The sequence below is a fragment of the Streptomyces sp. NBC_00637 genome, from assembly GCF_045161545.1.
Taxonomy (GTDB): Bacteria; Actinomycetota; Actinomycetes; order Streptomycetales; family Streptomycetaceae; genus Streptomyces.
The window spans coordinates 1-57,671 of the sequence record NZ_CP109048.1 but is presented as its reverse complement, the minus strand read 5'-3'; the positions used below and the strand labels follow the sequence as shown (position 1 = coordinate 57,671).

The 57,671-nt window shown below is 71.5% G+C and carries 48 protein-coding genes and 1 pseudogene (1 of these 49 running past the window's edge); 24 read left to right on the top strand and 25 right to left on the bottom strand.

The genetic code is table 11. The features are described 5' to 3' along the window. From OG440_RS40845 to OG440_RS40830, 4 genes are all read left to right on the top strand, one after another. A protein-coding gene (locus OG440_RS40845; protein ID WP_331739286.1) for an anthranilate synthase component I family protein crosses the window boundary here: on the top strand, positions 1-669 show its 3' end. Its footprint begins 846 nt before the window's first position; the window shows 669 of its 1,515 coding nt (coding positions 847-1,515); the start codon falls outside the window, past its left edge; the stop codon is at positions 667-669. 5 nt (positions 670-674) lie between these two features. Continuing rightward, positions 675-1,331: an aminodeoxychorismate/anthranilate synthase component II gene (locus tag OG440_RS40840; RefSeq protein WP_331739285.1), complete on the top strand. Its 657-nt coding sequence runs from the start codon at positions 675-677 to the stop codon at positions 1,329-1,331. Positions 1,332-1,430: 99 nt separating this feature from the next. Further along, the gene (locus OG440_RS40835; RefSeq protein ID WP_331739282.1) at positions 1,431-2,741 is read left to right on the top strand and encodes an AMP-binding protein; all 1,311 of its coding nucleotides are present in this window, start codon (positions 1,431-1,433) and stop codon (positions 2,739-2,741) included. Further along, positions 2,710-2,919 carry a DUF6052 family protein gene (locus tag OG440_RS40830; RefSeq protein ID WP_331739279.1) on the top strand — a complete coding sequence of 70 codons (210 nt, stop codon included), beginning with the start codon at positions 2,710-2,712 and terminating at the stop codon, positions 2,917-2,919. Before OG440_RS40835 ends, OG440_RS40830 begins: the two co-directional genes overlap by 32 nt. 58 nt (positions 2,920-2,977) lie before the next feature. On the opposite strand, the gene OG440_RS40825 is transcribed toward OG440_RS40830, so the two are convergent. Together OG440_RS40825 and OG440_RS40820 are read right to left on the bottom strand one after the other, a co-directional pair. After that, a complete protein-coding gene (locus OG440_RS40825; protein WP_331739277.1) occupies positions 2,978-4,387 on the bottom strand; it encodes an extracellular solute-binding protein in 1,410 nt (469 codons plus the stop codon). A 207-nt stretch (positions 4,388-4,594) separates the two neighbouring features. Further along, the gene (locus OG440_RS40820) at positions 4,595-5,782 is read right to left on the bottom strand and encodes an epoxide hydrolase family protein (protein WP_331739274.1); all 1,188 of its coding nucleotides are present in this window, start codon (positions 5,780-5,782) and stop codon (positions 4,595-4,597) included. 350 nt (positions 5,783-6,132) lie between these two features. On the opposite strand from OG440_RS40820, the gene OG440_RS40815 reads away from it, so the two are divergent. The 3 genes from OG440_RS40815 to OG440_RS40805 all read left to right on the top strand — a co-directional run bounded on the left by OG440_RS40815 (position 6,133) and on the right by OG440_RS40805 (position 10,732). Further along, on the top strand, positions 6,133-7,665 hold the full coding sequence (locus tag OG440_RS40815) for a class I SAM-dependent methyltransferase (RefSeq protein WP_331739272.1): 1,533 nt from the start codon (positions 6,133-6,135) through the stop codon (positions 7,663-7,665). Between the two features lie 61 nt (positions 7,666-7,726). After that, positions 7,727-9,127 carry an FAD-binding protein gene (locus tag OG440_RS40810; protein WP_331739269.1) on the top strand — a complete coding sequence of 467 codons (1,401 nt, stop codon included), beginning with the start codon at positions 7,727-7,729 and terminating at the stop codon, positions 9,125-9,127. Between the two features lie 678 nt (positions 9,128-9,805). Continuing rightward, entirely contained in the window at positions 9,806-10,732 is a 927-nt protein-coding gene (locus tag OG440_RS40805) for a GNAT family N-acetyltransferase (protein WP_331739266.1), read from the top strand. Between the two features lie 42 nt (positions 10,733-10,774). Here the strand turns inward: OG440_RS40805 and OG440_RS40800 are convergent, their stop codons facing one another. Beyond that, positions 10,775-12,088 carry an MFS transporter gene (locus OG440_RS40800; protein WP_331739264.1) on the bottom strand — a complete coding sequence of 438 codons (1,314 nt, stop codon included), beginning with the start codon at positions 12,086-12,088 and terminating at the stop codon, positions 10,775-10,777. Between the two features lie 321 nt (positions 12,089-12,409). On the opposite strand from OG440_RS40800, the gene OG440_RS40795 reads away from it, so the two are divergent. Together OG440_RS40795 and OG440_RS40790 are read left to right on the top strand one after the other, a co-directional pair. Beyond that, positions 12,410-12,967: an alkylhydroperoxidase gene (locus tag OG440_RS40795; protein ID WP_331739262.1), complete on the top strand. Its 558-nt coding sequence runs from the start codon at positions 12,410-12,412 to the stop codon at positions 12,965-12,967. Between the two features lie 36 nt (positions 12,968-13,003). Beyond that, positions 13,004-13,954 (top strand): oxidoreductase, encoded by a 951-nt coding sequence (locus OG440_RS40790; RefSeq protein ID WP_331739462.1) that lies wholly within the window; start codon positions 13,004-13,006, stop codon positions 13,952-13,954. A 542-nt stretch (positions 13,955-14,496) separates the two neighbouring features. On the opposite strand, the gene OG440_RS40785 is transcribed toward OG440_RS40790, so the two are convergent. Continuing rightward, entirely contained in the window at positions 14,497-14,937 is a 441-nt protein-coding gene (locus tag OG440_RS40785; protein WP_331739259.1) for an enediyne antibiotic chromoprotein, read from the bottom strand. Positions 14,938-15,242: 305 nt separating this feature from the next. Between OG440_RS40785 and OG440_RS40780 the strand changes: the two genes are divergently transcribed. Then, positions 15,243-16,829: an MFS transporter gene (locus tag OG440_RS40780; RefSeq protein WP_331739257.1), complete on the top strand. Its 1,587-nt coding sequence runs from the start codon at positions 15,243-15,245 to the stop codon at positions 16,827-16,829. Between the two features lie 120 nt (positions 16,830-16,949). Here OG440_RS40780 and OG440_RS40775 read toward each other — a convergent pair whose 3' ends face one another. From OG440_RS40775 to OG440_RS40755, 5 genes are all read right to left on the bottom strand, one after another. After that, positions 16,950-17,942, bottom strand: coding sequence for a hypothetical protein (locus tag OG440_RS40775; protein ID WP_331739256.1), 993 nt, complete (start codon positions 17,940-17,942; stop codon positions 16,950-16,952). A gap of 215 nt (positions 17,943-18,157) precedes the next feature. After that, positions 18,158-19,771 (bottom strand): tyrosine 2,3-aminomutase, encoded by a 1,614-nt coding sequence (cmdF, locus tag OG440_RS40770; protein WP_331739254.1) that lies wholly within the window; start codon positions 19,769-19,771, stop codon positions 18,158-18,160. Between the two features lie 55 nt (positions 19,772-19,826). Beyond that, a complete protein-coding gene (locus tag OG440_RS40765; RefSeq protein WP_331739253.1) occupies positions 19,827-21,383 on the bottom strand; it encodes an AMP-binding protein in 1,557 nt (518 codons plus the stop codon). Beyond that, complete coding sequence (locus tag OG440_RS40760; RefSeq protein ID WP_331739250.1) at positions 21,380-22,360, bottom strand: FkbO/Hyg5 family chorismatase; 981 nt, start codon at positions 22,358-22,360, stop codon at positions 21,380-21,382. Before OG440_RS40760 ends, OG440_RS40765 begins: the two co-directional genes overlap by 4 nt. Positions 22,361-22,460: 100 nt before the next feature. Then, positions 22,461-23,759 carry a cytochrome P450 gene (locus OG440_RS40755; RefSeq protein ID WP_406011653.1) on the bottom strand — a complete coding sequence of 433 codons (1,299 nt, stop codon included), beginning with the start codon at positions 23,757-23,759 and terminating at the stop codon, positions 22,461-22,463. Positions 23,760-23,980: 221 nt separating this feature from the next. Between OG440_RS40755 and OG440_RS40750 the strand changes: the two genes are divergently transcribed. After that, the gene (locus OG440_RS40750; RefSeq protein WP_331739244.1) at positions 23,981-25,471 is read left to right on the top strand and encodes an MFS transporter; all 1,491 of its coding nucleotides are present in this window, start codon (positions 23,981-23,983) and stop codon (positions 25,469-25,471) included. 165 nt (positions 25,472-25,636) lie between these two features. On the opposite strand, the gene OG440_RS40745 is transcribed toward OG440_RS40750, so the two are convergent. Further along, a complete protein-coding gene (locus OG440_RS40745; RefSeq protein ID WP_331739241.1) occupies positions 25,637-25,924 on the bottom strand; it encodes a DUF4287 domain-containing protein in 288 nt (95 codons plus the stop codon). Between the two features lie 114 nt (positions 25,925-26,038). On the opposite strand from OG440_RS40745, the gene OG440_RS40740 reads away from it, so the two are divergent. After that, positions 26,039-26,686 (top strand): winged helix-turn-helix transcriptional regulator, encoded by a 648-nt coding sequence (locus tag OG440_RS40740; protein WP_331739238.1) that lies wholly within the window; start codon positions 26,039-26,041, stop codon positions 26,684-26,686. A 98-nt stretch (positions 26,687-26,784) separates the two neighbouring features. Next, a complete protein-coding gene (locus tag OG440_RS40735) occupies positions 26,785-26,958 on the top strand; it encodes a hypothetical protein (RefSeq protein ID WP_406011652.1) in 174 nt (57 codons plus the stop codon). A gap of 69 nt (positions 26,959-27,027) precedes the next feature. Here OG440_RS40735 and OG440_RS40730 read toward each other — a convergent pair whose 3' ends face one another. Together OG440_RS40730 and OG440_RS40725 are read right to left on the bottom strand one after the other, a co-directional pair. Beyond that, a complete protein-coding gene (locus OG440_RS40730) occupies positions 27,028-27,921 on the bottom strand; it encodes an RNA polymerase sigma-70 factor (RefSeq protein ID WP_331739460.1) in 894 nt (297 codons plus the stop codon). 84 nt (positions 27,922-28,005) lie between these two features. Continuing rightward, a complete protein-coding gene (locus OG440_RS40725; RefSeq protein WP_331739457.1) occupies positions 28,006-29,184 on the bottom strand; it encodes an FAD-dependent oxidoreductase in 1,179 nt (392 codons plus the stop codon). 201 nt (positions 29,185-29,385) lie between these two features. Between OG440_RS40725 and tap the strand changes: the two genes are divergently transcribed. Then, positions 29,386-31,569 carry a telomere-associated protein Tap gene (tap, locus tag OG440_RS40720; RefSeq protein WP_331739232.1) on the top strand — a complete coding sequence of 728 codons (2,184 nt, stop codon included), beginning with the start codon at positions 29,386-29,388 and terminating at the stop codon, positions 31,567-31,569. Between the two features lie 96 nt (positions 31,570-31,665). Here the strand turns inward: tap and OG440_RS40715 are convergent, their stop codons facing one another. Continuing rightward, positions 31,666-32,457, bottom strand: a complete 792-nt coding sequence (locus tag OG440_RS40715) for a VOC family protein (protein WP_331739230.1) — start codon at positions 32,455-32,457, stop codon at positions 31,666-31,668. A 210-nt stretch (positions 32,458-32,667) separates the two neighbouring features. Beyond that, positions 32,668-33,741, bottom strand: coding sequence for an alkene reductase (locus OG440_RS40710; protein WP_331739229.1), 1,074 nt, complete (start codon positions 33,739-33,741; stop codon positions 32,668-32,670). A 119-nt stretch (positions 33,742-33,860) separates the two neighbouring features. On the opposite strand from OG440_RS40710, the gene OG440_RS40705 reads away from it, so the two are divergent. The 5 genes from OG440_RS40705 (at position 33,861) to OG440_RS40685 (ending at position 37,752) form a co-directional block, all read left to right on the top strand. Continuing rightward, positions 33,861-34,238, top strand: a complete 378-nt coding sequence (locus OG440_RS40705) for a MerR family transcriptional regulator (protein ID WP_331739228.1) — start codon at positions 33,861-33,863, stop codon at positions 34,236-34,238. Positions 34,239-34,326: 88 nt separating this feature from the next. Then, positions 34,327-35,166, top strand: coding sequence for an endonuclease/exonuclease/phosphatase family protein (locus tag OG440_RS40700; protein WP_331739454.1), 840 nt, complete (start codon positions 34,327-34,329; stop codon positions 35,164-35,166). Positions 35,167-35,355: 189 nt separating this feature from the next. Continuing rightward, entirely contained in the window at positions 35,356-35,784 is a 429-nt protein-coding gene (locus OG440_RS40695; RefSeq protein ID WP_331739227.1) for a hypothetical protein, read from the top strand. Between the two features lie 374 nt (positions 35,785-36,158). After that, positions 36,159-36,776 carry an RNA polymerase sigma factor gene (locus tag OG440_RS40690; RefSeq protein ID WP_331739225.1) on the top strand — a complete coding sequence of 206 codons (618 nt, stop codon included), beginning with the start codon at positions 36,159-36,161 and terminating at the stop codon, positions 36,774-36,776. Then, on the top strand, positions 36,769-37,752 hold the full coding sequence (locus tag OG440_RS40685) for a CU044_5270 family protein (protein ID WP_331739222.1): 984 nt from the start codon (positions 36,769-36,771) through the stop codon (positions 37,750-37,752). Before OG440_RS40690 ends, OG440_RS40685 begins: the two co-directional genes overlap by 8 nt. A gap of 64 nt (positions 37,753-37,816) precedes the next feature. Here OG440_RS40685 and OG440_RS40680 read toward each other — a convergent pair whose 3' ends face one another. The 3 genes from OG440_RS40680 to OG440_RS40670 form a co-directional block, all read right to left on the bottom strand. Next, the gene (locus tag OG440_RS40680) at positions 37,817-38,473 is read right to left on the bottom strand and encodes a fasciclin domain-containing protein (RefSeq protein WP_331739220.1); all 657 of its coding nucleotides are present in this window, start codon (positions 38,471-38,473) and stop codon (positions 37,817-37,819) included. Between the two features lie 100 nt (positions 38,474-38,573). Next, complete coding sequence (locus OG440_RS40675; protein ID WP_406011666.1) at positions 38,574-40,199, bottom strand: sulfite oxidase; 1,626 nt, start codon at positions 40,197-40,199, stop codon at positions 38,574-38,576. A gap of 296 nt (positions 40,200-40,495) precedes the next feature. Continuing rightward, a complete protein-coding gene (locus tag OG440_RS40670; protein ID WP_331739216.1) occupies positions 40,496-41,065 on the bottom strand; it encodes a phosphatase PAP2 family protein in 570 nt (189 codons plus the stop codon). A 229-nt stretch (positions 41,066-41,294) separates the two neighbouring features. Here OG440_RS40670 and OG440_RS40665 point away from each other — a divergent pair, with 229 nt between their 5' ends. The 3 genes and pseudogenes from OG440_RS40665 to OG440_RS40655 form a co-directional block, all read left to right on the top strand. Further along, positions 41,295-43,841: a hypothetical protein gene (locus tag OG440_RS40665; protein ID WP_331739215.1), complete on the top strand. Its 2,547-nt coding sequence runs from the start codon at positions 41,295-41,297 to the stop codon at positions 43,839-43,841. A 352-nt stretch (positions 43,842-44,193) separates the two neighbouring features. After that, positions 44,194-45,372: a N(5)-(carboxyethyl)ornithine synthase gene (locus OG440_RS40660; protein WP_331739213.1), complete on the top strand. Its 1,179-nt coding sequence runs from the start codon at positions 44,194-44,196 to the stop codon at positions 45,370-45,372. 254 nt (positions 45,373-45,626) lie between these two features. Next, positions 45,627-46,253: pseudogene (locus tag OG440_RS40655) on the top strand (PhzF family phenazine biosynthesis isomerase); the annotation flags it as partial. 365 nt (positions 46,254-46,618) lie between these two features. Here the strand turns inward: OG440_RS40655 and OG440_RS40650 are convergent. From OG440_RS40650 to OG440_RS40635, 4 genes are all read right to left on the bottom strand, one after another. Then, positions 46,619-47,461 (bottom strand): hypothetical protein, encoded by an 843-nt coding sequence (locus OG440_RS40650; RefSeq protein WP_331739211.1) that lies wholly within the window; start codon positions 47,459-47,461, stop codon positions 46,619-46,621. Between the two features lie 554 nt (positions 47,462-48,015). Next, the gene (locus OG440_RS40645) at positions 48,016-48,252 is read right to left on the bottom strand and encodes a hypothetical protein (RefSeq protein ID WP_331739209.1); all 237 of its coding nucleotides are present in this window, start codon (positions 48,250-48,252) and stop codon (positions 48,016-48,018) included. Between the two features lie 201 nt (positions 48,253-48,453). Then, positions 48,454-48,888 carry a hypothetical protein gene (locus tag OG440_RS40640; RefSeq protein WP_331739208.1) on the bottom strand — a complete coding sequence of 145 codons (435 nt, stop codon included), beginning with the start codon at positions 48,886-48,888 and terminating at the stop codon, positions 48,454-48,456. 16 nt (positions 48,889-48,904) lie between these two features. Next, on the bottom strand, positions 48,905-49,564 hold the full coding sequence (locus OG440_RS40635) for a hypothetical protein (RefSeq protein WP_331739205.1): 660 nt from the start codon (positions 49,562-49,564) through the stop codon (positions 48,905-48,907). A 155-nt stretch (positions 49,565-49,719) separates the two neighbouring features. Here OG440_RS40635 and OG440_RS40630 point away from each other — a divergent pair, with 155 nt between their 5' ends. Further along, on the top strand, positions 49,720-50,367 hold the full coding sequence (locus OG440_RS40630) for a hypothetical protein (protein WP_331739203.1): 648 nt from the start codon (positions 49,720-49,722) through the stop codon (positions 50,365-50,367). A gap of 488 nt (positions 50,368-50,855) precedes the next feature. Here the strand turns inward: OG440_RS40630 and OG440_RS40625 are convergent, their stop codons facing one another. Continuing rightward, positions 50,856-51,863 carry a competence protein CoiA family protein gene (locus OG440_RS40625; RefSeq protein WP_331739200.1) on the bottom strand — a complete coding sequence of 336 codons (1,008 nt, stop codon included), beginning with the start codon at positions 51,861-51,863 and terminating at the stop codon, positions 50,856-50,858. Positions 51,864-52,268: 405 nt separating this feature from the next. Between OG440_RS40625 and OG440_RS40620 the strand changes: the two genes are divergently transcribed. Further along, positions 52,269-53,627, top strand: a complete 1,359-nt coding sequence (locus OG440_RS40620) for a hypothetical protein (protein ID WP_331739198.1) — start codon at positions 52,269-52,271, stop codon at positions 53,625-53,627. A 103-nt stretch (positions 53,628-53,730) separates the two neighbouring features. Here OG440_RS40620 and OG440_RS40615 read toward each other — a convergent pair whose 3' ends face one another. From OG440_RS40615 to OG440_RS40605, 3 genes are all read right to left on the bottom strand, one after another. Continuing rightward, positions 53,731-53,856, bottom strand: a complete 126-nt coding sequence (locus OG440_RS40615) for a hypothetical protein (protein ID WP_406011651.1) — start codon at positions 53,854-53,856, stop codon at positions 53,731-53,733. 809 nt (positions 53,857-54,665) lie between these two features. Beyond that, positions 54,666-55,871 (bottom strand): serine hydrolase domain-containing protein, encoded by a 1,206-nt coding sequence (locus tag OG440_RS40610; protein ID WP_331739194.1) that lies wholly within the window; start codon positions 55,869-55,871, stop codon positions 54,666-54,668. 398 nt (positions 55,872-56,269) lie between these two features. After that, on the bottom strand, positions 56,270-56,785 hold the full coding sequence (locus OG440_RS40605; RefSeq protein ID WP_406011650.1) for a hypothetical protein: 516 nt from the start codon (positions 56,783-56,785) through the stop codon (positions 56,270-56,272). Positions 56,786-57,671: the final 886 nt, after the last annotated feature.

Below are 57,671 nucleotides of genomic sequence, written 5' to 3'. Positions count from 1 at the left end.
CTGCGCCGCCGCAACGCCTCGCCGTTCATGTACCTGGCGAGCCTGGCCGGGCAGTGTGTCATCGGCGCGAGCCCCGAGCTGTTCGTGCGCGTCGAGGACGGCGCCGTCACCATGCGGCCCATCGCCGGCACCCTGCCGCGCACCGGCGACGACGAGGCCGGCGCCCTGCGGCTGTCCACCGACCCCAAGGAAGTCGCCGAGCACACCATGCTGGTCGATCTGTGCCGCAACGACATCGGCCGGATCTGCCGGGCCGACACCCTGCAGGTACCCGACCGGCTCGGCGTCGAAGGCTACTCGCACGTGCTGCACCTCGTGTCGACCGTGCGGGGGCAGGCCGAGGACGACAAGGACGCCTTCGACATGATCGCCGCCCTGTTCCCCGCCGGAACCATGACCGGGGCCCCCAAGATCCGCGCCATGGAGATCATCGAGTCCGTCGAGCACAGCCGCCGCGGCCTGTACGCGGGCGCGCTCGGCGTACTCGACGTCGGTGGCTACACCAATCTCTCCCTGTGCATCCGCACCCTGTTCCACCGTGACGGCGTGTACCGCACCCGCGCGTCGGCGGGCATCGTCGCCGACTCCGATCCCGGCGCCGAATGGCGCGAGACGCTGGCCAAGATGAGCGCCGCCCACTGGGCGGTCACCGGAAAGGAACTGCTGTGAACCGGATGTTCCCCGTCCGGCCCGCCCCGGGCCCCACGCCCCCGCGGATACTGGTGATCGACGCCTTCGACAGCTTCGTCGACATCCTGCGCCAGTACCTGATGTCGGCGGGCGCCGCCCCCCTCGTCGTCCGTTCCAACGCGCTCAGGCTGACCGACGTGCCCGCCATGGGGCTCGACGGGATACTCCTCGGGCCCGGCCCCGGGCACCCGGACGAGTCGGGGCACGTGGAGATCGTGCGGGCCTTCGCCGGGCGCCTCCCGCTGTTCGGGGTGTGTCTGGGACACCAGGCGATCGGCCGCGCCTACGGCGCGAGCGTGGTGCCCGCCCGCCATCTCATGCACGGCAAGACCAGCCGGATCCGCCACGACGGACGCGGCCTGCTCGCCCACGTGCCCGACGTGTTCGAGGCGACCCGCTACCACTCCCTGATCGTGCCCGAGGACACGGTGCCGAGCTGTCTGGAGGTCACCGCCCGCTCCGCGGACGACCGCTATGTGATGGGGCTGCGCCACCGCACCCTGCCCGTGGAGTCGGTCCAGTTCCACCCCGAGAGCTTCCGCACCGACCACGGCATGACCGTCATCACCAACTTCCTCGGCTCGGTACGGGCGTTCGGCACCCGCCCGGCCGTCGCCGCGGCCGCGGCGACGGCGGCCTGACGCCGGCCGGCCACGTACCGCACGCGCAAAGATGCGCCGCCGGTGCGGCGAGGGACAGGATTTCCCTGTCACAGCTGCCGGGGGACATCGGAGACCCACGTGGACTACTGGAACAGCACAGCGGAGACCATGCCGCGCGAACGGCTGGAGTCCTGGCAGTGGCGGCGGCTCAGGGACGCGCTCGACCACGCCCGCCGGTCCTCGCCCTTCTGGGCCGGCCGGATCCCCGACGGCATCACCTCGCTCGCCGACTACGGCGCCCGGATGCCCCTGCTGCACAAGGCGGACCTGCTGCGGGCCGAGGAGCAGGCGCCTCCCTACGGCACCTGGCCCTCGCTCGACCCGTCGACGGGCGTGCGCCACCACCAGACGAGCGGCACCAGCGGCAACCCGCCGGTGCGCACCTTCGACACCGAGCGGGACTGGGTGTGGTGCGTCGACACCTTCTGCACCGCGCTGTACGCCAACGGGGTGCGCCCGCACCACAAGGGCATGGTGTGCTTCGGCTACGGCCTGCTCGCCGGCTTCTGGGGCATGCACTACGCGCTGGAGCGCATGGGCTGCACCGTCTTCCCCTCCGGCGGCCTCGACTCCCGCACCCGCGTCCGCCTGCTGGTGGAGCAGCGGATCGAGGTCCTCGGCCTGACCCCCAGCTACGCCATGCGGCTGATCGAGACGGCCCGCGAGATGGGCGTCGACCTCGCCCGCGAGGCCAATGTGAACGTCATCCTGGCGGGGGCGGAACCGCGCTCCGACTTCACCACCCGCACCATCGAGGAGGCCTTCGGCGCCCGCGTCTTCAACGCGGCCGGCACCACCGAGTTCGGCGGCGTCTTCATGTTCGAGTGCCCCTCGCGGCGCAACGCCTGCCACATCAACGAGCAGTCCTGCTACGACGAGGTGCTTCACCCCGAGACCGGACAGCCCGTCGGGTACGGCGAGGAGGGCGTCCGCGTCACCACGGGACTCTCCCGCGAGGGCGTCCAGCTCTTCCGCCACTGGACCGAGGACATCGTCGTCAGGCGCCCGCACACCGAGTGCGGCTGCGGCCGCACCTGGGACTTCTACGACGGCGGCATCCTGCGGCGCGTCGACGACATGCGCAAGATCCGCGGGGTGTCCGTCACCCCGGTGATGATCGAGGACGTCGTCCGCTCCTTCGACGAGGTCAACGAGTTCCAGTCGTCCATCCGCACCGTACGCGGGCTCGACACCGTCCACGTCAGGGTCGACGCGGGCGAGCTCCCCGCGGAGGCCGCCGACGCGCTGTGCGGCCGGGTCGCGGAGGAGTTCAAGCGCGAGATCGGCATCCGTCCCGTGGTGGAGCTCGCCCCCGCCGGCAGCCTGCCCCGATCGCAATGGAAGGCGGCACGACTCCATGACGAACGAGTCCTCACCCCTCACGGCTGAGCAGGAGCTCCATCTGATCGAGAGCTACCGCACGCTGACCCACCTGGCGCAGACCGTCCGGGTGCCCGCGGTGCTCGCCTCGGTGCGGGCCTGCCTGGCCGAGCTGCGCATCGCCCTCGACGGCCAGGCCGTCGAGTTCGACTACTACCGCGAGCCGTCGCGCACCCTCGTGGCCTGACGGCGCACACGCCGAAGGGGGCGCCCCGCCCGGGGCGCCCCCTTCGACACGTCCGCCGTCAGCCGTTGCTGCCGCGCACCGCGTTCTCCAGCTGCGCGCCGGTGTAGGCCTCGGCGCCGGTGAAGTACTCCACCCGCAGACTCTGCGGGTCGCGCACACCGTTGTCGACGCGGTCGCGCTCGTAGGCGTCGAGCAGCGTCTGCGCCTCCCGCGTCGCCCGGCCGAACCGGTCGGCCGCGTCCGCGCCGTGCCGCAGGACGTCGTCCATCGCGCGTGTCATCACGTCCTGCGCGCCGGCGAAGTCACCGAACAGCGCGCCCCGGCACGGCGGCACGCCCGTGCCCTCGCCCTCGGCGTAGCCGCCGAGCTGGCCGCTGGCGAGCCGGTGGTAGGGGTGCGCCTCGAACCAGCCCTCGTCCTCCAGGAGCCGGTACGACGAGCGGGTGACCGGTACGAAGCTGCTCGCGATGTGGCGGTCCGCCGCGTTGCGCGGGTTGTTGAGGAACTGCATGAACGCCAGGGCCCCGTCCTGCGTCGCCTCGTCCAGACCGGCGGTCAGCCACAGCGAGGTGCCGGCGATGATGTTGCCGCCGTACGGCTCGTCCGCCCGGCCGGGGAAACGGCCGACCGTCATCTCGAAACCGGCGTGCTCGGCGGCCTGGGCCATGTAGTTGAGGTCGTTGGACGAGGTGACGCGCAGCGCCACGTCCTGGTCGGCGAACGCCTTGAGGTTGCCCTCCCAGTCCGGGATCTTGCCGGTGTACAGGTAGTGGCCCCGCTGGTGCAGCCGCTGCCAGTACTCGACCCAGGTGAGCATCTCCTTCGACGACAGGTCCACGCGGCCGGCCCGGCCCGCGCGGCCGTTGTCGTGATCGGCCAGCAGGCCGCCCTGGACGGCGAGCGCCTGCTGGAAGAACAGACCGTGGTTGGCCCAGGTCACTCCCGCGCGCGGACCGTCCTTGATGGCCGCGACCGCCTCGCACGCGGTCTCGATCTCCTCCCAGGTACGGGGCAGCCGCTCGACGCCCGCGGCCCGCAGGAGGTCCTGGTTGCCGTAGATCAGCATCGCCGTGACGACGGCGGGCATCGAGACCAGGTCGCCGTCGCGGGAGTAGTACTCGCGCACGGCCGGCAGGAGGTCGTCGACGACGACCGGTTCGCCGAGGATCTCGGCGCGGCCGGCGATCGCCCGCTGGACCGACGTGAACAGCGGCGCGCCGTCGCTCCCGCGCATGTCGTGCGCGGCCTGGGTGACGGCGAAGTAGAACTCCGCGACGGCCGGCGGGCGCCCCGCGGCGGCGGCCTCGGCGATCTCCAGGGACAGGTTGCGGAAGTCCCGGCCCTCGATGTTGATCCGGTATTCGGGGTGCGCCTCCTCGAACGCGGCGCCCAGCCGGTGCAGCCGGTCCATGTAGCCGGGGAACGTCAGGTCGGCCACCCAGACGTCGATCACGGTCGGTGTGGTCATCGGGGCCTTCTTTCGTGGATACCCCGGCCTTCGGGCCGGGAAGGAAACGACGTTCTTGCGGAGCAGGGCTGGAAGAGTCGGTTCGCCGCCAGGGCGGACCGAAGTCCACCGCCGACCGACCGACACCCGTCACTCACACGGGAGTTGAGAGAACGTGAGGCACGGCGCAGCAGGTCCTCTTTCTTTCTCTGTCTGACGGATGCCGGCTCAGGCGGCGGTGGCGGTGGCGGTGGCGGTGACGGACGTGAGGGAACGCGCGAACGCGCGGATGTCGCCGGTCAGGGCGGTGGGCTGTTCGAGCGCCGCGAAGTGCCCGCCATGCTCGAACTCGGTCCAGTGCGTGAGGGTGGGGAGGTCGCGCTCGGCGAAGCCGCGGATGGGCACGAAGATGTCGTGCGGGAAGACGGCGACGCCCACCGGCACCGTCAGCGGCGGCGGCGCCGCGCCGGACGCGGCCGCCCGCACCGCTTCGGCGCCCTCGAAGTAGAACTGCGCCGACGAACCGGCCGTGGCCGTCAGCCAGTAGATCGAGACGATGGTCAGCAGCAGGTCGCGGTCGACCGCCTCCTCCGGCCGCTGCTCGGCCGCGGTCCAGTCCAGGAACTTCTCCACGATCCAGGCCAGCTGGCCCACCGGCGAGTCCGTCAGCGCGTACGCCAGCGTCTGCGGGCGGGTCTGCTGGACCTTCATGTAGCCCGACAGCTCCGCGTCGAAGCGGGCCAGCTTCCCCAGGCGGGCCTGGTCGGAGGGGCCGAGCCCGGCGAGCTCGGCGGGGTCGCCCGACGGGAAGGTCATCAGCATGTTCACATGCACCCCGATGACGTGCTCGGGGTCGATCCGGCCGAGCTCCAGGGAGATCACCGATCCGGCGTCGCCGCCCTGCGCGAGATACCGGTCGTATCCCAGATCCGCCATCAGCCGGGCCCACGCGCGGGCGATCCGGCCCGTGTCCCAGCCGCTCTGCGGCAGCGGACGGGAGAAGCCGTAGCCCGGGATCGACGGGATGACCAGGTGGAACGCCTGGGCCGGATCCAGGCCGTGGCTCCTCGGGTCGGACAGCGGGCCGATCACGTCGAGGAATTCGGCGACCGAACCCGGCCAGCCGTGCGTGAGCAGCAGCGGGGTGGCGTCCGGCTCGGGCGAGGTGATGTGCAGGAAGTGCACCGGGGCGCCGTCGATCTCGGTGACGAACTGCGGGTGCGCGTTCAGCCGCGCCTCGGCCGCACGCCAGTCGAACGACGTGCGCCAGTACTCGGCGAGCTCCTTCAGATAGTCGAGCGGTACCCCGCGGCTCCAGCCGACACCGGCCAGCTCGTCGGGCCAGCGGGTCGCCTCCAGCCGTCGGCGCAGGTCGTCCAACTGCTCCTGCGGGATGTCGATACGGAAGGGATGCATGAAGTGCTCCGAGGAGGTCGGGTCCGCGCGGTGAAGGCCGCGGCTCGCTGAAGGAGGTCACATGGCTCGCCCGGCGGGACCGTTCCCGAAACCCGCGCGTCCGGCCGTATCGTGCGCCGCCGCCCGCGGCCGCCGCATCTTGCGGATTGCTGCGTGCGCCGACCGGGGCGGGCGACCTGGCGAGGTCCGCACGACGGCCGCGGAAGTAGGCAGTTCAGAAGATGCAGCGGCTCCGGCGGCACTGACACCATCCAAGGCGGTCGGCCGCTTCGGCGCAGGTCAGCGCGCCGGTCACCCGCGCGCGCCGGGCGATGCCAGGTGACGCCGCACCGATTCGGGAAGGACGCCAGATGAATGCTGCCACCGCCCTGGTCACCGACACCTCGGTCGACGCCTTCGTGGATGCCCCGCCGGAGCACACCGCGCGGCGCTTCCGCCTGCTGGTGGACGAGGTGTGGGAGGACGGCGAGCCCACCGCGTCGGCCCTCGACGCCGTACCCGCCCTGGTGGCGGGTCTCGAACGGGCCGGGAAGGAGCGCCGCGGGCATCTGGCGATCCTGCTCGGCCTGCTCGCCGAGGCCGAACACCCCACCAGCGCGGGCCCGGTGACGCGCGCGGTGCGCGCCGGTCTCGCCCGGTACCTCCGACTGCTGCGCGCCGAGGACGGCGGCACCCCTGTGGCCCTCGCCCTGCTCTACCTGCTGTCGCACTTCCCGGCGGACCGCGACGAGATCCTGCGCGCGGCCGCCGGTCTGGAACTGGACGCGGCGGACGTCTCCCGCCTTGACCGTGCCCTGAGCGAACTCGACCCGGCCCGGCCCGCGCTGGGCCGGGTGTGGCCCTCCCCGTCCGCCTGGACCCTCAACGAGGACGAACTCGCCTTCGACCAGAGCTGGATCGCGGCCCTGACCCCGCACCAGCTCCTGGCCGCCTGGGACAACGACACCCGCACGGTGCTCGGCACCATCGGCGCCCGCGCCTACTGGGCGGTGTGCCACGGGGCCCCGGCCGACGCCCCGGCCGCCGTCGTACCCGACCGGGCCCACGCCGCCGCGCCCGCCACCGGAACCGAGCTGATCGCCGCGCACGCCGCCGCGCTGCGCTGCCCCGCCTGCCGCGGCGCGCTCCGGCCGGGCGAGGGGTGGTTCACCTGCGCCGGCTGCGCGGTCCGGTACCCGGCCGCGTCCGGCATCCTCGACCTGACCGCCCCCGCCGACGAGGACGGCACCGTGGACGACTTCCTGGAGAAGCTCTCCCAGGTACCCAGCATGGGCCTGTTCTACGAGGCCGTGGCCCGCCCGTCGTTCCTGCGCGTCGCCGGCGCGAACTGGGGCGGCCTGGTCACCCCCGCCGACGAGGACCGCTACATCGCCGAGCACGTGACGCCCGTCGACGGCCCCGTGGTCGACCTCGCCGCCGGAGCCGGCAGGTGGACCGCCGTCGTCGCCGACGCCGTCGGCGCCGACCGGCTCGTCGCGGTCGACAGCTCGCTGCCCATGCTCAACGTGCTGCGCGGCCGCCTGCCCGACGTGCCCGCCGTGCTGGCGGGCGCCGCGGACCTGCCCTTCGCCGACGCCTCCGTCGGCGCGGTCGTGTGCTGGAACGCCCTTCAGGCCTTCTACGACGAGGCGCCGGCCGCCATCGCCGAGGTCGGCCGCGTCCTGCGTCCCGGCGGCACCTTCACCGTGATGACGTTCCGCCGTTCCGAGGATCCCGTCTACCGCTACTTCCAGTCGGCCCACCGCTTCCCGCAGCACGAGGGCGGACTGCGCCTGTTCGATCCGCGCGACCTCGAACGCTGGCTGACCGAGGCGGGCCTGACGGTCCGTGAGGAGAGCGGCCCGGGCACCTTCGTGTTCATCACCGCCGTCCGCGACGCATGACAGTCCGCCGGCCGCCCCGCTCCGCGGACCGTACGGGCCGCCGCTACGGAAGGAACCGTTCATGACCCCCTCCGACGTCCGCGACGCCGTCCTCGCACGGCCCGGCAGCCCGGAGTACGAGCAGGCCGCCGCCGTGTTCAACCTCGCGGCCCCGCAGCGTCCGGCGGCCGCCGTCACCGCCCGCAGCGCCGAGGAGGTGCGCGCCGCGGTGCGCGCGGCGGTCCGGGCCGGTCTGCCGGTGCGCACGCACACCACCGGGCACGCCTCGGGCGCCGTACGGCCCGCCGACGGCGCCCTGCTCGTGCGCACCCGGCTGACCGGCGGCGTCGAGATCGACACCGCGCGCCGCGTCGCCCGCGTCCCGGCCGGCACCACCTGGGGCGACGTCGTGCGGGCCGCGGCCCCGCACGGGCTGGCCGCCGCCCACGGCTCCGCCGAGGGAGTAGGCGTCGTCGGCTATCTGCTCGGCGGCGGGGTCAGCTTCTACGGTCGCAGCACCGGCCTGGCCGTCAACACCCTCCGCGCGATCGAGCTGGTCACCGCCGACGGGCAGTCGGTGCGCGCCGACGCCGTACACGAGCCGGAGCTGTTCTGGGCGCTGCGCGGCGGGGGCGGCGGGTTCGGCGTCGTCACCTGTGTCGAGATCGCGCTCTTCCCGGTCGCGAAGGTCGTCACCGGCGCCGGATACTGGTCCGCCGCCCACGCCGGGCCGCTGCTGGAGTGCTGGCGCGCCTGGGCCCGGCACGCGCCGCGCGAGGCGACGACCTCGCTGCGCCTCATGAACCTGCCGCCGGTGCCCGGCGTTCCGCCGCAGCTCGCCGCCGGGCCCGTGCTCTGCGTCGACGGCGCCGTCCTCGCGCGCCGGGACGAGGACGTCGCCGCGGCCCGCGAGAGCGCGGCCGAACTCCTGGGTCCGCTGCGCGAGATCACCGAACCGTTGCTGGACACCTGGGCGGAGACGGGCCCGGCCGGGGTGCTGGACGCCCATATGGACCCTGCCGACCCGGTCCCCTTCGTCGGCGACCACCTGCTGCTGCGCGAGCTGGGCGACGAGGGCGCCGCGGCCTTCCTGGACGTCGTGGGGGAGAGGTCGGGCTCACCGCTCGCCGTGGCCACGCTGCGCCAGCTCGGCGGGGCGTTCGCGCAGGATCACCCGGAGGGCGGCGCGCTGTCGCGGGTCGACGCGGCGTACGCCTACATGGGATCGGGCCCGCCCTTCGGACCGGTCACCGTCGAGGCGCTGCACGCCCATTGCGCCACCGTGCGGGCCGCGCTGGCTCCCTGGGACACGGGGTACACGCTGCCGTCCCTGGTGGAGGGCTACGAGCGTCCGCAGCGGCACTTCGGGGAGGACCGGGCGGACACCGTCGCCCGGGTGCGCGCCCGTTTCGATCCGCGGGGCGTGTTCGCCGGGGACGTCGCTCCCGGCGCGGTCGGCCGGGTCCGCGATGGACAGAGCTGACCGGTCGGGTGCCGCCGGGGCCTTGGGAGCACTGGAGCAAATCGTTTCCTCACTGACCGTGCGCGTCCCTCGCGGAGGCGGTCACCTCGGCCGGCGCCCGCCCGGCCGAGGTGACCGTTCTCCGCACGTCACGGCGACAATGAGCAATCTCGAAGAAGGCCGACGCCGACTTCGCCAAGTAGCATCCGGATACGTCGAGACCCGTTGGCCGGAGCGAAGGGCGGTGTGGTGCCGTGCAGTGTGCCGGATGCCGCTTCCCTGCCCCGCGCCGCACCGCGAGAGCGGGTTCCGCCGGCGTGTGCTCCCGCAAACCCGCCGCGCGGCGCCGGGCGCCGGGCACGGCCCGGTCCTACCCGGCCGCACGGCCGAGCGGCGAACCCCCCGCCGCGGACCGTCCACTCGGCGGCCGGCGCTTACCGCCCCCGCTGTCCGTCCGTGCCCCACACGGCGCCGGACCGGCCCGCCCCCGCACCGGCCGCCCTGGCAGACGCTGACCGCGTCCGGCCGGGCGTTCCCCCGCGGATGCCGCGCCGCGGGCCGCCCCCCGGGCCGCCGCACGCACGGCGACAACCTTTCCCGCGCCTCGCGGCAGCGCCGTCTTCCGCCGCATTGGACGCCTCGGGCGATGACCGGTCGTCTGACGGTTGACCCGATCCCCAGGAAGGGGGCACCCATTCCATGACCCTGCCCGGAGAATTCGTCCTCAGACGCTCCACCGACGTCTCCGTGGACGCACTGGTGCGCCTGGTCAGGGCCTACGAGGAGAGCAGCACGGGCACGGCCACCTGCACCCGCGAGGACATCCTGCTGGCGATCTCGCATCCGGACTACGAGGACAACAGCTGGTGCCTGACCGGTCCCGGCGACGAAATGCTGGGCTGGGGGTCGCTGGCCCCGAGCGGCGGCGCCTCCGTCGAGGCGGCGCTCACGGTCCTGCCCGGCCGGCGCGGCGCCGCGGCCGCCCGCTTCCTGATCCTGCACCTGCTGGACCGCACCGACACCCTCGCGGTGGAGCACGGCACCGGGTACGGGGTGGACGTCGGCGGGATTCTCGACGGTGACACCGTGCTGCCGCGCGTCCTGGAGGAGACCGGCTTCGTGCCCGGCGCCACGATCACCCAGTACGACGTCGGCCTCACGCACGAGACGCTGCCGACAGCCCTTCCCCGCGACGGCCTCATCCGCGCGGCCGTGCCGGCCGACGACACGGACGAGCTGCACCGGCTCCACCTGCGCAACCGCGCCCGAGTCCCCAAGACGCACGATCCGGCCGTCTTCCGCGCCCGGATCCGGCGGCTGTACGAGATCTCGGGGTACGCGCTGCTCCTGGAGATCGCCGGCCGCCCCGCCGGTCACGTCCTGGCGCAGGCGGCGAGCGGCGGGGGCCGCATCCTGGAAGCCGCCGTCGCCCCCGCCTCGCGCGGCCTGGGCGTCGGCCTGGCGCTGGTGACCGCCGCCCTCGCGGAACTGCACCGCCGGGGCTGCTCCCACGCCCTGATCGCCGTCGACACCGCCCAGCTCATCGACCCCAAGGGCCTGCACCGCGCGCTCGCCATCCAGGGCGAACGCGCGATGACGCGCTACCACCGCGCACCCGAACTCTGATCCGGGGGCCGGGCCGCGGTCACCCGCGGCCCGGACGGTCCGTCACCTGGTGAGGGTGAACGTCTTGCGGTCCGGCGTGGGCCGCACGGCGGCGGCCGGGCGGCGCAGGGAGAGGACCGCCGCCGGAAGCGACAGCAGGACGGCCGCCATGACCGCGGCGACGAACCAGCCGGAGGCGCCGTGTCCGGCGGCGTAGGCGGCCGAGACGGGCATGACGGCGCCGAGCGCGGCGCTGGTCACGGCGTTGGGGAGCCCGATGCCCAGGGCGCGCACCCGCGCCGGGAAGAGGTCCGCCAGCAGCTTGGGCAGGGCCGTGGTGGCGCACACCAGATAGACGACGCCGGAACCGTAGGCGAACAGCAGACTGGCGAAGGTGCCCCGCATGGTCAGATACGACCAGGAGCCCGTGACCGCGAAGACGACACTCGCCACGGCCAGGAAGCGCGCGGCTCCGACCCGGTCGGCGAGCATGCCCAGCGGAACGTTGACCACCATGAGGAACGCGGTCGCGGTCACGGCGACCCACATCATGGTGCCCGGCGTCGCCAGCCGTCCGCCGAGCGCGGGGACGACCGCGGTCCACGTACCGCCGACCGCGCCGGTACCGGCCACGAAGAGGACGGCGAGGACGACCTCGCGCCGGTGGGCGCCCAGGAGCCGGCGCACCGAACCGCGCTCCGCCCGGCCGCCGACCTCGCGCCGGAACACCTCGCTCTCGGTCAGCCGGGTGCGCAGCACCAGCAGCGCCACCCCGAGGACACCGCCGACGAGGAACGGCACCCGCCACCCCCACGCCGCCATGGCGTCGGGGCCGAGCGCGGCGGTCAGACCGCCGCCCAGCAGGGACGCGCTGAACGCGCCGGCACACGTCGTCAGGGAGAACAGACTGCCGTAGGTGCATCTGCGCTTCTCGGGCGCGACCTCCATCAGGTAGGTGGCCGCGGCCGGCCACTCGCCGCCGTGCGAGATGCCCTGGGCCATCCGCGCGAGGAGCAGGACGAGGGGGGCGAGCAGACCTATCTGCGCGTACGTCGGCGTGACACCGATCAGGAACGAGCCGCCCGCCATGAGCGAGACGGCCAGCATCAGGGCCGGCCGGCGGCCGCGCCGGTCGGCGAACCGGCCCAGCAGGAGCCCGCCGAGGGGGCGCATGAGGACACCGACGCCGAGGACCGCGAACGCCCCCAGGACGGAGGTCAGCGCGTTGCCGGAGGGGAAGAACCGATCGGCGAACAGCGGCGCGAACAGCCCGTAGCCCAGCCAGTCGAAGGACTCGATGAAGTTGCCGACGACCGTCGCGGTGACCGAACGGCGGTGGGTCTTCCCGCGTGGAGGCGCGGGTGGGGAGACAGGCATGGAGCTCCTTCGAACAGAGCGGACGGGACCGTGGGGAGGTGATCCGCCGGCGCGCCCTCGTCGCGGGTCCTCCGGACGGCGGGCAGGGGCGGTCCGGTCACCGTCGTCCGGGCGGCCGGTGGGTGCCCATCGTGGGAAGAAGCGCGGGCCCGGGCCAACTCCCTGCATGCGCACTTGGAGGCGGTCCGGCGGCCGCCACCCGGCCCGCGCCCGGTGCGCGCGGACCGTTCGGGAGGTCCGCACGATCGGAGTTGGTCCGCCGTCGACCGGCTGGCCACGATGGCACCGACCGAGCCCGCCCCGAGTGAAGAGGGTGCTGTGATGGCGCACATCGCGATCGACAACGACCTGCCCGGCATCAGCGGGCTGATGGCCCGACGTCCCGACACCGGCGCCCCGTTGAACCACCTGGCGGAGACGCTGCTGCGCAGCGGGGACTCGCCGATGACCCGGGGCGAGCGCGAGCTGATCGCCGCTTACGTCTCGCACCTCAACAGCACGCCGTTCTGCGCCCGTTCCCACAGCGCGTTCGCGGCCGCCCAGCTGGCCGGCGGGGCCGGCCTGGTCCGCGCGGTCCTCGACGACCCGGCCGGCGCACCCATCTCCTCGCTGATGAAGAGCCTGCTGCGGGTCGCCGCCGAGGTCCAGGCCCAGGCCCGTCCCGTCTCCGACGAGACGGTCCGCGCCGCCCGCGCCGAGGGCGCGACGGACGACCACCTCCACGACACCGTCCTGATCGCGGCGGCCTTCTGCATGTACAACCGCTATGTCAGCGGCCTGGCCACCGACGCGCCGTCCGACCCCGCCTTCTACGAGGTGGCGGCCGACATGATCGTCCAGCACGGCTACGGCGCCGCCACCGCGGCCCTCGCGCACTGACCATCCCGTGTGTTCGCGGCCACCGAGGAGGGCTACGTGGACGGGTCCTTGGCCGGTGCTCCCGGCCGGCACCGCAGAACGGCACTGGTCACCGGCGGCGGTCGCGGCCTCGGGTTCGAGGTGGCCCGGGCGCTCGCCGAACAGGGCGCGCACGTCGTCCTGGCCTGCCGCAGCACCGAACGCGGCCGGGCGGCCGCGGCCCGCATCGGCGGGCGCACCGACGTCGTACACCTCGACCTGGCCTCACTGGACTCGGTGCGCCGGGCCGCGGCCGAGGTGGTCGACCGGTACGAGCGGCTCGACCTCCTGGTGAACAACGCGGGGGTGATGTTCCCCTCCCGCCGGCGCACCGAGGACGGCTTCGAGCCCCACTTCGGCGTCAACCACCTGGGGCACTTCGCGCTGACCGGGCTGCTCCTGTGCCTGATGCGCCAGGTGCCCGGCTCCCGCGTGGTGACGGTGGCCAGCCTCGCCCACCGGGTGGGGGCCGGCCCGCTGGACGAGACACGGGCCCGTGCCGCCGACGGCCACCGCTCGCTGGCCGCCTACGGGCGCTCGAAGCGTGCGAACCTCTTGTTCGCCCGGGAACTGCAGCACCGGCTGGCCGGCAGTGGGGCCGAGACCGTCTCGGTCGCCGCCCATCCCGGCCTGTCGGCGACCGAACTGTGGCAGGGGCAGACGCCGGCGTGGCTGCGCCCGGTGAGCCGGGGCGCCCTGCACCTGCTCGCGCAACCACCCGTCCGGGCGGCGCTGCCCGTCCTGCGGGCCGCCACCGACACCCTCCTGCCGGGAGGGAGTTACCTCGGCCCGGGAGAACGGTTCGAGAGCAGGGGAGCACCGGCGCCAGCGGCCTCCAGTCGCGCCTCACGCGACGCCCTGGCGCAGGTCCGCCTCTGGGAGCTGTCGACGGCGCTGACCGGCGTCACCTACGGTCCCTCTCCGTCGCGTTCCCGGGCCGACGGCCCCCCGGCGCCGGCCGGACGATGAGCGCGCCGACGAGGGCCGGCCTCGACGACGGCCCCGACGGACGCTTTCGTCGGGCCGCCGCCTGGGCCTGGATCTGGCGCAGCTTCGACATAGGCCTGCCGGACGCACCCACCCCCTCCTGGCCCCCGCTCCCACCTTCACCCGCGACCCCGCATCCCTCCGCGTCCGCGCTTGCACCTCCACCCGCGCATCCCTCCACGCCCGCGCTTCCACCTCCACCCGCGGCTCCCCATCCGTCCGCGTCCGCTCCGCCCGCGCTTCCACCTCCCGTCGCGGCCTCCCATCCGTCCGCGGCCGCGCTTGCACCTCCATCAGCGGCCCCGCATCCCTCTACGCCCGCGTCCGCTTCCTCGCTCACGTTCGTGCCTCGGCACGTGCCTCGCGATCGTCGGCGGGCACGGTCTGCACGGCGGGCAGCGGTGAAGCGGCTCCCCGCTCCGCTCGCCCGGCCCGCGGGGGACGGGCCGGGCGCGGAGGAACGGGGAGGGGCGCCACGCCGGTGAGCCGGGCGTGCCGTGCGGGATCCGCCGGCCGGTCGTGCCTCAGGAGAAGGTGATCGCCTGGCCACCGCCCTCCCCGGTGTCGCTGCCCAGGCCCACCTGGCATGCGGTGACCTTGCAGTCCACGGTGCCCCACGGCGTGGTGGCGGAGCCGACCACGGCCTGGAAGGACTGGTTCACGGTGATCTTCGTGCTCACGCTGCCCGCCGAGTTGGCGGTGACGTCCAGAGCGGTGCTCTTGTTGCACCCGTACTGCCCTCCGTCGACGAAGGCACACTGACCCACGTGATAGACGGTCCCGGGCGTCAGCCCCGTGGCCGTGATCGTGACCGCGGCGCCATTGGAGAGGCCCGTGGCCGGGGTCACCGTGACGACGGGAGTGGCGGCCGATGCGCTCGGGACGATGGCGATCCCCAGACCGACCGCGAGGGCCGCGGTGGCGCCGACGCGGGTGACGAGGCCGAGCTTGTTCTTGACGGTCATTGTCGTGACTCCATGTCGCTCGTTAAGTGAGCCGGGCGGTTCCGGCTGCCGTGTCCATGACGTTACGGAGCCCCCGTCGGCCTGGGCATCTTCCAAGTTGCTTTATGAAACTCACTCATTCCGCCTACGCATGCAGCACACAGAGAGATGCGCGCGCCGCGGGCGCCGGGAGACGGTGACAGGTGGGCCCGACGGCACGTACGCACCCGGGCACGGGCGGGGGCGCCCACCCCGTGACCCCCGGCCCCGGCACCACCCCACCCACCACCCGCGCACGACTCACGACGATCGGAAGTATCAGGTACATGACTGCAGGCGGTGCTCCCAAAGCCGGGCGGAAGGAATGGATAGGGCTGGGTGTCCTCGCCCTGCCCACCCTCCTCGTGGCCCTCGACGTCTTCGTACTCCTCTTGGCGCTGCCGCACCTGAGTGCGGATCTCGGCGCCGACTCCAACCAGCAACTGTGGATCATGGACATCTACGGGTTCATGGTGGCCGGCTTCCTGGTCACCATGGGGACGCTCGGTGACCGCATCGGCCGCCGAAAGCTGCTGATGATCGGTTCGGCCGCGTTCGGCGCCGCGTCGCTCATGGCCGCTTTCGCGACCAGCCCGGGCATGCTCATCACCGCGCGCGTGCTCCTGGGCATCGCCGGCGCGTCCCTGACGCCGTCCACCCTGGCGCTGATCACCACCATGTTCCAGGACGCCAAGGAGCGCACGGTCGCCATCAGCCTGTGGGCCAGCTGCTTCACCCTCGGCGCGATCATCGGCCCGCTGCTCGGCGGTGTGATGCTGGAGTACTTCTGGTGGGGTTCGCTCTTCCTGATCGGCGCCCCGGTCATGGCCGTCACGCTGCTCGTCGGCCCTCGTGTGCTGCCGGAGTTCAAGAACCCCGAAGCCGGCCGCATCGACCTGCCCAGCGTCCTGCTGAGCCTGGGCGGCACGGTGCCGGTCATCTACGGCATCAAGGTGCTCGCCCGCGAGGGGTGGCAGACCACGCCCGCCGTCGTGCTGGCCGTCGGCCTCGTGGTCGGCGTCCTCTTCGTGCAGCGTCAGCGCCGGCTGAGCAGCCCGCTGCTCGACGTGCGCCTCTTCGCCCATGTGCGCTTCACCGCGGCGCTGCTCAGCCTGCTCGCGTACAGCCTCATCGGCGGTACGGTCATGCTCTTCATGACCCAGTACTTCCAGGCCGCGCAGCGTATGTCGCCCTTCGAGGCGGGCCTGGGCATGCTGCCCGGCATGGCCGCGGCCACCGTCTCCTTCGCGGTGTGCCCGATCATCGCCCGCAGGATCCGTCCCGCCTACGTCATCGGCGCCGGCATCGCCGGCGTGACCGCCGTCCTGCTCACGTTCACGCAGCTGGACGCCGAGTCCGGTACGCCGGTGCTGATCGCCGGCTTCGCCGTCTTCTCCTTCTGCGGGGCCCCGATCGTGGCGCTGGGCACCAACCTCGTCGTGGGCACCGTCCCGGCGGAGAAGGCCGGTTCGGCCGGTGCGCTGTCGCAGATGAGCAACGAGTTCGGCGCCGCCCTCGGTGTGGCGACGCTGGGCACGCTCGGCCTGGCCGTCTACCGCGACGACATCGCCGGCACCGTCCCCGCCGGTCTGCCCCAGGGCGCCGCCGACGCGGCCCGGGACAGCGTCTCCGGCGCCGCGGCCGCCGCCGACGGGCTGACCCCCGGTGTCGCCGACGCGCTGCTGGAGCCCGTCCGCGTGGCCTTCACCGGCGGCCTGCACACGGTGGCCGCGGTCAGCGCGGTGCTCATCGCCGTCGTCGGCGTCTTCTTCGTCGCCCTGATGCGGCACATCCCGCCGGTCGGTCAGGAGGAACCCCAGCCGAAGACCGACACCGAGACGGACACCGAGCCGGCTCAGACCCTCGCGGCATGACCGCCCCGGCCTCCCTTCCGCGGGGGGCCGTGAACCGCCGGTGACTCGAACCGCCGGTGACACACGGAACCGGCCGGGTGCGCGTGACGCGCACCCGGCCGGTTCGTCCGTTCCGAGCCCCTACTGGGCCCAGGGAGCGATCGGGTACCAGATCAGATCCCGGCGGGCCAGGATCCGCACGTCCCAGTACAGGATCATGAACACACCCGCGGCGATGAACGCCGCGGCCATCAGCGCCGACGCGCGGCTCGGCTTCGCCGTCAGCCAACGGTGCAGCCGGGCGCCGAAGACGCCGGTGACCAGGAGGAACAGCACCGACATCACGGCGATGTTGCCGAGCGTCTGCAGGGTGAACGCCGTCGCGCCGTAAAGGACGTTGCCGCTCTCGGCGGCGTCCCGGAACAGCTGCCGGAACAGCGGGAACGGACGCCCGATCAGGAAGCCGCCGATCAGCGCGCCCATGAACAGCATCGGAGCACCCGGGAACCGGCGCGACAGCCGGGCGAGGGGGTCGTTCAGCACGCCGAGCGAGGACAGCCCGAGGACCAGCATGGACACGCCGATGAGGCCGTACACCACCATCGCCTGAACCAGACGTCCGGACAGACCGGAGCCGCCCGACTGGCTCTCGTCGAACTGCGGCATGCCGGTACCGGCCAGCGCCACGACGACGCCGTACAGCGCGGACACGGTGACGGCGCCCAGGGCGAGTCTGCTCAGCGGCCGCAGCGAGGCGGCCAGCCGGCCCCGCGAGGAGGACTGGCCGGCGAGCGGGGCCAGCGCGCTGAACACGGCGACGTTGCACGCCGTGAACGTGCCGGCGATGCCGGTCGCCACCGCGAACGCCAGCCCGCCCAGCACACCGGCGATCGGCGTGCCCTTGGCATGGTGGCCGAGCAGCGTGTCCGCGACGTTGTCGCCGATGGCCTGGTCGACGAACTCCGCCGACCACACCACCGTCAGAGCGAAGCCGAACACCGCGCTGATCGCCGCGACCAGCGCCCGGCGACGCGGCGCATGGCCGTTGAAGAAGAAGGAGGGCAGGCGCGAGCGGCCGCCGCGGCCGGAAGCGTCGGGAGCGTTCAGGCTGGGGCGGGGCGCCACTTGAGTCATGGCTGTGCCTTTCACCGGAGTGGGGACGGGACGGGGATGGGACGGGAACGGGTGGTGCGCTGCGGTCGGTGCCACGCTAGGACCGCCGGTTCGTGCGGGCGGGCCGCGCGGGCCGCACGCAGCAACGGGGAAGAAGCGGCGATGCGACTCCGACAAGTCCGCTCAGGAGTGAGGGGCGGTGCGGCCGTGCGCGCACCGCCCCTCACCGCGCCGGGTCAGCGCAGTTCGATGCCCTCCTGGTGGACCAGGGACCGCATGAACTCGCCCCGGGAGAGCGCCGCGGCGATGAGCTCTATGTCGTCGGCCATGTAGCGGTCCACGCCCAGGGTGGGCACCAGGGACCGCACCGCGGTGTACGTGGCCTTGCTCGCCGGGCTCAGGTCCTCGAACCGCCGCGAGACGTCCACGGCCTGTGCGGCGGCGAGGAACTCGACGGCGAGGATGTGGTTGTTGTTCTGCAGGACGCGCCGCGCGTTGCGGGCCGCGATCAGACCCATGCTGACGACGTCCTGGTTGTCGCCGTTGGACGGGACGCTCTGCGTGCTGGCGGGGCCGATGGTCCGGTTCTCCGCGACCAGGGCCGTCGCCGGGTAGTTCGCGCCGGCGAAACCGCAGTGCAGACCCGGTTCGGCGGCGACGAGGAACTCCGGCAGGCCGTAACTCAGGTGCCGGTTGAGCAGCCTGTTGACCTGCCGCTCGGCGAGCACCCCGAGCTGGGTCAGCGCGATGGTCACGAAGTCCATGACGAACGCGATCGGCTGGCCGTGGAAGTTCGCCCCGTGGAAGATCTCCTCGCCCTCGAAGAACAGCGGGTTGTCGTTGGCGGAGTTGAGCTCGGTCTCCAGCTTCTCCCGAGCGTGCCCAAGGGTGTCGCGGACCGCGCCGAGGATCTGCGGGACGGCCCGCAGGGTGTACGCCTTCTGCAGGTACACCTCCGTGCGCTGGACGTCACCGCCGCCCTCCCTGACCTTCTCCAGCTCACGGCGCAGGTCCGCGTGGTCCATGGCCAGGCGGCTGCCGGCGAGCAGGGTGCGCATGTTGGCCGCGGAGTCGATCTGCCCCCGGTGCGGCCGGGCGATGTCGTGGCCCTCGGCCAGGAACGGGCTCGTGGACCCCCGCAGGACGTCGTTGAGGAGCGCCGAGACCATCTCCGCCTGACGGACCTGCGTGACAGCCCGCTCCACCACCAGCGAGCCCAGGCCCGTCATGGCGGAGGTCCCGTTGATCAGCGCCAGGCCCTCCTTGAAACGCAGCTGGAGCGGCGTGATGCCCCTCTCCCGGAGCACCTTGCCCGTCTCCTGCCGTTTGCCGTCGCGCAGCACCTGGCCCTCGCCGATGAGCGTCCCGGCGAGATGGGCCAGCGGAACGAGGTCACCGCTGGCGCCCAACGACCCGATCTCCGGTATCGCCGGGGTGATGCCCTCGTTCAGATACAGCGCCAGACGCTCGAGGATCTCGGGCCGGACGGCGGAGTGACCCTTGGCGAGCGTGTTCAGCCGCGCGGCCACCACGGCCCGGGCCTCGTCCTCGGCGAACAGCGGTCCCACGCCGGCGCTGTGACTGCGCACCAGGTTGGTCTGCAGCTCGACCTCTTTCGACTTGTCGATCTGCATATAGATCATCTCGCCGTAACCCGTGGTCACGCCGTAGATGGGGATGTTCTTCTCGGCGAGGTCCTCGAGCATCGCGCGGCTCTTCAGCGCCTTGGCCACGGCACGGGGACACACCTCCACCGGCGCCCCCATCTCCGCGACCCGGCTCACCGCGTCCAGGGTGAGGCTCTCGCCGTCGAAGGCGACGGTGGCGGTGGCGGTATCAGCTGTTGTCAACGCTCTCACTCCAGGTGTACGAAGCCGGACTCGACGCCGGCGGACGGGTCGGGGGTCACGGCCGGAGAAGACCGTCGGCCGCCTGCGCGCGCACCGCGCGGCGGATCAGCTTTCCGGTGTGATTGCGGGGCAGAGCCGGGACGAAGACGACGTCCTCGGGGACCTTGTACCAGGTCAGCGTCTTGCGGGCGGTGTCGAGCAGTTCCTCGCGCAGCCCGCGCGCGCACGCGTCGTCGACGTCTGCCCCGAGGACGACGAAGGCGCGCAGGACCGAGACCCCGCTGTCGCGCCGCACCGCGCACACCGCGGCCTCCTTCACCAGGGGGTGCTCCATGAGACGGTCCTCGATCTCGGTGGGATGCACGTTGATGCCGCCGACGATCTCCACGTCGTCGAGGCGTCCGTGCACCCGGACGAACCCGTCGGCATCGACCGTCGCGGCGTCGCTGGTGGCGTACCAGTCCTGCGGGGCCAGCCGCAGCGGAGCGTCACCGCCGTGCGCGACCCCCGGACCGATGGTCGGCCCGGCCAGCTCGAGCCGGCCCTCGACACCGCAGGCCACCGGCTGCCCCGCTTCGTCGACGACCCGCAGCCGGTACGGCGCCAGCACCCTGCCGAGCGTGAACTCCCGGTAGTCGTCGCCGCCGTTGGCCAGCAGGGCGTGCCCGATCTCGGTCGTCCCGTACACGTTCAGCAGCCGCTTCCCGAGGATCTGTCGCAGCCTGCGCTCCAGGGCCTGCGGGAGCACCTCCCCGGCGACCACCGCGGTCCGCAGCCGGCCGAGCACGCCGGCCGCCTCGGGACGACCGAGCATGTGCGCGAAGAAGGTCGGCTGGCTGTAGTAGACGCTCACGCCGTGCCGCGCGAGCAGCGCGAGGCAGTCGGCCGGAGCCAGCCGTCGTGCGGTCAGGACGGTGACAGCGCCCCGCAGCAGCGGGAAGAACAGCGAATTGCCCAGCCCGTAGGCGAAGTTCATCCGGGGCACCGAGTAGCAGACGTCGTCCTCGGTGACCCCGACGGCCTTCCCCGCCGCCCGGTCGAGGATCTCCGCGTCGGCGTGCGTGTGGAAGCAGAGCTTGGGCCCCCCGGTCGTCCCGGACGTGAACGCGGCGAAGGCCGGAGTCTGCGGGGCGCACCGCGCGTACGGCGGCACCGCACCCGCGCCGTCCAGCAGCTGCTCGGGGGTCAGCACCGGCGCGGCGAACAGGCCCTCGAACTCGGGCGAGGCGACCACGGCGGCGGGCTCGGCGGTGCGCCCGGCGCGTCGCATCTCGTCCGGGTGGAACATGGAGTTGACGGGGATCGCCACGGCTCCGATGCGCAGCGCGCCGAGGAACGCCCGGACGAAGTCGATGCCGTCGGGCAGGGCGATGAGAATCCGCGAGCCGAGGCCGAGACCACGCTCCGCGAACGCCGCCGCCGCCCGGCCCGCGCCCTCGTACACCGCGCCGAAGGAGTGCTCGACCCCGTCGTCGATGTAGGCGGTGCGGTCCAGCCGGCCGTGGGCCCGCGCGGACGCCTCCAGCAGCTCGGCCAGATTGCCGCTGGGGACATCGGCCACGGAAGCCGGTGCGAGCACGCCGTCCCGGGCGCGCGGCGGTGCCGTCGTCATCGGCAGATCCCTTCGATCTCGACCAGCAGGTCCGGCCGGCAGATGCCGACGTTGAAGAAGGCGACGTCCGCGTCGTCGGAGAAGACCCCGGCACACGCGGCCCGCACCGCCGGCAGGTGCTCGGCGTCGCGGACGTACACCTTGACGCAGTCCAGTGCCGCCAGTGCGTACCCGTCGTCGAGCCCGTGCTCGCGCAGGTTCTCCCGGCTCACCAGCGTCTCGATGTTCGCGAGGGCGACGTCCAGCTGCCGCTCGACGTCGCCGGGATGCACGGTGTCGTCACCGAGGATGCTGGCCGTGCCCGAGACGTACAGGGTGCTGGGCCCGTAGCCGTCGGACGTCAGATGGGTGGCGCGGGCGAAGCTCGGCGGGGCTGCCCCGTACCGGTCGGGGTACCGGTACGCCGGAGTCTGGCGCGGGTTCTCCACATGGGTGGCGCGCCCGGGACGGCAGGCCAGGAAGTACAGGTCGACACCCGCCCCCAGCGAACCGATGCCGGTCGCCGCGGGCAGACCGTCGAAGTGGTCGCTCCAGTCGTCGAAGGCCCGGGCCCGGCCGGTGCAGAAGTCCTGGTAGATCTCGGTGCCCTCGGCGTTGTCGCCCGTGATGTCACCGACGAGGTTCCACATCCGGAACAGCTCCGTGTACCCCCGCTGCGCGGCCAGCCGGAAGGCGGTGCCGTAGGCGGTGTGCACGGCGTCGCGGTACACACCGCTCGGCGCGACGCGCACCGCGCAGAAGAAGTGCTGACCGTCCTCCGCGTACACGAGGTTGTCCTGCAGGCCGCAGCGCACGGGACGGTCGGTGACCCACACCTCGGTGAACGGCGTGGCGTCCTGGGCGACCATGTGCACGTCGAGCCGGGGCGACCCCCGGTACAGAGTCGGCCGTCCGCCGTGGTGGCCGTACGCGATGCGGGCCAGGACGTTGCGGCCGGCCAGGACGTCCCGGCCGTCTTCGCCGGGTGTCTCGACCACGCAGTCCAGTGTCTGTGTACGTGAGCCGGTGTGAAGGACTGTCACGAGTGAGCTCCCAAGGGCAAGGGGGTGAGCGCTGCGAGGCGAAGCGGCTGGTGCGTCACGGAGGCGACCACGGCAGGGCGCGGTCGCCGAAGCCGTCGGCATCGACCCACAGCGCCCGCAGACCGCGCAGGGTGACGTTCGGTCGGTAGGTCGGGGTCCCGGTCGCGAACCGGGCGCCCGTGACCCGCTGGGCGAACCGGGCGAGGACCGCCTCGGCGATCAGCCGGCCCAGCGGCTCTCCGGGACACGCGTGCGGACCCAGTCCGAAGGCGGCGTGCACCGCCGGGGCCCCGCCGGGCGAGAAGACGTCGGGAGTGTCCCGCGTCTCGGGATCCCGGTGGGCGGACGCCAGGAGCAACAGCACGGTGGTGCCGGCCGGCACCCGTGTGCCGCAGACGTCGAGGTCGGCGGCGGCACGCCGGTGGACCAACTGGACGGGCGGGTCCAGGCGCAGGACCTCCTCCACGACCTGGCCCGCGTATCCGGCGTCCCGCCGCAACGCCTCCACCTCGTGAGGCGCCCGGAGCAGGGCGATGATCCCGTTGGAGACGAGATCCACGGTCGTCTCGTGCCCCGCGACGAGCAGGTGACGGCAGGCCGCGGCCACGTCCGCCGCCGCGGACGGCCCGTCCGCCGCCGACGGCTCGTCCGTCGCGGCGGCCATCAGGGCCGACAGCGCGCCCTCGCCGGGCTCCGCGCCGTGGGAGCGCACGAACTCGTCGAGGAAGTCGGTCAGTTCGTCCTGCGCCGGCCGGCCGGCGTCCGCCGCGGGCAGCGCGTCACCGGTCAGCAGCGGATGCGGGTCCAGCGCGGGGGAGAGCAGCAGAACCTGCTTGTGCAGCCGGGGCGCGTGTTCCGGCGCGATGCCCAGCAGCCGGCAGATGACGGCCGTCGGCAGCGGATACGCCAGATCCGTGACCACTTCGAGCCGCCCGCGCGCGGCCACTCCGTCGAGCGCGTCGTCGACGAGGGAGCGCACGAAGGGGACGAGCCCGCGCACCCGCGCGGGCGTCAGCGCCCGGGTCACCAGCCGGCGCAGCCTCGCGTGCTCCGGCGAGCCCGTCGCGGACATGGCGAGCACCTGTGGCTGTTCGCCGGAGCCGACGGGGCAGCCGGCGGAGGGGGCGACGGCACCGGGATGTCCGAGGACGGCCGCGCAGTGGCGGAACGAGGAGAAGACGACGGTTTCCCCGTCCCACCACAACGGCCCGGCTTCCCGTATCCGGTTGAACAGCGGATACGGATCGGGACGCGCCGAACGATCAAGGACACGCAGCAGCAACGACCGGACCTCACCTTGCCGGTCGCTCTCCTCGCCGACGAGCAGCGGGGGCGTCGGGCGATGGCTCTCCATGGCACAGCCTTCCTGACTGGGGGTGCCGCCATCGGCAGGATGTTGGCGCGCGCCGAACGGTGTCCATGCGGAGTTGCACAAGCCGCCGCGAATACCGGCCATCGCGAAGACTTCGCCAAGTCCGGTGGTGAGCACGGCTCTTGGCGCGTTGGATGAACCGCTGCCGCACCGAACGGGTGCGGAATCGGTGGCCCGGCCGGCCTCGTGAGGAGACGACTTCTGTGAAACCAGGCACTACGGTTCTCGCCGCCCACACCGCCGACGGCACACAGACACCGGCCTCGACGCCCGCCCCTTCCACGGAGGCGAACGGGACACTGAACCCCCGCCGGTGGCACGCGCTCTTCGTCCTGGCCGTCGGTCCCTTCCTCTCCCTGTTCGACCAGTTCTGCGTCAACCTCGCCGCCCCCTCGATCAACGAGTCGTTCAAGCTCTCCCCCTTCGCATTCCAGGCGGTCGTCGGCGGCTACGGCCTGGTCTACGGACTCGGTCTGATCACGGGCGGACGACTGGGTGACCTTCTGGGCCGCCGCCGGATGTACCGCCTGGGCCTGGTCCTGTTCGCGGTGACGTCGCTGGCGTGCGCGGTGGCCTGGTCGCCGGCGGCCCTGATCGCCGCCCGCCTCGCCCAGGGCGCCTCCGCGGCCGTGCTCCAGCCTCAGGTCCTGGCCCTCATCCGGGTGCAGTTCCCGCCCTCCGAGCGAGCCAAGGCCCTGTCCTGGTACGGGGTTTCGATGAGCCTGGGCATGGTCTGCGGACAGATATTCGGCGGCGCGATTCCCGCCTGGAATCTCCTGGACCTGGCGTGGCGCCCCGTGTTCCTCGTCGCCGTCCCGCTGTGTGTGTTCGCCTACGTCGCGGTCGCCCGGACCATGCCGGCCGATCACGCCGGCCGCACCGGACGGGCGGTCGACGGGGCCGGAATGGCTCTGAGCGCCTTCGGCTTCGCCCTGCTCCTGCTCCCTCTCGCGGCCGTTCGGGAATGGAGTTTCCTGCCCACGGGAGTGACCCTGCTCGCCGCCGGCCTGCTGGTCCTCGCCGTGTTCGTCCGGCACGAGATCCGGCGGGGACGGACGGACCGAGTCGTGCTCGTGCCCATGCGGTTCTTCCGCGGCCGCGTTTTCAGCCTGGGCGTCCTGCTGAATTTCCTGCTCTACATGGCGAGCGTGCCGTTCGCCGTCCTTCTCGGCCTCTACCTCCAGGACGAGGCCCGTATGAGCTCGGCGGCCGCCGGGCTGGTCTTCACCCCGGCGGCCGTCGCCATCGCCGTCGGAGCGCGCGTCGGTCCCGTTCTGCAGACCCGCTACGGCCGCACGGTGCTCGTCGTCGCCGCCGCGCTGACCGCCGTGGGCCTGGCCGGGGCTCTCGCCGCCGTGGCCCTGGGCACCCGGGACACGGTCGTCGTCGCCCTCATGGCGGCCTTCGCGACGTACGGCCTCGGCAACGGAATGATGGTTCCCCTGCTCACCGGCACGGTCCTCGCCCAGGTGCCGCCCCAGGACGCCGGGGCGGGAGCCGGCGTCCTGGCCACCGCCCAGCAGCTGGGCGCCGCCACCGGGATCGCCGTCGCCGGCGTCTTCCTCTACCCCGCGTCGCCGGCGCGGGCGTTGCGCTACACCGAGGCCATGGGCGCCGAGACCGTCCTGGCCGCGCTCAGCGTGGTCTGCGCGGCCCTGCTGGTCCTCGTCCAGCGGGCGAACTCCGAGGGATGACGCGGTCGCCGCGCGCGTGGGGGAGGGGCAGGGAGCACCGGCAGCCGGTGTCCCCGCCCGGGCCGCCTTGGGGCCCGCAACGCGAAGACCGCCGCCTCGGGTGAGGCGGCGGTCATGTCCCGCGTCGTCCCCGATCCGGGCGGAACAGGGACACGGACTTGTGGGTCAGGGCCGGTTCGCCTTGCCGTCCAGCCAGAGCGTGTCGGACTCGTCGCTGTGCGATCCGTCCGTCCCGACGTGCTTCGCGGAGATCTTCGGGCCGTTCTTGATGACGTGCACGAGCGCCATGCCGTGTCCCCGGCCCAGGTCGTAGTCCTCTTTGAGCCACTCCAGGACGGTGCCGGCCTTCGTGCCCGGGTCGTCGTAGCCGCGCTCCTGCGCGAGCGCGATGAACTGACGCGGCGTCAGGCCGGTCTTTTCCTCGATCTTGTCCAGGTACGCCTGAAAGGACATGTCCTCTCCCACCCTCTGTCGGTACGTGTCAGGCACACCAGCTAACCAGAGTGAAGTCTACTTGTAAAATGCAAGTGAGGTTCACAGATCAATGTATGCACTAGAATGCGACACATGACGGTGAAGGAGTACGGACAGTTCTGCGGCCTGGCCCGCGCGATGGAGATGGTCGGCGAGCGCTGGACACTCCTCATCGTCCGCGACCTCCTGGTCGGCCCGAAGCGCTACACCGACCTCCGCAACGGCCTGCCGAACATCCCCACCAACATGCTCGCGACGCGTCTGAAGCAGCTCGAGGCGCACGGCGTCGTCGCCCGCCGCGCACTGCCCCACCCCGACCGCGGCGTCGTCTACGAACTGACCGACTACGGCCGCGAACTCCAGCCCGCCGTGATCGCCCTGGGCCGATGGGGCGCCCAGACCATGACCGAGCCCCGCACCGGTGAGATCGCGACCACCGACAGCCGGGCCCTGTCCTTCCACACCGCGTTTCACCCCGAAGCGACCTGCGGAGCCGCCATCGGCTACGAGGTGCGCATGAGCGACGCCACCTTCAGCCTGTCCATCGAGGCCGGCCGGCTCACCGTCGAGACCGGCTCCCACCCCGACCCCGACCTGGTCATCGAGGGCCAGGCCGGCCGACCCGTCCTCGACATCATGCGCGGCTCCCTGGCGCCCGCCGATGCGGTGGCCGAAGGCCGTGTCCGCATCGAGGGACCGCCCGCCCTCCTCGACCGTTTCGTCGAAATCTTCCATCTCTGACACCGGGCGCCGGACATCGCCGCGGCACCCTCGGGATGTGCCCGCCCGCGTGAGGCCGTCGGAGGCGCCGCCAGACCGCGACCAGGGAGGTCCACACCGTGCCCGACATGTCCGACTACGCGAGCTACGCGGAACAGAACGCCGACATCGCCGCGATGCAGGAGGGTGAGGGCAAGCAGACCGACGCCATCGGCGAAGGACTGGCGGCCATCGCCTACGCCCTGCTCGAGATAGCGGCAGCCATCCGCGACAACACCGCGGCCCGACGCTGAGCCCCTGCCCGGCCGATCCACCAGGGCGGGAGCGAGGGCGCGGCCGACCGTCGCTCCGGGGTGGACCCGTCAGGGAAGCGCCAGGCTGTTGTCGGGGGTCAGGCCGCCGAGCTTGTCGGGGTTGACCTGGAAGCGCAGGTTCTGGATGCGGCCGTCGACGAGGTCGAACGAGACGGCGCCGACGGTGTCGCCGCCGATGGCGGCCAGCACGCCGAGCTCACCGTTGATGACGGCCGGTTCCATGGTCAGGGCGGCCAGTTCGGGCTTGGCCATGAATCCCACGATCCAGCGCGCGACAGAGTCCACGCCATGGAGCGGGCGGCGGGCGGCGGTGACCTTGCCGCCGCCGTCGGACCAGGCGGTGACCTCGGGGGCGAGCAGCTCCATGACGGCGTTCAGGTCGCCACCCGCGCAGGCCTTCATGAACTGGGCGGTGACCTGCCGGCGCTGGGCCTGGTCGGCGTCGAAGCGGTGTCGGCGGGCCTGTACGTGCCCGCGGGCGCGGTGGGCGATCTGGCGGACCGTCGGCTCGGGGCGGTCGAGCGTCCCGGCGATCTCCGCGTGCGAGTAGCCGAAGACCTCGCGGAGCAGGAAGACGGCGCGTTCGACGGGGCTGAGGGTTTCCAGGACGACCATCATCGCGGTGGAGATGGTGTCGGCCAGTTCGGTCTCCGCGGCGACGTCGGGAGAGGTGAGCAGGGGCTCGGGGAGCCATGGGCCGACGTAGGTCTCGCGCGTGGCCCGCGCGGAGGTGAGGCGGTTCAGCGAGAGGTTCGTGACCGTGCGCACCAGATAGGCCTTGGGGTGGCGGATCGTGTCGCGGTCCACGCCGCTCCAGCTCAGCCAGGCGTCCTGGAGGACGTCCTCGGCGTCGGTGACGCTGCCGAGCATGCGGTAGGCGGTGGCGAACAGCAGCCTGCGGTGTTCGCTGTACGGGTCCTGCTCGGCCCTGGCATCGATCACCGGCTCAGGCTGCCAGCGCCGTGACCCGGGTGGCAAGGCCGGGATCACGGCGCGTGGCATGACGGCGCCCGAAGCCGGCGCCCGTCATGCCGCGCGCTCGCGGGTGGCGCGGACGCCCCTGGAGACGATGGTGGTGACGTTCATGTGCTTGCTCAGCCGGTAGGTCGTGAGCGGGCTGCCGCTGACCATCTCCTTGTACGCGACGGCGCTCCGGCCTGTGAGGTGCGTGCGGCGGGGGGTGTCGTCGGCCTTGGTGAACTGGATGACCGCGTCGCGGCGGCCGAGGCTGACCGGCTGGTGGAAGTAGCCGAAGCGGAACGGCTTGACGGCCTTGCCGCGCACGAGCCGCGCGATGGTGTCGGCGGTGTACTGGGCGGTGGGCAGACCGCTCTGGCAGGTGCCGTGGATCCGCCCCCAGGCCAGGCGGACGGCGGCGGCGTCGCCGATGGCGTGTATCTCCGGGTGTGACACCGAGCGCAGTGTGGCGTCCACCAGGACGAGGCCGCGGTCGTCCGTGGCGATCCCGGCGTCGGCGGCGAGCGGCGACACCTTGACGCCGGCGGTCCACAGGCAGGCGTCGGAGCGGACGCCCCGGCCGTCGGCCAGCGCGACGGCGTCGGGGAGCACCTTGGCGACCCGGGCGCCGGTCTCGAGAGTGACGCCGAGGCGGTCCAGGGCGCGGTACAGGTAGGCGCGGGCCTTGGTGCCCATCATGCCGCCGGGCTCGTCCAGGCTGACCAGCGTGACGTCCAGGCCCGGGTGGCTCTCGGCGATCTCGGTGGCCGCCTCGATGCCGGTCAGACCGCCGCCGCAGACGGTGACCACGCCGCCGGACGCGGCGACCTCGGTGAGTCGCGCGGCAAACCGGCCGGCGCTCCGCGGACTGTCGAGGGTGAACGCGTGGGCGTCGACGCCGGGGACCCTGCCGGTGTCGGTGGAGCTGCCGAGCGCGTAGACGAGCGTGTCATACCCGAGGGTCTCGGCGCCGTCGACGGTGATCTGCCGGGCCTCAGGGGCGAGGGCGGTGACGGTGCCCTGGACGAACGTGACGCCGGTCCCGGCGAGCAGGTCGGGAATCCGGTGGTCGGCCAGCTCCTGCCCGGCAGCGATCTGGTGCATCCGCAGCCGCTCGACGAACCGGCTCGAAGGGTTGACCAGGGTGATCCTCACCCCGGTCCGGCGGGTGCGGCGGGCCAGCCGGACGGCGCTGAACATGCCCGTGTAGCCGGCGCCGAGGACGACGACGTGATGGTCGTTGCTCATCTGGATCTCCCGAGGTCGGGCACCGGCTCCGGTGCCGGTGGCGCCCATGGGACAAGCGACCCGCCCCGGACGTGACGCGTCGCTGATATGAGCCACGTCACAGCTGGTGCGCTGCGGGAGATGCTTACGCCGACAGCCCGGAGGCCTGCGGAGGTTACAAGTAGGGATCAATCCGAGGCTAAGTTTTGTTAGGTTGGGGGTATGGCATCTCAGGAAGAGCTGTTCGCGAGCGTGGACGCGCTCCTTCAGGAAGAGCCGCACCTGCCGCCTCCGCCGGAGCGTGCCCGGCTGCGTGAGGCCGCCGGCATCACCCAGGCACGTCTCGCGGCTGCGCTGAAGACGACGACGCAGTCGGTGAAGAACTGGGAGAACGGCCGCAGCGAGCCGAAGGAGCCACGGCTGTCGGCGTATCGACGGCTGCTGGACGGGTGGGCGGTGAAGCATCCCCCGCACGCCGCCCCTGCCGCTCCCGCCGCCCCGCACGCCGCCCCCGTCGCGGCGACCCCGGCCGCCGCACCACAGTCCGAACCGCCGGCCACCTTCACCCGCCCGGCCGTCCCGGAGCCCACGGTGACGGAGGCCGCTGCCGTTGCCGCGACAGCCTCCCCCGCCCCCACCGCTCGCCCCGTTCCCCCCGCTTCCGCCGTTCCGGCTGTCGCCGAACGGCCGGCGGCGTCGCGGCGCCCGGCCGTCGGGAAGACCGCGGCGCTCGCGACGGCCGATCCCCGGTTCCCGCACGGTCCGCTCGCCGTGCTGGACGGCGACGGCTCCGCCTACGGGGTCGACGGGATCGTGCTGGACTGTCCCGCGCGCACGGTTCCGGAGCTGGTGGAGTGGACGCTGAAGGAGGCCGGCCTCGGAGCGGCGAAACTGCACCGGCACGGCAAGGACTCCGACCCGCTCATCGTGCTGACCGCCGCGGCCGCGGTGCGGCTCGGGCTGCCGGAGCGGCTCGAGGGCCACGAGCAGCGCCGTTCCCTGCGCCTGCCCGAGTCCCACCCCGTCGTCAGACAGGTGGCGAAGGCGAAGTGGCAGCTCACGCAGCGCGGATTCGGTCCGTGGGCCCGCGTCTACCGCAAGGCACAGGCCGGGCACCGGCAGTGCGTGCAGCTGGCGGTGCTGTCCTGGGGCGCCCTCGACGAACGGTCCTGGCCCGGCGTCGCGGACATGGAGCCGGCCGACATCGCCCGCGTCCTCGGCATCTACGCCCGGCGCGTCATCACCCCGCGCGGCTCCACGGCCGTCTCCGGACTCGAACTGATGACGGCGCTGCGCCCGCCCACGCGGGCCGTGCAGGACCCGTCCACCGGAAACTGGGTGTCCGGCCACAACCCCGGCAGTCTCGGGACGGAGCCGGTCGACCCGGCCCCGCCGGAAGCCACGCAGGAGCACCCGGTCGTCGTGAACTCCGGCTGGGCCGGCGGCTTCCTGAACGAGGAGGCGTACCAGTGGGTGCGCGACGTCGACCTGCTCACCGACGAGGAGTGCACGCTGCCGCACGCGGTCGGCCTGGACCTCAACACCGCGTTCCTCGCCGCCGCGGCCCGCCTGGTCGTCGGCCTGTCCGCGCCCGACCACTTCCACGCCCCCACGTTCAACCCGAAGATCCCCGGCTCCTGGCTGGTCGACCTCTCCCGCATCGAGCTCGACCCGCGTCTGCCCAGCCCGTTCACCCCGGACGGCGCCCGCCCGACCGGGCCGGCCTGGTACCAGACCCACACCGTCGCCTACGCCCAGGAACTCGGCTACAACGTCGCCCCGATCGAGGCGTACCTGCGCCGCGAGACCGGCGCGTACCTGGACCCCTGGCACGACCGCCTCAAGACGGCGTACGTCGACACCCTCGCCGACCTCGGCGTCACCCGCGACCTCACCGACACCGAGTTCCTCGCCGCGATGGAACACCACAAGCACGCCGACCCGGCCATGGCCGCCGTCCTCACCGCCATCAAGGCGACCGTGAAGGGCGGAGTGGGCAAGCTGCGCGAGCGCCCCCAGGGCGCCCGCTATCGCGACGGGGAACGATGGCCGGCCCTGGGGCGGCCGACCTGGCGCCCCGACATCCGCGCCGCCGTCATCTCCAAGGCCCGGGTCAACATGCACCGCAAGCTCACCAACATGGCCAGGATGACGGGGCTGTACCCGCTCGCCGTGCTCTCCGACTGCGTCGTCTACCCCTCGCCGGGCCCGAGCCCGCTGGCCTTCCTGCCCTACGCGGCCTCGGGCAAGCCCCAGCCGGGCGGCTTCCGTCTCGGACCCACGCCGGGCCTGGCCAAGCTCGAGGGCGTCCAGACGATGCTGTGGGCGGTCGACCTGATGGAACAGGGCCTCAACCCCGCCCGCCACATCAAGGGCGGCGACGCCGTCCTCGAAGACGGCGAATAGACCTGGGGGCGCCCCGATTCCCGGCCGCCCTCATGCCCCCGGCGGTGAGCGGCGCCGGGGCATGGGGACGGACGGCGGCGGAGCCGGGCCGCTTCGTCACATCTGCGGGTCGGGCTTCAACAGCGCGAACACCGCGCCGAAGGGGTCCGCGAGCCAGGAGATCCGGCCGACGTCGGGGACGTCCGCCGCCGGCATCAGCACGGACCCGCCCTTCGCCGTGGCCACGGTGAGCACGGCGTCGACGTCCGTCGCGTGGAAATACGGCACCCATCGGGGCTGCTCGACTCCACCGCCCGCGCCGTCACCCATCGGCGCCGCACCCCCGAAGGAGGCGGCCTGCTGGTCGCCGTCCTTGACGCTCAGCACCCGGTACGTCATGCCGGGCGCCGGCATCTCCTGGCTGCGCCAGCCGAAGAGATCCTGGTAGAAGGAGATGCCCGCGACGGGGTCCGGCACGTGGAGCTCGACCCAGAGCAGCGCGCCCGGCGCGGACGTGAGGCCCAGTCCGGTGGTCCTGCCGGGCTGCCAGAGCGCGAAGTCGGCGCCTTGCGGGTCGGTGGCCTGGGCCAGCCAGCCCTCGCCCATGACGTCCATGGGCTCCGACCGCACCCGTCCGCCGCCGGCCGTGACGGCCGACACGGTTCCCTGGATGTCCTCCGTTTTGAAGTGGACCATCCAGGCAGACCTTGCCCCTTCCTCGGTGAGCGGCCCGAGGGCGGCGACGGTCTTGTCGCCGATCCGGAAGAAGCCGTACCCGCCGGCCTCGGGCCCGGCGGACTCGAACTGCCAGCCCAGGACCGCGCCGTAGAACGCGGCGGCTGCGTCGGTGTCGGGGCTGCCGAGGTCCAGCCAGTTGGGTGAGCCGGTGACGAAGTCGGTGCCGAGCATGGGTCCTCCTGGACGACGGATGGGCCGGGCCGTGGGCCACGATGCCGACCCCTTCCGGCGCCGTCCGCGTACGGGCACGGGCAGCACCCCGATTTCACCCACACGGAGCCACCCCGGCCCGCCTCTGCCGACCGACCGCGGGCGAAGGCCGTACCTTCCCGTCCCGCGCCTGCCCGTCTCAAGCCCCCCGCCGACGCCGCCGCTCCGGTGTCACTGCGTGTGCTGGTAGGCCGAGTAGGTGAGGTAGCCGTTGTCGCCGCCCTGGAAGTACGTCGCCTCGTCGGCCGGAGCGATGGGCAGGCCCGTGCGCAGTCGCTCCACCAGGTCGGGGTTGGCGATGAAGGCGCGGCCGAAACTGATGAGGTCGGCGCCGAGGCCCAGCCAGTGGTCCGCTTCGCCTCGGCCGGTCTGCTTGGGACCCAGCGGCAGCACCGGGTTCATGACCAGCGTTCCCGGCCAGGCCTTGCGCAGCCCGAGCAGCGTCTCCTCGTCGGCCGTGGCCTCGAGATGCACGTAGGCCAGGTCGAGCCGGGCCAACTCGCCGAGGAGCGCGGTGTAGTGCTCGGCGACCTCGGTCTCCTCGATGCCCCAGAAGGGGCCGCCCGGAGAGAGCCGGATCCCGGTCCGGTCCGCGCCGACGGCCTCGACGGTCGCGGTGACCGCCTCCACGGCGAACCGGATCCGGTTGGTCACCGAACCGCCGTAACGGTCCGTGCGCAGGTTGGCGTTGGCCGACAGGAACTGCGAGATCAGGTAGCCGTTGGCGCCGTGCAGTTCCACCCCGTCGAAACCGGCGTCGACGGCACGGCGCGCGGCCTGCGCGTAGGAGCGGACGTGCTCGGGCACCTCGGCGGTGCCCAGGGCACGGGGAACCGGCACGGGCTGCGGACCGGTGGGCGTGAACACCTCGCCGACGGCCGCGACGGCGGACGGCCCGACGGGCCGCATGCCGGTGGTGTCGGGATGCGACACCCGTCCGCCGTGCATGATCTGGGCGAAGATCCGCCCGCCGTTGACGTGCACCGCGTCGGTCACCTGGCGCCAGGACTCCACCTGGTCGTCGGTGTGCAGCCCTGGGGTGCCGGGGTTGGACTGGCCGATCAGGCTCGGCTGCACGCCCTCGCTGACGATCAGTCCGGCGGTGGCGCGCTGGGCGTAGTAACGCGCCATCGACGGCGTCGCCAGACCGCCCGCTGCGGCGCGGACCCGACTCATCGGGGCCATCACCACCCGGTTGGGCAGCGCCAGATCGCCGAGCCGGTAGCCGGTGAAGAGGGTCGTCACGTCATGTCTCCTTCGTGATCCGTCGCCCGGAGGCCGGGCACGTCGGCTACGCTAAAACCTGACATTGACGTCAGAGGCAAGGGTTGTGCTCCGGATCACAGCGGGGAAGGCGGGACGGTATGCGTATCGGGGAGCTCGCGGCACTGGCCGGGGTCAGCGTCCGGTCCCTGCGCTACTACGAGGAACAGGGTTTGCTGGCCAGCGTGCGCAGTGCCAGCGGGCAGCGGCACTACACGCGGGACCATGTCGAGCGGGTCACGTTCCTCCAACGGATGTACACGGCCGGGCTGTCCAGCCGGACCATCGCCGAACTGCTGCCGTGCGTCGACTCGCCCAGCGAGGAGAACGCCGACGCCGCGCTGATCCGGATGGCCGAGGAGCGTGAACGGCTCTCCGAGCACATCGCCGACCTCGTCCACACCCGCGACGCCCTCGACGAGTTGATGGCCGTGAACCGCGCTTACCGCGAGCGCCTCAACTCACCCGCGGCGGGCTGAGCCGTGCGGGCGGGCCGGCGGCCGTCCCGGCCGAGCGCCGGCGTGGGTGCGGACGCCGGATGCCACGGGCATCCACTTCGAGGAGGCGATGGTGCTCGGTAAGGGCAAGCGTGTGCTCACGGGTGCCCTGATCGTGGCCTGCCTCGTGATCGTGGGGTCCAGAGCGCCGAGCGGTGGCCCCACCACGGGGGCGCGGCCCGCCCAAGCCGTCAAGGACGTCGTGGCGAACCGGGTCATGACGTGGAACATCTGCAATCCCTGCAAGGAGGACAACGCCGACCGCGCGGCGGACATCGCGGCTCAGGCGCCCCAGGTCATCGCTCTGCAAGAAGCGTGCACACGTGACGTCGAGAGCATCCGGGACTATCTGGAGCGGCTCCACGGGCTGGTCTACCACGTCGAGTACGGCGTGGTTCTCCGGAGTTGGGGACGGTGCGGGGGAGCGCCGTGGAGTCCGGGCGGCTACGGAGAGGCGATCCTCTCGGCGGCCCCGATGACGGACGTGGTCAGTCCGGAATATCCCGACGGCGGGTCCGAGGACCGCGGATACATGGCGGTCACCACCACGGTGGGCGGCCGGCCCGTCCGGGTCTTCAACACGCACCTCGCCGAACGCCGTCAGGAGACGGTCCGCGCGGATCAGACCCGCGTGCTCGCCGCGGCCGTCGCCCCGTACGAGCGCGCGATCGTGCTCGGCGACTTCAACGCCGTGCCGGACGCCGCCGAACTCACCAGGATGTGGGCGCTGGCCACCGACGCGGACCCCGAGTGCCGTGCCGGGCACACCGGCGACTGCCGCCCGACCACCGACTGGCAGAGCAAGTTCGACTACATCTTCCTACGAGGTGTCACCCCCCTCGCGCAGCGCGTGTATCCGACCTCGCACTCGGACCACCACCTGTTCCGCGCCGACCTCGACACGACCTGAGCGGGACGCCGGACGGCACACGACCCGGGCGGGATGCCGGACGGTGCGACCCGAGATCCCTCCCGGGCAAGGCGGGCTCGGCGCCGGGCGCGGCAGCCGGGAGCGGGATGAGACCGGTGGAGTCACCGAGGGTGGGATGATCCTGCCTTCTCCGGTACGCCTGGCCACGCCCCGTGTACCGGATCGCCGGTGACCGACGAGGATGACGAGGGATCGATGACGCTGAACGTGGGCCAACGGGTGCGGCTGGCGGCGGAGCTGCGGTTGGCCGGGTCGGTGACCCCGGCCGGGGAGCACCAGGAGGAGACGGGCGCCTTCGCCGCCTCTCTGGCCCTGGCGGCAGGCATCGAGGGCACCGTCGAGCGCGTGGACGAGCATCACCCCCGGGAGAGCCACGAGGTCCGCGAGTACCAGCGCCTCACGTCGCTCCTCGACGACTTCGGCCACCAGATGCCTCCGGCGAGCAGAAAGCACGTGGAGGAGCAGGTGGGGGCCTTGGAGGAGCAGTGGGTCGCCTACCAGCGGCAGATGCTCCGCGTCACCGTCCGCGTCCGGCTCGACAACGGATTCGTCCTCGACGACGCCCCCGAGGAGGCCTTCGCCGCTTCCTCTTCCTGACCAGGCGTCGGGACACTCGCTCTCCGCGGCCGGCCTGTCGAGGGAGGCGGCCGGCCCGCCGCGGGTGACGGAGGTTCCGGCGAAGGATCCCGGGCCGGTCCGGAAGAATCCGACGGGAGGCTCAGGACAGTCCCGAATCGGCAACCCCGCCGAGCGCCGTGACGGCGTCAGACGATGCCCATCGCCGCCAGGCCGGGTGGCCGGCAGTCCGCCGACGCACACCACCCACCCCGAGGACAGCTCGCGATCGAGGCCCGCTTTCGATACGCGGTCCGGCAGTGGGAGGCACGAGGGAACTCGCCGGCGGCGAGCGGCGAAGGAGGGATGAAAGCCCAGGCCTTCCAGGCATGTTCCCTCGAACGACAGGAGCTCCGATGACCGTCGAGCCAGGCGTCCGCACGGGGGCGGAGAGCGATGCCTCGGTGATCGCGCGGTCCCGGGACGAGCCCGAAGCGTTCGCCGTGCTCTTCGACCGCTACGCGGACGAGGTACATCGCTATCTGGCCCGCAGGCTCGGCGGCGAGCCGGCCGACGACCTCATGGCGGAGACCTTCACCACCGCCTTCCAGCACCGGCACCGGTACAACCCCTCGCGGGCCACGGGCGACGGTGCCCGGCCCTGGCTGTTCGGTATAGCGACCAACCTGGTCGGCCGGCACCGGCGGGCCGAGGGCCGCCGCTTCAGAGCCATGGCCCGCATCGCGGCCCCGGCCGATCACGAGGAGCCGCTGGCCGACCGTGCCGCGGCCCGGGTGGGGGCCCAGGCCGTACGGCGCGAGCTGGCGGCGGCACTGGCGGCCCTGCCCGCACGGCACCGGGACGTGCTGCTGCTGGTGGCGTGGGGTGGTCTCGGCTACGAGGAGGTGGCCCAGGCCCTCGGTGTCCCCATCGGCACCGTCAGATCACGGCTGCACCGGGCTCGCGGCAAGCTACGCGAAGCGTTGGGCGGATCCGATCCCACGACACTGCGAGAGGTACCCGGCCATGACTGACGAACTCGAACTCCTGCGGGACTGGGACACGGACGCCGCCCCGCTCACCGACCCGGCCCGAGCGAAGGCCCGCCACCGACTGCTCAACGCGATCGCGCGCGCGCAGCACCCCGGCGCGGCCCCCAGCCGCCGCCACGCGCTCCGCCTCGCGACGGCCGCTGTGGTCGCCGTGGCGGCTACGGGAACGGCGGTACTGATCACCGAGGGCGGCGCCGACACGGGTGATCGCCCCGGCCGTGCCGACCGCGTATCGGGCACGGCCACCCCGAGGATGGGCAACGTCAGCGCCGTGACCGTGCTGAACGGGGCGGCAGCGCGGACGGGCGCGGACGAGAAGCCCGTGGCGCCGCGCGACGACCAGTTCATCTACTCGAAGCGGATCATCAAGGAGACGGAACGCGAGACCGGCGCGGTCAAGACCTACGAGGACGTGAACTGGGACTCGGTGGACGGCTCCAAGCGCTCCCTGACCATGGAACTCGGCCGGGTGATCTGGGAGGAGCCCTTGAAGGAGGGCGAGAGCGTCTGGCCGCCTCGGGAGTGGAGCAAGCTGAAGAAGCTGCCCACCGACCCGGAGAAACTCGTTCCGTACATCGCCCACGGCGGGCCGACCAGCGGGTCGATCAGCGATTTCACCGCGGACGAATGGTTCAACGCCTACTTCATGCTCGGTGAGCTCCTGAAATGGCCGGTGCTGCCCCAGGGGCTGCGTCCCGCCGCGTACAAGGCGCTGGCCCTGGTGCCCGGTGTCGAGGCGGTTCCGGGAGTGAAGGACTCCGCCGGGCGCACCGGGGTGGGGATCTCCTACCCCGAGAGCCCGTTCGCGGAGGGCAAGTACCTCATCTTCGACCCGCGATCCCATGAATTCCTGGGCTTTCGCGACGAACGGACTTCGGCGTCCGGCGACAAGACGTACATCCAACTGTCACACGTGGTGGAGTGGGCGATCGTCGACCGGATGAAGCAGCGCCCCTAGCCCCGCTGTCGCGTTCGCGCGCGGCACTGTCGGTGGCCGGGGACGCCTCGGTGGGACCGCCTCGTCAGCTGGTGGGCATCAGGACGGTGTCGATGATGTACACGTTGGCGTTGGCGGTCTTGACGTTGCCGCAGACCACCTTCGCGGAGTCGTTGACGGTATAGGACTCGCCGGAACCGGAGGTGGTGAGCTCGGACTTCTCCAGGGTGTCGAAGGAGCCCTTCTCCAGGTCCTCGGGCGTGAGCTTCCGGCCGACGACGTGGTAGGTGAGGATCTTCGTCAGCTGGGCCTTGTCGGCCAGGACCTTGTCCAGGGTGGCCTTGGGGATCTTCGCGAAGGCGTCGTTGGTGGGGGCGAACACGGTGATGTTCCGGGCGTTGTTGAGGGTGTCGACGAGACCGGCCTTCTTCACCGCGGTCACCAGGGTGGACAGGGCGGGGTTGTTGGAGGCCGCGGTGGCGACCGGGTCCTGGGCCATCCCGTCGAAGGAGCCGGCGCCGCTCGCGGGCACCGCCGAACAGGCCGGTCCGAACGGCTTGTCCGCCGCGGCTGCCGCGGTGGTGCCGTCCATGTCGTCGGAGGCCGTCGCGGGGGCCGACGCCTTGGACGAGGTGTCCGAGCCGGCGGAGTCGCCGCCGTTGTCGGAGCAGGCGCTCAGTGCCAGCGGGAGAACGGCGGCGGCGGCCACGGTCATGGCGACGCGACGGATACGGGTGTTCATGGTGTTTCTCCTAGGGGGTTACCGCAGCGCGGGCTGCGTTCCGGTGGGGGAGTGGTGGGAGCGGGTGGACGTGGTGAGAGGGGTGGCCTGGGGTGGCGGGTCAGTCGACGGTGAGCACGACGGAGTGCCGGCCGCTGGCGCCGTCGGGTAGGGTCCGGGCCCGTTTTTCGGTCTGCACGGTGCCGGTGCGGTCGGTGGCGCGCACCGTGAGGGTGTGACCGCCCTTGGTGGCCTGCCAGGGAAAGGACCACTGGCGCCAGGTGTCGCGGGAGTCCTCCGCGGCGAGCCGGGCTTCTTGCCAGGGGCCGTCGTCGACACGGACTTCGACCTTGTCGATGCCGCGGTGCTGGGCCCAGGCGACACCGGCGACCATGACCGTGCCGGACGCGGGGCGCGCGAAGGGCTTGGGGGTGTCGATGCGGGACTGGGTCTTGATGGGCGCCTCGCGGGCCCACTTGCGTCTGACCCAGTAGGGGTCGTAGGCGTCGAAGGTGGTGAGCTCGATGTCCTCGATCCACTTGCACGCGGAGACGTAGCCATACAGACCGGGCACCACCATGCGCACCGGGAAGCCGTGGTCGAAGGGCAGCGGTTCGCCGTTCATGCCGACGGCGAGCAGTGCGTCCCGGCCGTCCATGACGTCCTCGAGCGGGCTGCCGATGGTCATGCCGTCCACGGAGCGGGCCACGAGCTGATCGGCGGGCCCTCCTCTGGAGGGGGGCCGAATCCCGCACTCGGCCAGCAGGTCGGCAAGGCGCACGCCGATCCAGCGGGCGTTGCCCACATAAGGGCCGCCGACCTCGTTCGACACACACGTCAGCGTGATGTCCCGCTCGATCAGCTCGCGCCTCAGCAGGTCATCGAAGGACAACGTCACCGGGCGTGCGACGCCTTGCCCGTGAACGCGCAGGCGCCACGCGCTCGCATCCACCTTCGGCACGACCAGGGCGGTGTCGACCCGGTAAAAGCCCTTGCCGGACGTCATGAAGGAGCTCACCCCGGGGATCCGCAGCTGCGCGCCCGCGGGCACCTCCGCAGCCGGCGATGCCGGAGCGGGCAGGCGCAGGTTCCGGCGTGAGGTCACCGCGTCGCTGCCGCTCGCCCCGTTCAGGACCCGGCCGAGCACTCCTGCCCCCGCGGATGCGGCGGCCGCAGCGCCCGCCGCGAGGACGAACCCCCGCCGGTCCCACTCCTGCCGCCCGGGCACGTTCTCCTGCCCGGCGTCCGGGCGGGCCGGTGTCCTCTCGCGCACCTCGAGCCGGCCGGCGAGGAGGAACAGCAGGGCGGCGCCGGCGAACGCCCCGACGGCGGAGGGGAGCGCGTCGCCGAGCCCGGCGGAATCCGGTCGGCCGAGCGCCGCTGCCGCGCCCACGACACCGAAGAGGAGCACTCCGGCAGCCGCGCCCGGCCGGTGGTGCAGGGCGAGAACGCCCAGGGTGAGGGCGAACAGTGCCAGTACGGCAAGGATCCCGAGCTGCAGGACGAGTTTGTCGTCCGTGCCGAAATTCCGGATCGCCCAGTCCTTGACGGTCGCGGGCGTGCGGTCGATCGCCGCGCCGCCGACCGCGACCACCGGCCCGGCCTGGGGACGCACCCACGCCGACACGAATTCCGCGACTGCCAGCGCGCTGAAACCCGCGAGAGCACCGCTGAACGCACCGAGCACGGGCCGTATCCCAGCGCGCGGGATTCGCCGCTTCTTTCCGTCGTCCGTCACGTGGGGAATCCGGCCCTGAACGCGCCGCGGATTGGTCGATCACCCGATCGCTCGAAATTCGTTTCCCGACCAATCCGGGCCCCCCGGCGCCACGGATTACCTCTTCGCCTCTGTGCCGCCGCCGGCGCGGAATGCAGGAGCCGGACGACACGCGGAAGGGCCCGAACGGGGGGCCCGAGCGGAGAGGCCCGAGGTGTCGATGGAGACGTTTCTCGTGTGCGCGGGCGGTGATCAACTCTTCCGTCCATGAGGAGCCGATGTGCGCGGCCACGATGGTCAGTTCGGGATGTGCCCGGCCACGATGGTCAGTTCGGGAACATCGAGCGCGACGGCCGGTGGCGGAGGAACAGAGCCGGGGCATGGCGGGTGAGCCAGGCGCCGGCGAGGCCGATGGCGGCGCCGGCGGCGACGTCGCTGGGGTAGTGGGCGCCCGACTGCACCCGTTCGAGGGCGATCAGGCCGGCCGGCACCGCGCACAACGCGCCGGCGACGGGCCAGACGGGGGTGACGGCGGCGGTGAAGGCGACGGCGGCCGCGGTGTGTCCGGAGGGAAAGGAGGAAGAGTCCGGGCGGTCGTCGACCTCGTCGTGCGGGATCCACTCCTTGGGCGGCCTGGGGCGGTCGGCGAGCTGTTTGCACAAGCCGTTCGACACCAGCTGCGCCACCACCAGGGCCCCCAGCCCGGCTGCCGCCGCCCTGCGGCCCCGCCGCCCGCCACACCAGGCCAACGCGGCGGCGGCCCCGCACCACAGCTTCGAGCTCTCGGCGGACTCCTCCACCGCCGACAGCACCTTGCCCACGCCCGGCGGGATGCGGGAAGCCGCCCGCCGCGTCAGAACCCGATCAGCCTCGTACAAGCCCGTCAGCAACCTCATGAACTGCGGATATCCCCAAGCGCTGCTCGGTAAGCAGCCCGATGGTCAGGATCAGCCCGTCACCCGCCGGGCGAGGGTCACCCTTCATCCCGTGGCGGGCGAGGCCGTCAGGGGCCTCCGAGGTCGTGCCGCCGCGCCCTGCTCGACCGTAGGGAGACCCTGCCGCCGGGCGTGTCGGGTGAGCGGGTTATCGTCCCGCTGCTTGATCCTTTTTTCTCACAGGAGCCTCATGCGCCTCAAACAGGTCTCTCTGGCCGCAGCCCTCTCGCTCGTGGCCGGCCTGACCACCGCCACCGTCGGACTGGCCGGCTCCGCGGTGTACGCCGACGACGCGGCCGCGCTGCCGCTGTCCGGTTACGCCCACCTGGTGGTCGACCGCGCCCACCAGCGCGTCTTCGTCAGCCAGGGCGCCGGCTCGACCGGCATCGTGGTGACCGATCTGTCCGGCACCCCGATCACCACCGTCGCCGGGGAGCAGGGCGCCACCGGTCTGGCGCTGTCGCCCGACGGCGGCACGCTGTACGCGGCGCTCGCGGACGGCGGCGCGATCGCCGCGATCGACACCGCGACGCTCACCGAGACCGCCCGCTGGTCCACCGGCGCGGGCAGCTCCCCGCTCTCCGTGGCGGTGGCGGGCGGCCGCGTCTGGTACGGCTACACGGCCGGCGGCAAGGGCGGCATCGGCTCCGTCGACCCGTCCGCGCCCGCGCCGACGGCGATCCCGCAGCCTGCCCTGTCGCAGTGGACGACCGCACCGCTGCTCGCCACGGGCGGCGACGTGCTCGCGGCCGAGGAACCGCAGGGCAACCTCAGTCACGTGGCGACCTTCGGCGTCGCCTCGGGCACGGCGTCGGTCAAGGCGGACACCCTGGTCTACGGCGGCACGGCGACCGGGCTCGCCGTCACCGGCGACGGCACGCGGCTGCTGCTGGCCGCCCCGCAGCAGCTCGCCCTGCGGGCGTACCGCAGCACGGACCTCGCGGCCGCGGACCCCGCCGCGTACTTCACCGGCGGCTCCGGTTCCGCGCCCGGCTCGGTGGCCGTCGACACCGACGGCACGGTCGCCGTCGCCGGCACCTCCGGCGTCTACCTCTACGCCGGCACGAACAACCTCGCCGAGAACCACCTCACCCTGCCGTCCGGCACGGTCGCCCCGGACGGCCTGGAGTGGGGCGCCGACGGCACGACCCTCTACGCCGTCACCAAGGACTCCGCTGGTGGCTACAGCCTGAACGTGCTGGGCGCCCCGAAGCTGACGGACAGCGAACTGGCGCTGCGGCACCCGCAGTACGCGGTGCCGACCGAGCGGTACACGGTCAGTGGCTCGCTGAGCACCCGCGGCCTCCTGCCGGCCGGCGCCGCGCTGAAGGTCACCCGCGACGGCACCGCCCTGCCCGACACGACACTCGGCGCGGACGGCACGTTCACGTTCACCGACCTCCGGCAGGACGAGGGCGCCTACACCTACCAGGTGGCGTACGCCGGCGACGCCACCCACCGCCCCACGACGGCCTCACTGGTCGTGAACGTGGCGAAGCTGCCGACCGATGTCGTGGGCACCGACATCACCTCGGCGAACCCCGGCTCGGTCGTCTTCACCGGCCGCCTCACGGCCCAGCTGGGCCTGGGCACCTTCCCGCAGGGCACCACCGTCCAGGTGGCCCGGCGCGACGAGAGCACCCAGCAGACCGTGCCACTGGGATCCGTACCCGTGGACCCCGCCACCCTCGGGTTCACCGTCGTCGACGCCCCGGGCGCCGCCGGCTTGTTCACGTACGTCCTCACGTACGCCGGGGACGCCACCCACCAGCCGTCCGAGAGCGGCACGAGCATCATGGTCGCCGCGTACGCTCCGGCCCTGACGCTGAACGCCCCGGCGACCGCCGTCCGAGGGGCGGCCCTGTCCTTCGGCGGCAAGCTCGGTGACGGCCCGTACGCGGCCGGCCGGACTGTCACCGTCTCCCGCAAGGACGCCGCCCACAGCACCCCGGTGACCTGGACCACGCCGGTCGCCACCGACGGCACCATCACGGCGAAGGACACCCCCGACGTCGGCGGCGCCAACACCTACACGGTCACCTACCCGGGCGACGCCTCCCACCAGGCGGCCACCGCGGTCGCCACCGTCCAGGTGTCCCGCGCGGCGACCGCCCTGGCCGTCACCAGCAGCGCGCCCTCGTACGCGTACGGCGCCACGGCCACCGTCACCGCGCACCTGGGCACCACGTACAACGGCCGCACGGTGTCCCTCTACGCCACGCCGTACGGCGTGGCGAAGACCCTGGTCACGACGGGCACCGTGGACGCCTACGGCAACCTGAGGGCCACCTACAAGGTCACCCGCAACACCACCTTCACCGCGTCCTTCGCGGGCGACTACCGCTACGCCCCCGCGACGGCCACCCGCGCCGTCAACGGCTACGTGAAGATCGCGACGGCGCTCGGCGGCTATTACACGAGCACCACGTACAGCGGGATCACCTACCGCGTCTTCCACAAGTCGGTGAAGCCCACGGTGACCGCGACCGTCACGCCCACCAAAGCCGGCCAGTGCGAGCGCTTCCAGGTCCAGCGGTACTACAGCGCCGCCTGGCACACGCTCACCACGTCGGGCTGCTACGCCTTGTCGTCGACGAGCAGCGCGAAGGCACAGCTCACCCTCACCAACCCGCTCAACCAGAAGTTCCGCGTCCGCTCCGAGTACGAGCGCTCCACCAAGGACCTCGGCAACGTGAGCACGTGGGGCGGCTGGCTCTACTTCGTGGTGCGCACCTGAAACGCGTGACCTGACAGGAGGACGCCCGGAAGACGTCAGGCTGCGCCCGCCGTGCGCGGCCTGACGTACGCCGCACCGGCCCTGCCGGGCCAGGTCACGGGCCCGGTCCGGGCGCCGGTGGTGAGGGTGCGGGCCCCCTGGTGGCAGCAGCGGCACCACGACCGGCGGCCGGACCGGTCGGCCGCGGGCCCGCCGGCCATCCGCGCGGGGCGGCGACCGGTGAACCGGCCCGGCCACGTGCATGTCCGCCCGGACCCGGCTCCTGCCAGTGCGCCCGCCCCCGGCCCTGCCCGTCGCGACTGCCGGCCGGCTTGCCCCGGTGTGCTAGACAGGGAGCAACCAAAGGGGCATTTTGCAGCAGCTCACGCTCGGAATCATGTCGCAGACCCGCAAGGAAAACGAGCATCGTCTGCCCGTTCACCCCGCTCATTTCGACCGCATCGACTCCGGTCTCCGCAAGCGCATCTACCTCCAGGAAAACTACGCGGAGCATTTCGGCATCCCGGACAGCCGGCTCGCCCCGCTCGTCGCGGGCTTCCGCACCCGCGAGGAACTCATCGCCGACTGCGATGTCATCCTGCTGGCCAAACCACTCCACGAAGACCTGGCAGAACTGCGCGAGGGCCAGGTGTTGTGGGGCTGGCCGCACTGTGTCCAGGACGAGAGGCTCACCCAGGCCGCCATCGACCGGCGGCTGACTTTGATCGCCTTCGAAGCGATGAACCACTGGACCCGCAGCGGCGCCTTCAACCTGCACGTCTTCCACAAGAACAACGAGCTGGCCGGGTACTGCTCGGTTCTGCACGCCATGCAGCTGACCGGCGTGACAGGCGACTACGGTCGGCGGCAGCGTGCCGCGGTCATCGGCTTCGGCGCGACCGCCCGCGGCGCGGTGACCGCGCTCAGCGCCCTGGGCGTGCACGACGTCGACGTGCTCACCGCGCGTGGCGTCACCGCCGTCAGCTCCCCCATCCACTCCGCGAGGATCGTCCACTTCGACCACGACAAAGCCGACGACACCCCCGACCCGCGACGCAGCGTCGCCCTCACCGAGGACGGACCGCTGCCGCTGGCCGAGTTCCTCGCCGGGCACGACATCATCGTCAACTGCGTGCTGCAGGACACCGACGCGCCGCTGATGTTCCTGATAGACGAGGACCTGCCCAGGCTGGCCCCCGGCACCCTGGTCATCGACGTCTCGTGCGACGAGGGCATGGGCTTCGACTGGGCCCGACCCACCACCTTCACCGACCCGATGTTCACCGTTGGCGACCAGGTCAGGTACTACGGGGTGGACCACAGTCCCTCCTACCTGTGGAACTCCGCGACCTGGGAGAACAGCGAGGCGCTCCTGCCGTATCTGGACGTCGTGCTCCGGGGCCCCGACGGGTGGGACACCGACGACACGATCCGGCGCGCCATCGAGATCCGTCGCGGCGTCGTCCAAAACCCCAAGGTGCTCGCCTTCCAGCACCGCACGGCCGAGTACCCGCACGCCCACGAGGAGACGCGGGCGGCGTCCCGGCCGTAGCAGCGGGGCATCTCCCCACAGCGCTCGGCTGAATCCGGCCGGCAGAGGCGCCGCAGCACCCCCACGGCGTCCCTCGAACGCCAGGGGCCGGGGAAGGACGCGTGTGACCTCCCCAGGTCACGGCCCTTCCCCGGCCAACCGCATCCGTCTACCCCGCCCATCCCGGATCATGCTCCGTCACCTGCCTGCGTGACCGGCACACGGGTCGGCGGGCGAAGCCCGGGGTGGGATCACCCTCCCCGGCGATCACACAGCACGCCACGGTCGCCACCGCCGTCGCGCTCGCCGAGCGAATCGGTCCCGGGCCGCTGGTGTTCGCGACCCGCGCCGGCACCGTACCGGTGGAGGTGACCGAGGAGGCCGGAACGGTCAGGGCCACGCTCACCAGCGTCGAGCCGCACACCGAGGCGATCGTCGACGCCGACCTCGCGGGAGCGCTCGCCGCCCTCGACTGGCCGGCCGTCGATCTCGACCCGGCCTTCCCGCCCCGTATCGCGTTCGCCGGCGCCCGCCATCTCGTTCTCGCGGCGGCGACGCGCACGCGCCTGACGGATCTCGCCTACGACTTCGCGCGCCTCGAAGCCCTAGCCCTGATGCATCGCTTGGACCTGACCACGGTCCAGTTGGTGTGGCGGGAGTCGGCCACCGTCTTCCACGTCCGCGACCCGTTCCCCGTCGGAGGCGTCGTGGAAGACCCGGCGACCGGCGCCGCGGCCGCCGCGTTCGGGGCGTACGCCCGTGAACTCGGCCTAGTCCCCGAGACCGCCGTCCTCACCCTGCACCAGGGTGAGGACCTGGGCCGTCCTGGAGAACTCAGGGTCACGCTGCGCGCGGGTGACCGGCGCGTCCATGTCGGCGGCGCGGGAACTCGGATCGGCTGAAACGCCTGTCATGACGGCAGCGGAGGTGAGGTCGCCGTCCGGGTGGTCGCAACCGTCCCGCTTCCATGCCGCGCAGTGCGGCCCTCCCGCCGTGCCGCAGTGCGGTCATCTTCCCCTCCGCGGCTGCTCCGTCGCGCGCGTCCGCGTGAGTCCGAACACCACTGCCTGGAGGGCGAGTCGGCCATCTGGTGCGGATCCCTCCGCGCGTCGGCCTTCCCTGCCGTCCCGCCTTCGGCGGCAGCCGGGACTACGTCCGCGACTGCCGGCGGTACCGACCGGGGGCAGCCTTGGAGCCGGGCGACGACGGACACCTTGATGCGACGACGACACCTGCTGTCGTCCACCGGTCATCTCGCCCACGAGCCCTATGAGTGTTCGCCGAGTTGCAGAATGCCTGCGACGGAGAAACACAGGGCGCCGGTGAGGGTGCCCCAGTTGGCGATGTCCGCGTTGACGAGGCTGCCGGTGGCGGGACGGGTGTAGGCGGCGAGCGCCGCGACCATGAACGAAACGGACCCGACCTGGTTGACGGTGACGATCCATCCACCGAGATTGTGCGGCCGGACCCAGAGCCGTCCGTGGCCGATCTCGATGAAGGCCAGGTGACCGGAGAGCAGGAAGAGGACGCAGCCGATCACGTCGGGTGCCCAGATCAGCCGGTTGACCTGCTGGACGGTCAGGCCCTCCAGAAAGGAGTCCAGCAGGTCGACGGCGAAGACGAGTGTGCCCGCGAAGAGGACGAAGGTGCTCAGCCAGTCCACTCGCGTCGGCTCGTAGCTCCACCATCGCCAGCGGTGGGTGATCAGCCGTCCTTCACCGCCGGGGATGTGGCGGGGCGCGTTGATCACCTGGAGCAGCGAGGCGTACCCGCCGGTGGTGAAGAACAGACCGCCCGCGAAGTAGATCGAGGCGGACTCGGTGGCGTCGCCGGAGCCGAATTGGGCCTCGGCCGCGCCGGCTGCGAAGAGGGCTCCGCCGATGACGAAGGCGAGCGCGGCGATGGTGTTGAGCCGGCGCAGCCGGGTGATCGAAACGGCGTCCGCACGAATGTGACGAGCGGCCGCCGCACCATGAGGACGAACGGCCAGCACCCCGCGCCGCCGCGCGAGCCGCGACTCCCATACGGCGGTGCCGCCGTCGGGAAGGTGCCAGGAGAGCCGGGTGGTGAACGGTCCCGCGCCCTTGGCGCGCTGCTCAGGTTGCCCCACGGGTCGAGCCTAGAACCCGGGCAGGGCCGAGGACGGGCGAAACGCCGTCCCGGCGAACCGCCGTCGCGGCCTGCGGCATGGTGCCGAGACCGGACCCGCGCGGGCGTCCCGTTCGGCGTCTGCCTGGCCGCCCCGGCACGACCTTCATCCCCCGCCGGCCTTCCGATGGACATCCCGCCACGAGGTCGAGCCGCGTGGCAGAGCCTCCACCCCCGCCTGGTGGAGGTGGTGCGGGAGGTGAGGACCTGGGCCGCTCGCGCGGCGGGTTCACCACCAAGCTTCACTCCTAGCCGAACACGTCAAGGAGCTACCCCCGCGGTGCGGGGACGACGGCGTCCTCATGACCGACCGACACATCATCGGAGAGCTACCCCCGCGGGCGCGGGGACGACACTTCGAATCGGAAGCTCATGCCGTTCACGGACGAGCTGCCCCCGCCGACGCGGGGGTGCTCGTTGCCCACAGGGGTGGTGACGCCCGCACCGCTGCCCTGCGCTGCGCCTGGCGCGGTGCGGATGGCGACGGCGCGAGCCTGCGTCGGACCATGGACGGGCCTAGTAGAACATCCAGGCCGGCACCAGGTTGCCGTTGAATGAGAGCATTACCTCTCCGGCCAGACACGGGGGCGCCGCATTCGCAACGGTGGCGGCGTCTTGAGGGCTGCCATAGTTGCCCATCCAACGCCATGTCTTGCCTGCGGTGACCCCTGACGTCTCCTTCTTCAACTCGATGCCTTCCTCGGCGGAGAGGACGCGGTCTGCGGGGATGTTGTTGTCGTGTTGACTGGTCATGCTGGACCTCCTGGGCTGACAGTTGTCCGATGAACACCGCTTGCAAGGTGCTCGATTCGCTTTCGCCGGCGAAGGCGGCGCCGGATCAGTGCCGTCCGTCTGCCGGTAGCCATATCCGTTGCCTTCCTGCGCACCGGATATGGCGATGAGGGAGTGGGGCACAGCTCGCTGCGCCCCACTCAGAGTGGGGCTAGGGCTGCCTCAGGCTTCGGCCGGGCGGGCTCGCCACCATCCCCAGACGGTGATGCGGTTCAGCCCTTTACGGCGTCGGGTGCACGAACCGCATTCAGGGATTCGGGCTCGCCGGGTGATCGATGAGATGAGGTCGCCCAGGCCGATCACTCCGGTCCGGAGATGAGGCTTGCTGCTTTGGCCAGGGATTTGAGCTTCGAGGCTTTCCCAGGTCAGCGGCAGGCCCGGGAAAGGAACGATTCGCCGCAGGTCGTCCGCGCTGAGAAGGCGCACGTCGGGATTCCGCAGCAGTTCGGTGACGGTGACTTCATCTGCGCATCCCACATACGCAGAATCGATTCCGTACACCACCACCGAGTTCCCGATTCCGTACTTCACGGTGGGCGGTTCGTTTTTCCCGGAGGCTGGTTGGAGGGGCACTTCCATCCAGCGTGCTGGGTTCATGATCTTTCCCTTTCGGTCACTGGTCACAGCACCCGGCCGCCCACTTGCACCACCAGGTGCAGTCACAGGTGGCGCAGGCGGCGCACTTGACCACGCACACGCCGCACCGGCCGGCGAGACAGAGAAGGAATGCGGCCCAGTTCACTTTCGGGCAGCTGAGCGCGGCGCTCAGGCAGACGCCGCCGCAGTCGCGGCCGAGGCAGCCCGTCAGGGCGTCCCACCAGCCGTCCCGCTCCTCGAGCACGTTTGCCGAGGTGGCCACAAGCTCCGTTGCGTTGAGGAGGTCGTTGCCGTGGGCTTCGAGGACGAATGCGTCCGTCACCTTGAAGTCCGTTCCCGGGGCCTCCAGGACGGTTCCGCAGGCCGCCAGCTGCTGCCCGTTCGAACCTTGGAAGGTTCTGGCGAAAAAGCTGTGGGTCAGCCTGGTGACCTCTACTCCCTTGGACACGCCGGCCGGTACGGGGAGGGGTCCGTCCAGGACGGTGGTGGAGGCGAACCCGACGGTTTCCCCTTCGGGCAGCGGAGCGTCCTGGGCCAGACGCATCCGGCTCGGCAGGGCGCTCATGACGGCCTCGAGGCGGGAATCTATTCCGGCGAGACGGCGCCATTGAGGTGAGGCCGCCTCAGAATTGTGCAGCTCGAACGAGGATGAGATCACTGACGGGGCGTCGGTCATCTTCTTCTTCCTTTCGCGTGTTCCGGCATCAGGAGCACCTGGTCGGATTTCCCGATTGAACACCAGGTTGCACAGGTCAAGTTACGTCTGCAACTCGAGAGTTCATCGATTAATCGGCTTGTTTGACGCCCCAAAACTTGCAAGTTATGTAGTGCATGATCAGCGCCATGAAAAACGAAGGGACCGTTCCAATCACGGTCCATGTGGCTTACGGAACACGGGGCGAATTGCGTGAACTGTTGAAGCGGGAACGGAAACGTCGGGCACTTCTGTCGGCCGATCGCCAATGGAGCACCCAGCGGCTCAGCCGCCGTTTCGCCGCTGACGTACGCGCGGCCTGGCGCCAGAGGCTTGCGGTCATGCGGAACGAGGGCGAACTGCTGGACACTCTGGATGCCTTGGCCGCCTTCGGTGTGCGGCAGGAGTTGAAGGAGCGGGGCTGGGATCGCCCCTGGCCGCCTTACCCAGCCAAAGCCCGCAACGCAGGGCGCTGGCCGGGCGCGAAGCAAGGCGGTTATCCGGAAACCTTGTCCTTCCGTCTGCCGGCCTCCCTGGAGAACCAGGCGCGTGCAGCGTGCTGGCACACGTCAGCGCCAGCGATCCGGGAACTGCACGACTGGCATGATCGACAGCGGCTCATCCTGCCCAAGCGACGCAGTTCCCCCGCAGGTTTGGACGACGCTTTCCAGATCTATGGCCGTCTCGCTGCCAAGGTCACAACTACGGGAACTATCTGGCGGGCCGGCGTTCGCAGAGGGATGGAAACAGCAGCCAGGTTGTGCGCAGCCCCCAAACCTGTCTGAAGGACATGCCGTGTTGTCGGTCTGGCATCCGTAGAACGGCCGTCCATGGCCCCGAGGCCAAGTTGGTGAGGACGTGACGGCTTGGGGCCACCATGTCAACTTGGGGAGAGATCGCCCCGTTGTTTGGCCTTCACCACAAGGGTGCATTCGAGGGGACCACGGTTTACCTCTTCAGGGGCGTCAGCGATTGAACCGTGTCGCAATGGCAGCCAGAATCACGGCTTATCCCGTCCGGGACTCAAGGGCACTACCTCCTTTCGCGCCCGTTGTGCGCCTCCTTGCCGAGACATCCGTACGCCTCAAGCTGACCAGGGGTGGCCTCGACGAGGCCATGTCAGGCAAGCGGCTGCCTTCTCAGTCCCGCTCCTCGAAGACGGTGATCGAGTTGTTCGCTGAGGGGGAGATCAAAGGATGGCGGTAGCGCACATGCCTTGACTGAGCGGCTCCGGGAGAGCAGCGGCGAGCGTGTTGAGGCGGGCTGCCGCCTTTCAGCACAGGATGTGCCGTCCGAAGCGGACCAGGGGTTCGGCGAGTGGGTGGTGGCGCACCTCGCAGACCGGGGGGCCTTCTCCGGCGGGGCGGGGAATTGGCCGTACCGGTGGCAGTGGAGCGGGTGTCCAGGGGCGTGGGCCCTGGCGGGTGCTGGCCTCGTGTCGCCGGCGCTGGGCTTGTTCGTGTTGGGTCCGGGCCTGGTCGGCGTCCTGTTGTATGCGGGCGGCCTGGACGGCCAGGCGCTCGGTCATCGCGGGCGGGAGTGTCACGCCGCCTACGTCCAGGCCGAGGTCGGCGAGGGGGAAGCGTTCAGGGACGACCGGATCGCCGGCACAGGGTGGGTGCTGCGGTCCGAACAGGCGCAGGTCCTTCGTCCACCATTGGGGCCCGCGTGCATGGGGCTCTCCGAGCCGGGCCTCGGCTGCTGCGTCGCGATGCAGGAGTGTCCAGGCCGGGATGTTCTCGGCGAACAGGACGTGCGGAATGCGGGTGTCGGGGCGAATGAACCACACGTCCCGTATGCCCGCGGCGGCGTAGTCACGGTGGCGGGCCTCCCGCAGCTCGTCAGTGATCAGCTCGCGCTGAGCCTCCAGGGCGAGACGGGCGCCGTCGGCGAGGTCGACGTGGACGTCCGCCCGGCGGTTGCGCTGCTCGGTCCACTGCTCCAGCCGCACCCGGGTGACGTTGGGCAGGCTGCTGGCCCAGCGGGCCAGGCGGTGCTTGGCGTTGATGTGCCAGACCGTCTCATGGCTGTGGCCGCCGGGCGGGGCCATATTGGCCGGATGCGCGAAGTGCGGCCGGACCAGGCCACCGATCCGGCCGCGAGCCAGTAGCGGCACTCGTGCGGCCGGCGGAGCGTCGATGCCGTGCCAGCAGTAGAAGCAGACCACGGTCTCGCTCCGTCCGTAGCCGAGCGTGCGCCAATGCTCCAGGGGGCGCTTGCCGATGTGAACCTCGGTCTGCGTCTCGAGGTCGAATCCGACCACCAGCAGGTCGTCCTGCACCGCACACCCCTCCCAAGGCACCCAAGTCACCTGTACTGAGCATCGCAACGGGCACTGACAGCCAACCCCTCAAGTCCCCACAGCAGAACCCCCTTTCGCGCGGATGCCCTCTGCGTAAGACGGGCACGTCCGGCCCAGCGCCTGCCAGGCATCGCCGTGCGGACCTCCCCACCTTCGGAGCACTTCGCCCTCTTGCCGTCATCGGCGCGTCACTTCAGCGTGAGCAGCGCTACGACAGGCCCCTTGTGACCTCCGTCGCGAGCAAGCACGACTGCCGTGGTGAGTGTCGTTGCCTGACCTGTCGCCAACTTGCGCGTTGGCAAGCGGGTTTCAGAGTGCTGTGCGATGGGGATCGAATGTGCTGTAAGTATTTACAGCACTTAAGTCGCGAGGAGTACAGCACTCATGCATCGTCTTCAGCCGGTCGCTAACGGCCTGCACACCGACCACCCGGTCCCCGGCCTGCCCTTCGTCGACGACGACCACATCCCGGTCGGCGACCCCGCCGCGATCGAGGCCATCGGACGCCACGAAGAAGGAGGAACCTGGGGCCGCTGGGACAAGGTTGGCGACACGAAGGGTTCATGGCTCGCCTTCACGACCGATCCGATCCGACAGGACCTGGCCTGGGTCGTCCGTAGGCACCCCCAGCACGGCCGTACCGTTCTCCTGGTCCGGGACCAGGACGCCTCGCCGTGGCACAGCAGCTGGTGGGGGCCGCAACTGTTGTTCCGCCAGGGCGGCTACTGGTGGGACGGCACCACCTGGTACCGGCCCGACCAGGTCTGGGACGCCCCCAGCGAACGCTTCGAGCGCCGGCCGGTCAAGGCAGCCACCACCATCACCGCGGCCGACCTGATCGACGACAACGCCCACCCCGACGGCGGCCGTCTGCTCAAGGTCGCCAACTTCGACCTCGACGCTCCGCCCCCCGACCCGTGGAACGACCACCTGGCCCTGTGGGCCGCGCGCCGGCCCGCAGACGCACGGCCGCTGGCACAGTGCGTGGTGCGACTGTCCGCACCCGAACTCGCCGCCGACCAGCTCATCGGCGTGCCGGAGATGGCGAAGATCGGCGGCATCGCGGCCTCCACCTTGCGCGCCTACATCGCCCGCGATCAGCGCGAAGTGCCCCCGCCCCAAGCCGCGGTCAGCGGCCGCAGCCTCTGGTCGCGCCCCGTGGCCCAGGACTGGGCACAGGAGCGAGACCGTTCCCCGGAGAGTGCGGCCGCCAAGCTCGACTCCGGTGACGGCGAGCTGTCCATCGGCCTGGCCGAGCTGCGCCAGAACCTGGCACGCCGGTTCTTCGGCACCCTGTGGGAGCGGCCCGACTGGCGCAAGCGCTGGGCACTGCGTTTCCGCACCGCGAGTGCCGTCCAGGAGATCGCCGACGAACTCGCCCTGAATGTGGCCGCCGACACCGACAGCATCATCGACGCCCACGACCTGGCCGCGACCGTTTTGCACGCCGTCCTCGACGAACTCGCCTACGGCAAGGAACTCGACAGCTCCATCGGCGGGCCGGCGACCTTCTACGGCATCACGACGCCGGTGACGAAGATGCTCGACTGGCTCATCCGCCACCACCCCCGCACAGCCCACCATCTCATCGGCGAGATCGTCGGCGACGCCGAACGCCGCCTGGAGATCCCCCGCGAGGTCAGCACCGACTCCATCCGCACCGCCCTCGGCCTCGACAGCACCCTGCCCCGCCAGGTCCGGCTCGACTTCCTCGAGCGCGCCCTCCCACCCGTCTCCCGCTGACCAGGAGGGGCCTATTCGGAGCGCGGCGACGACGTCACTGTCGGATGGGGACGCGCAGGAGGCCCCTGCTGCCCGGAGCTGATCAGCTCCGGGCAGCAGGTGGTTACATGCCGAGTACGTGGCGTACGGCGTCGGCGGGGCCGACTCCCCCGTAAGCGATGACGACGACGCACACGACGAGTGCGGTGAGGGCATCGCTCTTGCGGGCGAAGCCCTTGACGAACTCCACGCCGGACATCATCACCACTTTCGAGGCGTTGGCACGCGTGCGGGCGCCGGCCAGGCGCGCCCGACGGGCGGTGCGCTTCCACCCGACGCAGGGGTGGCGGCTGGTTGGGTCGCGCTCGCGAGTATCCCGGGTGCCAGCGCTCCCGCGTTTCGAGCGGGACGGCGCACCACTGCCCGAGTTCGAGCTGATACGCCCGAGATCCGACGGACCGGCAGGTGCTTGGGTGGCCGCCACCGCTCGGCGCGGACGACCTTCGGACGCCTACGCGGCATCGCCCTTTCGGATCAGAACCATGTCGGCATTCTGCCACGGTCCGCACCCAGCGAGAGAGGGTCAACGGGCCCCCACAGCGTGGCCCAGCCGCTGGACGGCCCTCGCGCTGCTGTTTGCCGCGTGGGCCGTCTCGCTGCTGGCCGGGTGGTGGCCCGGGGTGCTGTTCCTGGTCTGGACGTCGCTGGTGAGGGTGGGGGTCACGGCGGTCCGCAGGCAGACTCCTGTAGGTGCAGGTGCCAGTAGCGGGGGTGCCGGCCCCAGTAGGCCGGGGCGGGCCTTCGCCGAGGGCATGCTCGCGGCGCTCGTGCCCACGCGCACGTTCAGCGCGGCGCCCACGCCTCCGCAGCCCGCTACAGCGCCGCTGCCACGAGAGGGCGACCAGGCGCGAGTGGAGCAGGCCGTGCGCGACGTCGTTGCACGGCTCGCTGCCGCCCGGGCCGACGAGGGCACCCCATGAATGCCCCCGTGCCCCCGCAGCCGTCGTTGCCGGGGCCGGACAGCGACGGCCCTCCGCCCCTAAGATCCCCGAGTCAAGTTCAGACACCGCAGAATTCGGCGTTGACGAGTCGCTGTTCGTGGATGTTCCAGTCGCCGTTGAAGTTCAGCGACAGCACGTGATCTCCGTCTGCCGTCGCCATGGTCTGCGAGATGGAGCCCTGAATGCCGCCGTTGTGCCCCCATATCTCGGTACCGCACGACAACGTCATCCTCATCAGTCCCAGGCCGTAGGAGAAGGTGGGCATGTTCTTGATCGAGACGGTCGTCATCATCTCCTTCAGCTGAGGCTCCTCCAGGAGCCGACCGGAGAACAGGGCCCGGTAGAATCGGTTGAGGTCTTGATTGCTGGAGATCATCTCTCCTGCGGCGCCCGCGAATGAGGGGTTGAGTTCGGTGACGTCGTAGATCGCGCTGTTCGGCTCTCCCGGCCCGGCAAGCTCCCCGGTCAGCTTCGAGTAGGCGCGTCCGCTGGGTCCGGGGACGCGGGCGCGGGCGCCCGGCAGACTGGTGGAATCCAGGTGCAGGGGGCGCAGGATGCGCTGCTCGATCTCGTAGGCGTAGGAGTGGCCGGTAGCCTTCTGGATCACCATGGAGGCGATGACGTAGTTGGTGTCGGAATAGCTCCAGTCGTCGCCGGGGGCAAAGGCCGGCCGGTGTGTCATGGCGAGTCGGACGATCTGGGAGGGCGTCCAGGTGGCGTAGCGGTACTTGAAGAAGTCGGTGCCGAACTCCTTGCGTTTGAATTCCTTGTCATCGGTGTAGCTGTAGATGCCGCTGGTGTGGTTGAGGATCTGCCGTAGCGTGATCTCGCCGCCGTCGTGCCCGTTGCCCTGCACCAGGCCCGGCAGCCAGTGGTCCACCGTGTCGTCCAGGCTCAGCTTCCCCTCCTCCTCCAACTGGAGCATCGACGTGGCCACGAACGTCTTGGTGATCGAACCGGCCCGGAAGCGGTCATCGGCCTGCGGCTTGCGTCCGGTTGCCAGATCTGCAGTGCCCGCAACTCCCGCCCAGATGTCGCGCCCTTGCTCGACGAGCACGATGCCCCCGGGCGCCCCGTCCTGGACGACCGACTCCAGGGCCGCCCGGGTGGCCGCGTGCCCGCCTCGTGTCGCGGAAGCGTCCGCCCTGCCGACAGCCGACGCCGGCAGGGCGAGACCGGCGCTCATCACGACCGTGGCGACCGCCCCGACGACAGCGACCCGCAGCCTGTTCTCCCCCCGGCTGCGGCCACCCCTCGTGGACATACGTGACCCGTTGGCTGCATATCCGTGCTCGTACAAGAAGAAATCCCGTCACTGGTGGGGGACGACCTGATCTGGACCCAGTATTTTCGATCAAGGTCCGGACCGGGATACCGCCAACCACCTGCTTGAAAGTGGGGTTACCCCCCCACCAGCCGGGGGGCGACGGAGGTGCAAAGACGGGATCTGAACGACGAGCGACGTGACGTGTCACGCCCAGTCGATGCCTAGGTGATCTGTGAACTGCGCGCATGGCGCGCGTATCAGACGGCATCCTGCGACGCACTGACGGCCCGTGCGAAGCGGCCGGTGCCTGACACAACGCGAGGGCCACGCCGACACTCCGGCAGGGGCCCTCGCGCGCGGTCCCTGCCGGTCGGCTACGCCGCTGCCCCAGGCAATCAGACATCCTTGCGGCTCGGCTTGGAACGCACCGTCCAACGACGCTGTGGGCACTCGCCTTCGTGGTCGTCAGAGGGCGCGTCGCTTGTCCCTTCTGCACGGGCTTCCGGGGCATCCGGCTGCTCAAGTTCATCAACGGCTTCGTCACGGCCGCTTGACTGGTGCAGGTCGGCGGCGATGTCCAGCTTGGGCATGGAATCCGTCACTTGCCGGGCGAGGCGTTGCACTGGGTTGTCGATCAGCTTCAGCTGATCGACAACCACCCTCCGGGCGAGGCGCTGGGCGGGCATGTTGATCAGCGCGGCCCTAGCAGCGGCCTGCAAGGCGAGTTGGTTGGTGGCCGTGTCGAGTTTCGCGAGGGAGGGCGCAAGCTGTTCAGCGATCAGGCGTTCAGCAGGGGTCCGAACAGCCAGAGCTCTTCCCCGTGCCACACGCCGCGTGCACCTGCCCGCGCAGCCCATCGACAGGAACACCGCCCGGCGGGATATCGAGGCCGCGCGCACGATGCAACTCACGGCCCCGATTTGGTGGTCACGTAGCTTCACAGTCATTTACCGAGGCCTTTTCCGGAGAATGCGACGCGTTGATAATGAAGGAACTCTCTGCGTGATGATGCGGGTCGGGGGTGTGGTGTCCCACTCCAAATCCTACACAGTCCATCAGCGTGATGCATTCTCTTTGCCGACCTCTGCAACCCCAGGATGATGCAGCGGAACGCCACCCCCGGAACTCTCAGATCGCTCGGGACCCACGGTGGACGACGAGCGAATCCATCCTCCACTCCCAGGAAGCACCCAACTCCGTTACCCAGCACGGATGTTGCAGAACGGCAGTCGAGGGCAGTCGATGAACAGGAGGGAGAGACCTATGAGGCAACACTCCGATCCGCGCACGCTGCCACCATGGGCCAAGCCAGGCAACCGGTGGACACCGTGGATCTTCTGGCCCCTGCTCTGCTGGAGCATCACTTTGCTGGTGTGGCGGGTAGTTGACGGCGACAGCGCGGTGCGCATCGCGGTTACGGCCGGCCTGACCCTGCTGTTCGGCTCACTACTGGCCGCCAACCGGGCTGCAAGGCGCACACGGGACGATCCACGGAACTGATGTGACGGTGGTTCATCAAGTTGGCTGGTCCCAGCCTCACAGGTTGAGACCAGCCAACCGCTCAACCGAAGTGGAGCAGAGAAGGAGACGCCCGCCGCTCCCACCAGCCAGCCCGGCGAAGCCGGTTGGGGCGGGAGCGCAGCGGACGCCCCGGATTCCCGCTTGCGGGAATCTCGCTCTTCGCGCTTGCGCGAAGAGGGCCCACTCTAGAATTCCGTTTACGGAATTCATTCCCGCGTTTACGCGGGAATTCGAATTGCGCTTGCGCAATTCCTGCTCTATGCCCCGGCTTGCCGG

Bases quoted from the DNA above. Each gene is read 5' to 3' on its own strand.
- OG440_RS40840 (WP_331739285.1), top strand. From the start codon at position 675: ATGTTCCCCGTCCGGCCCGCCCCGGGCCCCACGCCCCCGCGGATACTG.
- OG440_RS40830 (WP_331739279.1), top strand. From the start codon at position 2,710: ATGACGAACGAGTCCTCACCCCTCACGGCTGAGCAGGAGCTCCATCTG.
- OG440_RS40825 (WP_331739277.1), bottom strand. From the start codon at position 4,387: ATGACCACACCGACCGTGATCGACGTCTGGGTGGCCGACCTGACGTTC.
- OG440_RS40820 (WP_331739274.1), bottom strand. From the start codon at position 5,782: ATGCATCCCTTCCGTATCGACATCCCGCAGGAGCAGTTGGACGACCTG.
- OG440_RS40815 (WP_331739272.1), top strand. From the start codon at position 6,133: ATGAATGCTGCCACCGCCCTGGTCACCGACACCTCGGTCGACGCCTTC.
- OG440_RS40810 (WP_331739269.1), top strand. From the start codon at position 7,727: ATGACCCCCTCCGACGTCCGCGACGCCGTCCTCGCACGGCCCGGCAGC.
- OG440_RS40805 (WP_331739266.1), top strand. From the start codon at position 9,806: ATGACCCTGCCCGGAGAATTCGTCCTCAGACGCTCCACCGACGTCTCC.
- OG440_RS40800 (WP_331739264.1), bottom strand. From the start codon at position 12,088: ATGCCTGTCTCCCCACCCGCGCCTCCACGCGGGAAGACCCACCGCCGT.
- OG440_RS40795 (WP_331739262.1), top strand. From the start codon at position 12,410: ATGGCGCACATCGCGATCGACAACGACCTGCCCGGCATCAGCGGGCTG.
- OG440_RS40785 (WP_331739259.1), bottom strand. From the start codon at position 14,937: ATGACCGTCAAGAACAAGCTCGGCCTCGTCACCCGCGTCGGCGCCACC.
- OG440_RS40780 (WP_331739257.1), top strand. From the start codon at position 15,243: ATGACTGCAGGCGGTGCTCCCAAAGCCGGGCGGAAGGAATGGATAGGG.
- OG440_RS40775 (WP_331739256.1), bottom strand. From the start codon at position 17,942: ATGACTCAAGTGGCGCCCCGCCCCAGCCTGAACGCTCCCGACGCTTCC.
- OG440_RS40765 (WP_331739253.1), bottom strand. From the start codon at position 21,383: ATGACGACGGCACCGCCGCGCGCCCGGGACGGCGTGCTCGCACCGGCT.
- OG440_RS40755 (WP_406011653.1), bottom strand. From the start codon at position 23,759: ATGGAGAGCCATCGCCCGACGCCCCCGCTGCTCGTCGGCGAGGAGAGC.
- OG440_RS40745 (WP_331739241.1), bottom strand. From the start codon at position 25,924: ATGTCCTTTCAGGCGTACCTGGACAAGATCGAGGAAAAGACCGGCCTG.
- OG440_RS40740 (WP_331739238.1), top strand. From the start codon at position 26,039: ATGACGGTGAAGGAGTACGGACAGTTCTGCGGCCTGGCCCGCGCGATG.
- OG440_RS40725 (WP_331739457.1), bottom strand. From the start codon at position 29,184: ATGAGCAACGACCATCACGTCGTCGTCCTCGGCGCCGGCTACACGGGC.
- tap (WP_331739232.1), top strand. From the start codon at position 29,386: ATGGCATCTCAGGAAGAGCTGTTCGCGAGCGTGGACGCGCTCCTTCAG.
- OG440_RS40715 (WP_331739230.1), bottom strand. From the start codon at position 32,457: ATGCTCGGCACCGACTTCGTCACCGGCTCACCCAACTGGCTGGACCTC.
- OG440_RS40705 (WP_331739228.1), top strand. From the start codon at position 33,861: ATGCGTATCGGGGAGCTCGCGGCACTGGCCGGGGTCAGCGTCCGGTCC.
- OG440_RS40700 (WP_331739454.1), top strand. From the start codon at position 34,327: ATGGTGCTCGGTAAGGGCAAGCGTGTGCTCACGGGTGCCCTGATCGTG.
- OG440_RS40690 (WP_331739225.1), top strand. From the start codon at position 36,159: ATGACCGTCGAGCCAGGCGTCCGCACGGGGGCGGAGAGCGATGCCTCG.
- OG440_RS40685 (WP_331739222.1), top strand. From the start codon at position 36,769: ATGACTGACGAACTCGAACTCCTGCGGGACTGGGACACGGACGCCGCC.
- OG440_RS40680 (WP_331739220.1), bottom strand. From the start codon at position 38,473: ATGAACACCCGTATCCGTCGCGTCGCCATGACCGTGGCCGCCGCCGCC.
- OG440_RS40670 (WP_331739216.1), bottom strand. From the start codon at position 41,065: ATGAGGTTGCTGACGGGCTTGTACGAGGCTGATCGGGTTCTGACGCGG.
- OG440_RS40665 (WP_331739215.1), top strand. From the start codon at position 41,295: ATGCGCCTCAAACAGGTCTCTCTGGCCGCAGCCCTCTCGCTCGTGGCC.
- OG440_RS40645 (WP_331739209.1), bottom strand. From the start codon at position 48,252: ATGACCAGTCAACACGACAACAACATCCCCGCAGACCGCGTCCTCTCC.
- OG440_RS40640 (WP_331739208.1), bottom strand. From the start codon at position 48,888: ATGAACCCAGCACGCTGGATGGAAGTGCCCCTCCAACCAGCCTCCGGG.
- OG440_RS40635 (WP_331739205.1), bottom strand. From the start codon at position 49,564: ATGACCGACGCCCCGTCAGTGATCTCATCCTCGTTCGAGCTGCACAAT.
- OG440_RS40630 (WP_331739203.1), top strand. From the start codon at position 49,720: ATGATCAGCGCCATGAAAAACGAAGGGACCGTTCCAATCACGGTCCAT.
- OG440_RS40620 (WP_331739198.1), top strand. From the start codon at position 52,269: ATGCATCGTCTTCAGCCGGTCGCTAACGGCCTGCACACCGACCACCCG.
- OG440_RS40610 (WP_331739194.1), bottom strand. From the start codon at position 55,871: ATGTCCACGAGGGGTGGCCGCAGCCGGGGGGAGAACAGGCTGCGGGTC.